At 58.5% G+C, this 57,671-nt stretch carries 54 protein-coding genes, 1 pseudogene and 1 riboswitch (1 of these 56 running past the window's edge); of the genes and pseudogenes, 37 read left to right on the top strand and 18 right to left on the bottom strand.

All coding sequences use genetic code 11. The annotated features are described in order from the left end of the window. Positions 1-955, bottom strand: the 5' portion of a protein-coding gene (gene mqnC / locus G394_RS0114305; RefSeq protein ID WP_028578239.1) for a cyclic dehypoxanthinyl futalosine synthase. Its footprint begins 83 nt before the window's first position; only the first 955 of its 1,038 coding nucleotides appear in the window; its start codon is at positions 953-955; its stop codon lies beyond the left edge, outside the window. 126 nt (positions 956-1,081) lie between these two features. On the opposite strand from mqnC, the gene G394_RS0114300 reads away from it, so the two are divergent. Together G394_RS0114300 and G394_RS0114295 are read left to right on the top strand one after the other, a co-directional pair. Beyond that, the gene (locus G394_RS0114300; RefSeq protein WP_028578238.1) at positions 1,082-1,549 is read left to right on the top strand and encodes a YkgJ family cysteine cluster protein; all 468 of its coding nucleotides are present in this window, start codon (positions 1,082-1,084) and stop codon (positions 1,547-1,549) included. Next, positions 1,549-2,292, top strand: a complete 744-nt coding sequence (locus G394_RS0114295) for a DnaJ domain-containing protein (protein WP_028578237.1) — start codon at positions 1,549-1,551, stop codon at positions 2,290-2,292. Before G394_RS0114300 ends, G394_RS0114295 begins: the two co-directional genes overlap by 1 nt. 49 nt (positions 2,293-2,341) lie before the next feature. Here G394_RS0114295 and lolA read toward each other — a convergent pair whose 3' ends face one another. Further along, a complete protein-coding gene (lolA, locus tag G394_RS0114290; protein ID WP_028578236.1) occupies positions 2,342-2,992 on the bottom strand; it encodes an outer membrane lipoprotein periplasmic chaperone LolA in 651 nt (216 codons plus the stop codon). Between the two features lie 103 nt (positions 2,993-3,095). Here lolA and G394_RS0114285 point away from each other — a divergent pair, with 103 nt between their 5' ends. Continuing rightward, a complete protein-coding gene (locus G394_RS0114285; protein WP_028578235.1) occupies positions 3,096-4,283 on the top strand; it encodes an MFS transporter in 1,188 nt (395 codons plus the stop codon). 327 nt (positions 4,284-4,610) lie between these two features. On the opposite strand, the gene G394_RS0114280 is transcribed toward G394_RS0114285, so the two are convergent. The 10 genes from G394_RS0114280 to G394_RS0114235 form a co-directional block, all read right to left on the bottom strand. Further along, positions 4,611-4,919, bottom strand: coding sequence for a PilZ domain-containing protein (locus G394_RS0114280; protein ID WP_028578234.1), 309 nt, complete (start codon positions 4,917-4,919; stop codon positions 4,611-4,613). A 70-nt stretch (positions 4,920-4,989) separates the two neighbouring features. After that, on the bottom strand, positions 4,990-5,823 hold the full coding sequence (panB, locus tag G394_RS0114275; protein ID WP_028578233.1) for a 3-methyl-2-oxobutanoate hydroxymethyltransferase: 834 nt from the start codon (positions 5,821-5,823) through the stop codon (positions 4,990-4,992). After that, positions 5,820-6,185, bottom strand: a complete 366-nt coding sequence (gene panD, locus G394_RS0114270; protein WP_028578232.1) for an aspartate 1-decarboxylase — start codon at positions 6,183-6,185, stop codon at positions 5,820-5,822. Before panD ends, panB begins: the two co-directional genes overlap by 4 nt. Further along, on the bottom strand, positions 6,186-7,040 hold the full coding sequence (panC, locus tag G394_RS0114265) for a pantoate--beta-alanine ligase (protein ID WP_028578231.1): 855 nt from the start codon (positions 7,038-7,040) through the stop codon (positions 6,186-6,188). 5 nt (positions 7,041-7,045) lie between these two features. Continuing rightward, positions 7,046-7,264, bottom strand: coding sequence for a hypothetical protein (locus G394_RS0114260; protein WP_028578230.1), 219 nt, complete (start codon positions 7,262-7,264; stop codon positions 7,046-7,048). Further along, on the bottom strand, positions 7,254-7,667 hold the full coding sequence (locus G394_RS0114255) for a DUF2721 domain-containing protein (protein ID WP_028578229.1): 414 nt from the start codon (positions 7,665-7,667) through the stop codon (positions 7,254-7,256). The genes G394_RS0114260 and G394_RS0114255 overlap by 11 nt, the downstream gene beginning before the upstream one ends. A 15-nt stretch (positions 7,668-7,682) precedes the next feature. Next, positions 7,683-9,554 carry an ATP-binding cassette domain-containing protein gene (locus tag G394_RS0114250; protein ID WP_028578228.1) on the bottom strand — a complete coding sequence of 624 codons (1,872 nt, stop codon included), beginning with the start codon at positions 9,552-9,554 and terminating at the stop codon, positions 7,683-7,685. 77 nt (positions 9,555-9,631) lie between these two features. Continuing rightward, the gene (locus G394_RS0114245) at positions 9,632-10,312 is read right to left on the bottom strand and encodes a zinc metallopeptidase (RefSeq protein WP_028578227.1); all 681 of its coding nucleotides are present in this window, start codon (positions 10,310-10,312) and stop codon (positions 9,632-9,634) included. Then, positions 10,312-11,076 (bottom strand): SagB/ThcOx family dehydrogenase, encoded by a 765-nt coding sequence (locus G394_RS0114240; RefSeq protein WP_043776086.1) that lies wholly within the window; start codon positions 11,074-11,076, stop codon positions 10,312-10,314. Before G394_RS0114240 ends, G394_RS0114245 begins: the two co-directional genes overlap by 1 nt. Continuing rightward, positions 11,073-12,206 carry an AI-2E family transporter gene (locus tag G394_RS0114235; RefSeq protein ID WP_028578225.1) on the bottom strand — a complete coding sequence of 378 codons (1,134 nt, stop codon included), beginning with the start codon at positions 12,204-12,206 and terminating at the stop codon, positions 11,073-11,075. Before G394_RS0114235 ends, G394_RS0114240 begins: the two co-directional genes overlap by 4 nt. A gap of 165 nt (positions 12,207-12,371) precedes the next feature. On the opposite strand from G394_RS0114235, the gene G394_RS0114230 reads away from it, so the two are divergent. The 3 genes from G394_RS0114230 (at position 12,372) to G394_RS0114220 (ending at position 16,624) form a co-directional block, all read left to right on the top strand. Then, a complete protein-coding gene (locus G394_RS0114230; RefSeq protein WP_028578224.1) occupies positions 12,372-13,085 on the top strand; it encodes a TerC family protein in 714 nt (237 codons plus the stop codon). 81 nt (positions 13,086-13,166) lie between these two features. Then, a complete protein-coding gene (locus G394_RS0114225; protein WP_028578223.1) occupies positions 13,167-15,056 on the top strand; it encodes an AMP-dependent synthetase/ligase in 1,890 nt (629 codons plus the stop codon). Positions 15,057-15,382: 326 nt separating this feature from the next. Next, positions 15,383-16,624, top strand: coding sequence for an O-antigen ligase family protein (locus tag G394_RS0114220; protein WP_028578222.1), 1,242 nt, complete (start codon positions 15,383-15,385; stop codon positions 16,622-16,624). A 241-nt stretch (positions 16,625-16,865) separates the two neighbouring features. Here the strand turns inward: G394_RS0114220 and G394_RS0114215 are convergent, their stop codons facing one another. From G394_RS0114215 to G394_RS0114205, 3 genes are all read right to left on the bottom strand, one after another. Beyond that, a complete protein-coding gene (locus G394_RS0114215; RefSeq protein ID WP_169725575.1) occupies positions 16,866-18,146 on the bottom strand; it encodes a DnaJ domain-containing protein in 1,281 nt (426 codons plus the stop codon). A gap of 82 nt (positions 18,147-18,228) precedes the next feature. Further along, positions 18,229-19,452: a hypothetical protein gene (locus G394_RS0114210; protein WP_028578220.1), complete on the bottom strand. Its 1,224-nt coding sequence runs from the start codon at positions 19,450-19,452 to the stop codon at positions 18,229-18,231. A 72-nt stretch (positions 19,453-19,524) separates the two neighbouring features. Then, the gene (locus G394_RS0114205) at positions 19,525-21,747 is read right to left on the bottom strand and encodes a GumC family protein (RefSeq protein ID WP_245578346.1); all 2,223 of its coding nucleotides are present in this window, start codon (positions 21,745-21,747) and stop codon (positions 19,525-19,527) included. Positions 21,748-22,502: 755 nt separating this feature from the next. On the opposite strand from G394_RS0114205, the gene G394_RS0114200 reads away from it, so the two are divergent. Together G394_RS0114200 and G394_RS0114195 are read left to right on the top strand one after the other, a co-directional pair. Beyond that, complete coding sequence (locus G394_RS0114200) at positions 22,503-23,504, top strand: polysaccharide biosynthesis/export family protein (RefSeq protein WP_169725574.1); 1,002 nt, start codon at positions 22,503-22,505, stop codon at positions 23,502-23,504. Between the two features lie 399 nt (positions 23,505-23,903). Beyond that, on the top strand, positions 23,904-24,581 hold the full coding sequence (locus tag G394_RS0114195; protein WP_028578217.1) for a hypothetical protein: 678 nt from the start codon (positions 23,904-23,906) through the stop codon (positions 24,579-24,581). Positions 24,582-25,140: 559 nt separating this feature from the next. Here the strand turns inward: G394_RS0114195 and G394_RS19385 are convergent. Further along, positions 25,141-25,926, bottom strand: a complete 786-nt coding sequence (locus tag G394_RS19385) for a tyrosine-protein phosphatase (RefSeq protein ID WP_043776094.1) — start codon at positions 25,924-25,926, stop codon at positions 25,141-25,143. On the opposite strand from G394_RS19385, the gene G394_RS21280 reads away from it, so the two are divergent. The 29 genes from G394_RS21280 (at position 25,822) to G394_RS0114070 (ending at position 56,482) form a co-directional block, all read left to right on the top strand. Then, positions 25,822-26,214, top strand: coding sequence for a hypothetical protein (locus tag G394_RS21280; RefSeq protein WP_156902628.1), 393 nt, complete (start codon positions 25,822-25,824; stop codon positions 26,212-26,214). The genes G394_RS19385 and G394_RS21280 overlap by 105 nt on opposite strands. After that, entirely contained in the window at positions 26,211-27,590 is a 1,380-nt protein-coding gene (locus G394_RS0114185) for an undecaprenyl-phosphate glucose phosphotransferase (protein WP_084435688.1), read from the top strand. The genes G394_RS21280 and G394_RS0114185 overlap by 4 nt, the downstream gene beginning before the upstream one ends. Positions 27,591-27,858: 268 nt before the next feature. Next, positions 27,859-29,106: a lipopolysaccharide biosynthesis protein gene (locus tag G394_RS21275; protein ID WP_156902627.1), complete on the top strand. Its 1,248-nt coding sequence runs from the start codon at positions 27,859-27,861 to the stop codon at positions 29,104-29,106. A 35-nt stretch (positions 29,107-29,141) separates the two neighbouring features. Beyond that, complete coding sequence (pseB, locus tag G394_RS0114180) at positions 29,142-30,140, top strand: UDP-N-acetylglucosamine 4,6-dehydratase (inverting) (RefSeq protein WP_028578215.1); 999 nt, start codon at positions 29,142-29,144, stop codon at positions 30,138-30,140. Between the two features lie 2 nt (positions 30,141-30,142). Next, positions 30,143-31,303, top strand: coding sequence for a UDP-4-amino-4,6-dideoxy-N-acetyl-beta-L-altrosamine transaminase (gene pseC / locus G394_RS0114175; RefSeq protein ID WP_028578214.1), 1,161 nt, complete (start codon positions 30,143-30,145; stop codon positions 31,301-31,303). Then, complete coding sequence (pseF, locus tag G394_RS0114170) at positions 31,300-32,001, top strand: pseudaminic acid cytidylyltransferase (RefSeq protein ID WP_028578213.1); 702 nt, start codon at positions 31,300-31,302, stop codon at positions 31,999-32,001. The genes pseC and pseF overlap by 4 nt, the downstream gene beginning before the upstream one ends. After that, positions 32,001-33,557 carry a UDP-2,4-diacetamido-2,4,6-trideoxy-beta-L-altropyranose hydrolase gene (gene pseG / locus G394_RS20895; protein ID WP_169725573.1) on the top strand — a complete coding sequence of 519 codons (1,557 nt, stop codon included), beginning with the start codon at positions 32,001-32,003 and terminating at the stop codon, positions 33,555-33,557. Before pseF ends, pseG begins: the two co-directional genes overlap by 1 nt. Before the next feature lie 77 nt (positions 33,558-33,634). Continuing rightward, positions 33,635-34,687 carry a pseudaminic acid synthase gene (gene pseI, locus G394_RS0114165; RefSeq protein ID WP_245578345.1) on the top strand — a complete coding sequence of 351 codons (1,053 nt, stop codon included), beginning with the start codon at positions 33,635-33,637 and terminating at the stop codon, positions 34,685-34,687. Positions 34,688-35,106: 419 nt separating this feature from the next. Beyond that, positions 35,107-35,916 (top strand): polysialyltransferase family glycosyltransferase, encoded by an 810-nt coding sequence (locus G394_RS21270; protein ID WP_156902625.1) that lies wholly within the window; start codon positions 35,107-35,109, stop codon positions 35,914-35,916. 1,528 nt (positions 35,917-37,444) lie between these two features. Next, positions 37,445-38,659 carry a glycosyltransferase family 4 protein gene (locus tag G394_RS20890; RefSeq protein WP_084435685.1) on the top strand — a complete coding sequence of 405 codons (1,215 nt, stop codon included), beginning with the start codon at positions 37,445-37,447 and terminating at the stop codon, positions 38,657-38,659. Positions 38,660-38,700: 41 nt separating this feature from the next. Then, a complete protein-coding gene (locus G394_RS0114160) occupies positions 38,701-39,789 on the top strand; it encodes a radical SAM protein (protein ID WP_028578211.1) in 1,089 nt (362 codons plus the stop codon). Continuing rightward, positions 39,776-40,927 carry a glycosyltransferase family 4 protein gene (locus G394_RS0114155; RefSeq protein ID WP_043776084.1) on the top strand — a complete coding sequence of 384 codons (1,152 nt, stop codon included), beginning with the start codon at positions 39,776-39,778 and terminating at the stop codon, positions 40,925-40,927. Before G394_RS0114160 ends, G394_RS0114155 begins: the two co-directional genes overlap by 14 nt. Positions 40,928-41,456: 529 nt before the next feature. Further along, on the top strand, positions 41,457-41,858 hold the full coding sequence (locus G394_RS21265; RefSeq protein WP_156902624.1) for a hypothetical protein: 402 nt from the start codon (positions 41,457-41,459) through the stop codon (positions 41,856-41,858). Positions 41,859-41,936: 78 nt separating this feature from the next. After that, positions 41,937-42,110 carry a hypothetical protein gene (locus G394_RS21260; protein WP_156902623.1) on the top strand — a complete coding sequence of 58 codons (174 nt, stop codon included), beginning with the start codon at positions 41,937-41,939 and terminating at the stop codon, positions 42,108-42,110. A 92-nt stretch (positions 42,111-42,202) separates the two neighbouring features. After that, complete coding sequence (locus G394_RS19380) at positions 42,203-42,808, top strand: hypothetical protein (protein WP_051307218.1); 606 nt, start codon at positions 42,203-42,205, stop codon at positions 42,806-42,808. 201 nt (positions 42,809-43,009) lie between these two features. Further along, a riboswitch (cyclic di-AMP (ydaO/yuaA leader) is annotated at positions 43,010-43,140 on the top strand. Positions 43,141-43,521: 381 nt separating this feature from the next. Further along, complete coding sequence (locus G394_RS0114135; protein WP_028578209.1) at positions 43,522-43,917, top strand: NADH-quinone oxidoreductase subunit A; 396 nt, start codon at positions 43,522-43,524, stop codon at positions 43,915-43,917. Beyond that, the gene (locus G394_RS0114130; protein ID WP_028578208.1) at positions 43,881-44,414 is read left to right on the top strand and encodes an NADH-quinone oxidoreductase subunit B; all 534 of its coding nucleotides are present in this window, start codon (positions 43,881-43,883) and stop codon (positions 44,412-44,414) included. Before G394_RS0114135 ends, G394_RS0114130 begins: the two co-directional genes overlap by 37 nt. Further along, entirely contained in the window at positions 44,411-44,887 is a 477-nt protein-coding gene (locus tag G394_RS19375) for an NADH-quinone oxidoreductase subunit C (protein ID WP_051307217.1), read from the top strand. The genes G394_RS0114130 and G394_RS19375 overlap by 4 nt, the downstream gene beginning before the upstream one ends. After that, on the top strand, positions 44,887-46,041 hold the full coding sequence (locus G394_RS0114120; RefSeq protein WP_028578207.1) for an NADH-quinone oxidoreductase subunit D: 1,155 nt from the start codon (positions 44,887-44,889) through the stop codon (positions 46,039-46,041). Before G394_RS19375 ends, G394_RS0114120 begins: the two co-directional genes overlap by 1 nt. Continuing rightward, the gene (nuoH, locus tag G394_RS0114115; RefSeq protein WP_028578206.1) at positions 46,038-47,000 is read left to right on the top strand and encodes an NADH-quinone oxidoreductase subunit NuoH; all 963 of its coding nucleotides are present in this window, start codon (positions 46,038-46,040) and stop codon (positions 46,998-47,000) included. The genes G394_RS0114120 and nuoH overlap by 4 nt, the downstream gene beginning before the upstream one ends. A gap of 10 nt (positions 47,001-47,010) precedes the next feature. Next, positions 47,011-47,520, top strand: a complete 510-nt coding sequence (locus tag G394_RS19370; protein WP_043776083.1) for a 4Fe-4S binding protein — start codon at positions 47,011-47,013, stop codon at positions 47,518-47,520. 2 nt (positions 47,521-47,522) lie between these two features. Further along, positions 47,523-48,026: an NADH-quinone oxidoreductase subunit J family protein gene (locus G394_RS0114105; protein WP_028578205.1), complete on the top strand. Its 504-nt coding sequence runs from the start codon at positions 47,523-47,525 to the stop codon at positions 48,024-48,026. After that, the gene (gene nuoK, locus G394_RS21255; protein ID WP_028578204.1) at positions 48,023-48,331 is read left to right on the top strand and encodes an NADH-quinone oxidoreductase subunit NuoK; all 309 of its coding nucleotides are present in this window, start codon (positions 48,023-48,025) and stop codon (positions 48,329-48,331) included. Before G394_RS0114105 ends, nuoK begins: the two co-directional genes overlap by 4 nt. Further along, positions 48,332-49,810 (top strand): monovalent cation/H+ antiporter subunit D family protein, encoded by a 1,479-nt coding sequence (locus G394_RS0114095; protein ID WP_028578203.1) that lies wholly within the window; start codon positions 48,332-48,334, stop codon positions 49,808-49,810. 2 nt (positions 49,811-49,812) lie between these two features. After that, a complete protein-coding gene (locus G394_RS0114090; protein ID WP_043776079.1) occupies positions 49,813-50,073 on the top strand; it encodes a hypothetical protein in 261 nt (86 codons plus the stop codon). Further along, positions 50,063-51,841 carry a Na(+)/H(+) antiporter subunit D gene (locus G394_RS0114085; protein WP_028578201.1) on the top strand — a complete coding sequence of 593 codons (1,779 nt, stop codon included), beginning with the start codon at positions 50,063-50,065 and terminating at the stop codon, positions 51,839-51,841. Before G394_RS0114090 ends, G394_RS0114085 begins: the two co-directional genes overlap by 11 nt. Before the next feature lie 23 nt (positions 51,842-51,864). Further along, entirely contained in the window at positions 51,865-53,400 is a 1,536-nt protein-coding gene (locus G394_RS0114080; protein ID WP_028578200.1) for a complex I subunit 4 family protein, read from the top strand. Continuing rightward, the gene (locus G394_RS0114075; protein ID WP_028578199.1) at positions 53,397-54,800 is read left to right on the top strand and encodes an NADH-quinone oxidoreductase subunit N; all 1,404 of its coding nucleotides are present in this window, start codon (positions 53,397-53,399) and stop codon (positions 54,798-54,800) included. Before G394_RS0114080 ends, G394_RS0114075 begins: the two co-directional genes overlap by 4 nt. A gap of 53 nt (positions 54,801-54,853) precedes the next feature. Further along, positions 54,854-56,482, top strand: a complete 1,629-nt coding sequence (locus G394_RS0114070) for an L-lactate permease (protein WP_028578198.1) — start codon at positions 54,854-54,856, stop codon at positions 56,480-56,482. A 151-nt stretch (positions 56,483-56,633) separates the two neighbouring features. Here G394_RS0114070 and G394_RS0114065 read toward each other — a convergent pair whose 3' ends face one another. Both G394_RS0114065 and G394_RS21445 read right to left on the bottom strand, forming a co-directional pair. Beyond that, positions 56,634-57,284 (bottom strand): SLC13 family permease, encoded by a 651-nt coding sequence (locus G394_RS0114065; protein ID WP_028578197.1) that lies wholly within the window; start codon positions 57,282-57,284, stop codon positions 56,634-56,636. Between the two features lie 12 nt (positions 57,285-57,296). After that, a pseudogene (locus tag G394_RS21445) lies at positions 57,297-57,671 on the bottom strand (IS1634 family transposase); the annotation flags it as partial.

The following is a 57,671-nucleotide window of genomic DNA, read 5'->3' as shown; positions in this document are numbered from 1 at the left end:
CGGCTTCGGGCAGGCGGAAGTGCACGCCCGTGGCCGCCACGACGTTCTCCTCCAGCATGGTCGAGCCCATATCGTTGGCGCCCCACATCAGGGCCAGCTGGCCGACCATGGGCCCCTGGGTGACCCAGGAGGCCTGGATGTTGTCGATGTTGTCGAGGTAGAGGCGACACAGGGCCAGGAACTTGAGGTATTCGTGGGACGAGGTCTCGGGCATCTCCATGCGCGTGTTGCGGGGCTGGAAGGTCCAGGGGATGAAGGCCGTGAAGCCGCCCGTGCGGTCCTGCAGGTCGCGCAGGCGGTCGAGGTGCTCGATGCGCTGGTCGAAGGTCTCGCCCTGGCCGAACATCATGGTCGCCGTGGTGCGCATGCCCAGGCCATGGGCTGTCTCCATGACAGAAAGCCACTGGTCGGCCGAGCACTTGCGCGGGGAGACGCGGTTTCTGACCTCGTCGACCAGGATCTCGGCGCCGCCGCCGGGCATGGAATCGAGGCCGGCCTCGCGCAGCTGCGTCAGAATATCGGCCACGGGGCGCGACTCCCTGCCGCTCAGGTAGAATATTTCCGAGGGCGAAAAGCCGTGCACCGCCACCTGCGGGAAACTCGTCTTCAGGGCCCGCAGGAGGTCCGCGTACCAGGCCAGGGGCAGGTCCGGGTTCATGCCGCCCTGCAGCAGGATCTGGTAGCCGCCCAAGTCCACGGTTTCCTGGACCTTGGCCAGGATCTCGTCCGTGGACAGGACGTACCCGCCCTCGTCGCCCGGGCCCTTGAAGAACGCGCAGAACTTGCAGCCCGACACGCAGACGTTGGTGTAGTTGATGTTGCGGTCGACGATGTAGGTCACGACCCCTTCGGGATGCATGTCCATGCGCCGGCGGTGGCCGAGTTCCCCCAGGGTGAAGACGTCGTGCATGTCCCAGACGTATTGTGCTTCGTTGCGTAGCATGCGGGTTTTCATGGGCGATCCTTGTGATGACGTTGTGCTGGCCGAAGTGCTAGCCCCGGGCGGGCCGAGAGGTCAAGGGCCGGGCCTTGCCAAAGGCGGCCCCTTGTGGTTGAAGTCGGGGCCACGCGAGGAACGATCATGACCATATCCGTATTCGACTGCCGCATGTGCGGCCATTGCTGCCAGGGCCGGGGAGGCATCGTGGCTTCGGCCCCGGAACAGGAACGCCTGGCCGCCTTCCTGGGCCTTGACGTCGCCCAGTTCCGCGAACGCTTCACCGAGCCCCAGGGCAAGAAGACGGTCCTGCGCTGCGGCGACGACGGCTACTGCATCTTCTTCGACCGCGACAAGGCCTGCACCGTGCACCCGGCCAAGCCCGACGTCTGCCGCGCCTGGCCGTTCTTCCGCGGCAACCTGGCCGACGCCGTGAGCTGGGAGCTGGCCCAGGACTACTGCCCGGGCATCGTGGCCGAAAGCGGCCACGCCGAGTTCGTGCGCGTCGGTCTGGCCTACGTTCTCGACAGCGGCCTGGCCAAGAGCGGCCGCGAGGACGAGGCCGGCGCCCTGCGCGTCGCCGATCTGTGCGGGAAGACGGAAGAGAGCTGATGCGCCTCTCCGAGTGCTACTCCCTGCTGGAGGTTTCGCCCGGCGCGACCCTCGACGAGATCAAGACCAGCTACCGCCGCCTGGCCTTCAGGTACCACCCGGACCTGAACCCCGGCGACGCGCGCGCGGCCCAGCGTTTCACCCGCCTGAACGAAGCCTACGTGCTGCTGAAGAAGAACCTGGAACGTCCGGTCGAACCCGAAGACAACTCCGAGGGCGGGCGGCGCTACAGCGCCGAAACCATCCGCCAGGAAGAGGAGGCCAAGATCAAGCGCGGCGGCCGGCCCTACGGGGGCTTCTCGGCCAGACAGGAGGAGGTGCTGCGGGACATCCTGAACGACCCCTTCGCCAAGCAGGTCTTCGAGGACATCTTCAGCAAGCTCAAGCGCGGCGTGGAGCCCGGCACGGAACCTGCCGAACCCATCCGGACCAAGAGCCTCAAGGTCAAATGGGGGGATCGCGACCTGAATTTCAATCTGGGCCGGGGCCTCGTGGCCTCGGTCAAGGATTGGGCGGCGCGCCAGCTCGACGACCGCCAGACCGTGCGCATGCCCGCCCGCTCCCTCATCCCCGGCACGACCCTGCGCGTGCAGATCAAGCACCGCTTCAGCCCGGAGCCGCGGACCATCGACGTGACCCTGCCCCCCGACTTCGTGGTCGGCCGGCCCATCCGCCTGCGCGGGCTGGGGCGCCGGCTGGGCCCCTGGCGGGGCGACCTCTACCTACGCTTCCTGGCCGTCTGAACAGAACCCAAGGGGCCCGGAGTTCGTTCGAACTCCGGGCCCAATTTTCTCATTCTTCCTTCATGCCTTCGATGACTTCGGTCCCCTTGGGGGGGACCAGGGTGAACTCCTTCTCGTCCACAGGCACGTCAAGCTCCAGGCCCGTCAGTTCGAGTTCGTTCACGTTGCCGAAGAAATCCACCAGCTTGATGCGCTCCATGATGTCCTGGCCCGGACGCACCCAGACCTCGCCCTCCACCAGATTCGGTTCGGGCTCCTTGGGGATGAGCTTCAGGTGGCGGAATTCGCCGTCCATGCCCAAATCCTGGACCGTGAAGTCGTCCTTGAGGTTGGCTTCGCCGGACAGGAAGCGGATCATGGTCTTGGAACTCAGGACCTGCTCCACCGTGTAGCGGTAGACCGTCTCCTCGTCGGGAAAGTATTCCCAGACTGTGTCCTTGCCGATGATCAGCAGCTCGTTCTCGGGGCTGGTCGTCTCCCAGCGGATGAAGCGGGGCCGCGCGAAGGCGATGTTGCCCAGGCGCTCCTGCACCTCCCGGCTGGAGGCGTTGGTCAGCTTCTGCAGGAAAAAGCCGCGGAAGGACTGCAGCGAATCGTAGCGCTGCTGGATCCTGTCCGTCAGGTCGTCGGCCTGCGCGCCCAAGGCGCCGCCCAGCACGATCGCCAGGGCGAAAAGAATGTTCATGATATGTCGAGGCACGTGAACCTCCCGGTTTGTGTTGATTTTGCGGTTCATTGCACGTATCGGATGTTCCCTTTACGCCAGTCGGGCGAATACAAACTTTCCTTGCAGTTGTTAAGCCATGAACCCATTCCCTGAAAAAATATCCCCCTTCGCCCCGTCCCTGCCGGCCCTGACCCTGCTGACCACGGTCTTCTTCGCCAACTTCCTGGCCCAGACACTTTTCGGCCCCCTGCTCCTGCCCATCTCCGACCATCTCGGCCGCAGCCTGGCCGCCAGCGCCAACCTCTTCATCTTCCTCTCGGGCGGCTACAGCCTCGCGGTGCTCTGTGCGGGCTTCGTCTCGGCGCGCCTCGGGCACAAGGGGACCATCGTCGCCTCGGTGGCCGGCATCGGCCTGGGCCTCCTGGGCCTCGCCGGTTGCGACTCGTTTTTCGGCTTCTCGGTCTGGATCCTGCTCATGGGCGCCGGGGCCGGGCTGTACATGCCCTCCAGCGTGGTGACCATCACCGAGGTCACGCCCACGGCCCACTGGGGCCAGGCCTTCGCCGTGCACGAACTGGCCCCGAATCTGGCCTTCATCGCCTCGCCTCTGGTGGCCGAGGCCTTCATGGGCTCGGCCGGGTACCCGATGTTGTTTCGCCTGCTGGGGGCATTGTGTCTGCTCCTGGCGGCCGTCTACGCCCTGCGCGGCCCGCGCACGGTGCGGCCGGGCATGCCCCCGGTCCTGCGAAACGTCAAGGTCATCGCCGTCCGCCCCGCCTTCTGGATCACGGTCCTGCTCTTCGTGCTGGCCGTGAGCGTGGAGGTCGGCGTCTACAACCTCGTGCCGGCCTTCCTGGTGCAGGAAAAGGGGCTCGACCGCGAGACGGCCAACATCATTCTGGGCTGCTCGCGCATCGCCTCCCTGGCCTTCCTGCCGGCCACGGGCTGGATCATCCGCCGCATCGGCTACCGCCGCACCCTGGCCCTGTGCCTCGTCGGCACGGGCGCGGCCACGGCCCTGTCCGGGTACGGCCCCCTGTGGTGGACCGTGGCCATGCTGACCCTGCAGCCCGTCTTCGTGGTCTGCTTCTTCCCCGTGGGCTTCGCCGTCCTGTCCCTGGTCTGCCCCAAGGCCACCAACGACCTGTCCGTGTCCCTGACGGTCATGTGCACCTCCGTCATAGGAGCAGGTTTCATGCCGGCCCTGCTGGCCTGGGGCGGCGAGACCTTCAGCTTCGCCCTGTGCTTCGTCCTCTTCGGCCTGAGCATGTGCGCGGCCAGCGCCCTGGCCGTGACCAGACTGCGCATCCCCGACCAGGCCTGAGACATTGGCCCCGCAACGCCGTGCAGGCATGATGTCATTCCCGCGAAGGCGGGCATCCATGTCTTCAAGGTTTCAGAATTCATGGATCCCCGTCTGCACGGGGATGACACGGTGACGAGGCGGGAGGATGCCGCCAATAATAACGCCGAAATGCCGCCCCAGGGATGCGTCATTCCCGCGAAGGCGGGAATCTATGCCTTTCCAGCCATTTTCACGTACTCCCCGCTTCACACTGCGAAATCCGTGCGCATGAAAAAATCCCCGCGGGAAATTCCTTTCCCGGGGGATTCCTTTCCGCCTGCAACGCGCCGAAGCCGGCGCAAAGCCTCATTCGTAGCGGGTCCAGCGCAGGGGTTCAACGTACTGCACCCCGACGGCGTAGCCGCCGCTGCGGGACGGCACGCACCATTTGACCTTGGCCCGCACGTCGCGCGCCAGGCCGATCAGGTCCTGCGGCAGGCGGATCATGACGCTCGCCCCCTTGTCCAGGGCCTCGGTGTGCAGGAAGCACAGCCCTCCCCGGCTGAAATTGGAAACCGTGGCCGGGACCGAGCCGGCCGCGAGGGACGTGGATATCTGCACCAGATACTGCTTCTCGTGTCTCGGCCATTGCCGGCGGTTGATCTTGGGCAGCATGGGTTCCTCCTGGCGGTGTATGCCGAAAATCTGCGCGCAGCCTAGCAGCGAACGCGACAAAAGGACAGCCTCAGCCGTCCCCGTAAATACGCTTCAACTCGGCCTCGTTCATGGTGAAGGTGTGCTCCGGGCCGGGGAACGTCCCTTCCCGCACCTCGCGGGCGTACGCCCCGACGGCATCCTTGGCCTTGACGCCCAGTGTCTCGAACTTCTTCACGAACTTGGGCGTGAAGCGGTCAAACATGCCCAGGGTGTCGTGCCAGACCAGCACCTGGCCGTCGCAGGCCGCGCCCGCCCCGATGCCGATGGTCGGGATGGACAGGCGGCCGGTCACGAGCTGCGCGACCTGCACGGGGATGCATTCGAGCACGATCATGAAGGCCCCGGCCTCTTCCAGGGCCAGGGCGTCGCGCAGGAGCTTGTTGGCCGCCTCGGCCGTGCGTCCCTGCACCTTGTACCCGCTCAGGGCCGTGGCCGACTGTGGCGTCAGGCCCACGTGGGCGCAGACCGGGATGCCGGCCCGCGTCAGGGCCCGGACTTGGGCGGCGATCTCCTCCCCGCCCTCGACCTTGACGGCCTCGCAGCCCCCCTCCTGCACCAGCCGCCCCGCGTTTTCCAGGGCCTGGGCCGGAGATATCTGGTAGCTCAGGAAGGGCATGTCGGTGACGACGAAGGTCTTCCCGGCGCCGCGCCGGACGGCACGGCTGTGGTGGATCATGTCGGCCATGGTCACGGGCACGGTGGAATCGTAGCCGAGCACGACCATGCCCAGGGAATCGCCCACCAGGACGACGTCAACCCCGGCCTCCTCCGCGAGTCTGGCCGACGGATAGTCGTAGGCCGTGAGCATGACGATCTTTTCGCCGTCCTTCTTCATCCGGAGGAAGTCATTCAGGGTTTTCATCTGCTGTCTCCGTTCGTTTTCGTGATTTCATTGTCCGGACCGACCAGGACCACGACCGGTTCATGGCCGGGAATCTCGTCCGGGGTCAGCTGCACGTAGGAGGCGATGATGACCTTCTGCCCGCGGCGGCCCTTGTGGGCCGCGGCGCCGTTGAGGCAGATCTCGCCTTTCTCGCCGAGGATGACGTAGGTGGACAGGCGCTCGCCGTTGTCCACGTTGTAGATGTCCACGCGCTCGTTGAGGTGGAACCCCGCGGCTCGGATGAGGTCCGGACAGATGGCCACGGACCCCTCGTAATCGACCTCTGCGCCGGTGATGGTCGCCCGGTGCAGCTTGGCCTGCAGAAACGTACGTAAAGGCATTTATCTCTCGAAGGCTACATGAATGTTGTCGATGAGCCGCGCCTTGCCCAGGCGCAGGGCCACGGCGGCAAGGACATCGTCCCGGACCCGCTCGACCGTCTCGATGGTCGCGGGGTCCACCAGTTCCAGGTAATCGAGGCGCCCCATGGGAATGTGCGCTTCGTAGTACTTCCCGACGGCTGCGCGCAGGGCGTCCGCATCGGTCTGGCCGGAGCGGACCAGATCCTCCAGCAGGAGGAGACCACGGCGGATGTGCGGGGCCACGGCGCGCTCTTCGGGAGTCAGATAGACATTGCGCGAGCTCATTGCCAGCCCGTCGGCCTCACGCATGATGGGACGGCCCTCGATGCGCACGGGGATGTCCAGTTCGCGCGTCATCTTGCGGATCACGGCCAACTGCTGCCAGTCCTTCTCTCCGAACACGGCGAAAGTCGGCTGGACCAGGTTGAAAAGCTTGCAGACCACCGTGGCCACGCCCCGGAAATGGATGGGCCGGGAACGGCCGCAGAGGTTCGTGGTCAGCTCCGGCACCGTGACCCAGGTGCCGTGGTCCGGAGCATACATATCGTCACGGACCGGAGTGAAGAGCGCGTCCACGCCGGCCTCCCGGGCCAGTTCCGAGTCGCGTTCCAGGTCCGACGGGTAATTTTCCAGGTCCTCGCCGGGGCCGAACTGGGTCGGGTTGACGAAGATGGAGGCCACCAGGACGTCGCAGTGCTCCCGGGCCCAGCGCATGAGGCTCAAGTGCCCCTCGTGCCAGTAGCCCATGGTCGGGACCAGCCCGACCGTCAGCCCCTCCCGACGCCAGACGAGCCCCAGCTCCTGCATGGCCGCGGGCGATGCGATGCGCAGCATGTCGTTCATCTGGACGCTCCCTGCACGTGCATGTCGAAACACTCGCAGCCGCAGTCGCAGACGACCTGATCGCCCCGACGGCGGCCGTCGGAGTCGTCGACGACGTCGAAGAGGACGCCCGAATCGCGGTCGTAGTCGAACTCCATGCCGATGACATCGACCATGCCGTAAAGGCCGCACTTGCGGCAGATGAAATCCCTCAGTTCTCCGAATTTAGCGTGCATTGTCGTCCCCCTGCGAGAGGCTCAGGCTCTCCAGTTGGATATTCAGGGCCTGCGTGGAAATGTGAATCTCGCGAGTGGACAGTCCCAAGGAGACCAGCATGGCCACAAGACTCAGCCCGAAGAGAATTTTGCCCAAAAGCACAAGGCTGGCGAAAAGACAAAACATGCACAGGACGCACAGAAAGAGACTGAGCACCCCATAAAGCTGCATGAGACGGATGAGGTTGACCCGCTGGCGCAGGCTCTCGATCTGGGCCAGGATGGAGGGGCCGTGGCTCGCCTCGTAGCGGTCGTGCAGGGTGCGGATGCGTGAACCCAGGGCCAGGAAACGGTTGGTATAGGCCAAGAGGACCAGGGAGATGGTCGGGAAGAGCAGGGCCGGTGTAGTCAGGGAAATTTCCATACTTCAACCAAAACCTTAGGATTCGCACAGCGCACGCAGTTCTTCGAGCTCGTCCCAGCGGGTCAGCAGGGCGTCCAGTTCGGACTCCAGAACCTCCAGCCGGGCGGCCTCGGCGGCCACGACGGTGTGATCGTTGGTGTAGAAATCGGGATTGTTCATCCGCTCCTGCAGGGCCGCGACTTCGGATTCCAGGGCCTCAATGCGGCCGGGCAGAGCATCGAGCTCCTGGTTTTCCTTCCAGGTCAGTTTTCGCGCCTTGGCGGCCTTGGGCTTCACGGCCTTGGCCTGGACGGCCTCGGGCTCCTCCGGCCGGGGACGCTGCGCCAGCCAGTCGTCGTAGCCGCCGGCGTACTCCACCACCCTGCCCTCGCCCTCGAAGACGAAGCAGGAGGTCACGGTGTTGTTCAGGAACTCGCGGTCGTGACTGACCACGAGCACGGTGCCGGCGAACTCGCCGATGAGCTCCTCCAGCAGTTCCAGTGTCTCCTGGTCCAGGTCGTTGGTCGGCTCGTCGAGAACGAGGACGTTGCACGGCCGGGTGAAGAGCCGAGCCAGGAGCAGGCGGTTGCGCTCGCCGCCCGAGAGCACGCTGACGGGCGTCTGGGCGCGCTCGGGGGTGAAGAGGAAGTCCTTGAGGTAGCCGATGACGTGGCGGCGGTTACCGTTCACGTCCACATAGTCCGAGCCGTCGCCGACGATGTCGCGGGCGGTCTTGGTCTCGTCCAGGATGGAGCGCATCTGGTCCGAGTAGGCCACTTCCAGGTTGGTGCCTTGGCGCACCTCGCCGGACTGCGGGGCCAGCTCACCCAGCAGCAGCCCCAGGAGCGTGGTCTTGCCCGCGCCGTTGGGGCCGACGATGCCGACCTTGTCGCCGCGCATGATGTTGGCCGAGAAATCGCGGATGACCGGCGTCTCTCCCCAGCCGTAGGAAATGTTTCGGACCTCCAGCACGAGGTTGCCGGACTTATTGGCCTCCTGGATCTGCATGGCCACGTTGCCCGTGCGCTCGCGGCGCTGCCTGCGCTCCAGGCGCATGGCCTTCAGGGCCCGCACGCGGCCCTCGTTGCGCGTGCGGCGGGCCTTGATGCCCTTGCGGATCCAGATTTCCTCCTCCTTGAGCTTCTGGTCAAACTTGCGCCACAGGGTCTCTTCCGTGGCCAGCACGTCGGCCTTGCGCTGCAGAAAGGTATCGTAGTCGCAGGCCCAGTCCACGAGCTGCCCGCGGTCCAGCTCAAGGATGCGGTTGGCCACGTGGCGCAGGAACATGCGGTCGTGGGTGACGAAGAAGAGCGTGCGCGGCTCCTTGACCAGGAACTCCTCCAGCCAGCCGATGGCCTCGATGTCGAGATGGTTGGTGGGTTCGTCCAGGAAAAGGATGTCGGGTTCCGCGGCCAGGGCGCGGCCCAGCAGGGTCTTGCGCTTGCCGCCGCCCGACAGGGACGCGAAGGGCGCGTCGGGCGCGAGGCCCAAGTGGGTCAGCACGGTGTCGATGCGCCGCGTCAGGCTCCAGCCGGCCTGTTCGTCGAGCAGGCGGTGGGCGCGTTCAAGCAGCGCATGGTCAGCGCCCGCCTCGCCCTCGTGACGCAGGGCGGCCAGGCACCGGCCCGCCTCCCCTGCCCCCGAGGCCACGACGTCGTAGATGCTGCCTGTGAGGTCGGCGGGCACTTCCTGGGGCAGGGAGGCCATGGTCAGCCCCTTGCCCCAGCCCACCTCGCCGGAGTCGGGGGACAGTTCGCCCGCCAGGACGCGCATGAGGGTGGACTTGCCCTCGCCGTTGCGGCCCAGAAGGCAGATGCGTTCGCCGGGGTGGATCTGCAGGCTGATGTCGTCCAGCAGAGGGGGGCCGGAAAAGGACAGGGTCAGGTTGCTTGCGCTTATGAGTGCCATGTATTGGGGGGGGAGATTGGTTGGGTGGTCAGACGCCCGACTCGTAGTGGGAAACAACCCGATTGTCCAGACGCGTCTCAGCGCCGGAAAATCCTGGCCCACCGCAGTACGTTGAACATGCCGGCCAGGGCCTGGGAGAGGTACGTCAGGGCACAGGCCGTCAGTATCCGCCGCGCCGCGGCCTCGTCCTCGGGCGGGATGTAGCGGCCCGCGCGGAGCACGGGCAGGGCCCTGGAAAAGCTCGCGTCGATCTCCACGGGCAGGGTCACGAGGTGCACCAGCACCGGGATGCCCAACACGCACACGGCGGATGCCAGCATGAGCCGCCCCACCACCGGCACCTGCAGGGCCGCGCCCAGCAGGGGGGCGACCATGACGGCGGCCGCGCCTATGCGTTCGGCCCAGATCCCGGCCCGCACCAGGGCCGTGCGGAATCGCAGCAGTCCGTCTCCGCTCTGGTCCTGCATGGCGTGTCCGACCTCGTGGGCGGCCACGACCACGGCCGTGAGGCTGCGCCGGCCGGCCAAGGCCGGGTTGAGACGCACGACCTTCTCAATCGGGTCGTAGTGGTCGCCCCGGTCCGTGGTCTCGACGCGCACGCCGTGAAGCCGCAGGTCCTCGACGAGGATGCGGGCCAAGTCGATGCCCGTGCCCGAAAAGTACTCCTCACGGCCGTAACGTTCGAGCATGTGCCGGGCCCACAGCCCCGGACCGATCACAAGGGCGGCCAGGACGACGAAAGCCAGGGCGTAGAGCATCAGACCTTGCCCACGGGGGCGAGGTAAAGGGCGAACTCGTTCTCCCCGTCGACGCCCAGGAACTCGTCCATGGCCCGCTGGTGGAAGGCGGCCACGGCGCAGGTCCCGCACCCGGCGGCCTGGGTGGCGAGGTAGAGGTTCTGGCAGGCGTGGCCCGCGTCCAGGGCGATGACCCTGTGGGCGGCTTCCATGTAGCGCCACTCCATGCGGTAGGGGATGGTCGTCCAGATGAACGTCAGGGGCGCGCGGACCACGAATGACTGCATGAGGACGGCTTCGTGCAAGCGGGCCGCGAAATCCGGCCCGGCCTCGCGCTCCAGGACCAGGGCGTGGTCCAGAGGCAGGTAGCGGTAGAGCCCGGGCGCAAGCCCCTCGCAGTCCCTGGCCGCGACGTACGTCTCCAGGGCGTGGCGACAGCCTGCCGAGGGCACGGTGCGGAACACGCTGGCGGCCCCGCCCTTGCGGCGCACGCCCTGCACGGCCCAGAGCAGAAAGCCCAGTTCGTCCAGGCTGACGGGCTCGTCGCGCCAGGCCCGGTGGCTCTTGCGTTCGGCCAGGGCTTGCGCCAGGTCCATGTGCCCGGCGAAGGTCCCGGCCGGGTCCGACGGCAGGAGGGAGACGAGCTGCCCGGGGCTCGCAGGCTTCTGCACGGGCGGCGGGGCCACGCCGCGGTTCTGGTCCGAGCGAGAGAAGTCGATCAACAGACGCAGGTCGTCCTTGAGGAAGTCGCGCATGGCGCGCATGTCCGGGATATGTCCGCTCATGGTCCCTCACCCCCTTCAGGCAGAATGATCGTCTCCTCCTGGGCCAGGACCAGCCGCCTGTAGTAGGCCAGGACCAGACAGGTCATGGGCAGGGCGATCAAAAGGCCGAGCATGCCGAGAAGCTTGCCCCAGATGGACAGGGACAGGAGCATCACGGCCGGCGAGAGGCCCATGGCCTTGCCCATGATGCGCGGCACGAGGATGACGTCCTGCACGACTTGCGCGGCCACGAAGACCAGACCCGTCAGGCCCAGGACGAGCCAGAAAGACTGCCCCGTCTCCAGGGCGTGGATGGCCGCGACCATGACGGCCGGGATGGCGCCCAAAACCTGCAGGTACGGCACCAGGCTCATGACGCCGAGCATGATGCCGAGCAGAATGCCCAGCGGCAGCCCGATGAGGAAGAAGCCCGTGGCGAAGACCACGCACAGGGCTCCCGAGATGAAGATCTGGCCGCGGAAATAGCGGCTCATGGCCAGGTCGAACTCCTCCACGAAGGACACCACGCCCGCCCGGTACGGGGCGGGAATCATCTCCTTCCAGACCACGCGGACCTTCTGGAAGTCCAGGAGCAGGAAGATGAGGTACATGAAGACCACGCCGGGGACGACCAGGGCCATGATCACGCTGTAGGTGCCGGAGATGAACCCCATGATGCCGGGCAGGAGCCTGCGCAGGGCGGCCTGGGCCATGGAGATGAAACTGTCCGTGCGGAAGAAGTTCTGGACTTCGGGCGTGTTGAAGTAGTCCCGCAGGGCCTGCCAGACGTCGGGCGGCAGGCGCCTGGCCGCGGCTTCGGCCAGCTTGGAATTGCTGACCAGGTCGGAGATGAGGCGGCCCATGTGCGCCATTTCCCGCCCCATGAGGGGCACCACGATGAGGAAGATCCCGACCGCGACCAGCACGAAGAGAAGCAGGGTCAGGCCGATGGCCACGCTCCTGCTCTTGACCACCCCCTGCACCCGGAGCACCAGAGGGTTCATGATGTAGGCCAGGATCAGGGCCACGGCGAAGGGTACGAGCACGTCGCTCAAGTAGCCCAGGGCCGCGATGATGGCCCAGACCAGGCCCACGGACAGGGCCATGCGCACGACGCGATCGAAGGAATAGGGTTTGTCGTCGAGAATCATCGGCCCTCCGGCGGATGGAAGATGTCGAAGCGGTCCGGGCTTTCCCCGCTTCCGGCAGATAGCAGAGTCGGCCATGCCTTGGAAGCCCGGACACCCCCGTCCCTTGATTTGAGATCTCCCTTCACCTACAAAAACCCATCCGCACCGCAAACCAAGGGCCATCCCATGTTCGAACCGCAAAGCATCATCGCCTTCCTGACCCTGGCCAGCCTCGAAATCGTCCTTGGCATCGACAACATCGTCTTCATCGTCATCATCACAAACAATCTGCCCGAAGCGCTGCAGTCCAAGGCGCGCAAGATAGGCCTGGCCATGGCCATGCTGACCCGCATCGGCCTGCTGTTCGCCATCACCTGGGTCATGGGGCTCACGGCCACCCTCTTCACCGTCATGGAGCACGCCGTGTCCGGCCGCGACCTGATCCTGCTGGGCGGCGGGCTCTTCCTCATCGCCAAGGCCACCTTCGAGATTCACGAGAAACTGGAACACAGGCCCGAGGAGGACGTGCGCATCCGCAAAAGCCTCGGATTCGTCTCGGCCGTGACCCAGATCATGTTCCTCGACGTCATCTTCTCGCTGGATTCCGTCATCACGGCCGTGGGCATGGCCAACAACATCGCCGTCATGATCGCGGCGGTAGTGGCCGCCGTGGCCGTCATGCTCATCTTCGCCGACACGGTCAGCGGGTTCGTCAAACGCCAGCCGACCATCCAGATCCTGGCCCTGTCCTTCCTCATCCTCATCGGCGTGTTCCTGGTGGCCGAGAGCATGGGCAAGCACATCGACCGCGGCTACATCTACTTCGCCATGAGCTTCTCCCTGCTGGTAGAGGTCCTCAACCTGCGCATGCGCAAGGTTTCCGCGGCGAAAAAGGCCTGAGCGGATACGCACAAACCCGACTTGCCTTGCAGTCCACCCTCGCCTAAAAGGACTGACCCCATTTTCTCTTGGAGAACAGCCATGGCCTTCGCTCCGACGTTATTCCACACCTTCCTGGAGAGCTGCTCCACGCACCGGGACAATCTCGCCTTCATCTACCGCGTGGGCGAGGACGAGTTCCGGGTCACATTCGAGAAGTTCTTCGAGGACGTGCTCATCCTGGCCCGCGCCTTCAAGGACCACAAGGTCCGCCGCGGCGACAAGGTCTTTCTGCTGTCCGACAACCGCTACTCCTGGATCGTCACGGACCTGGCCCTGCAGGCCCTGGGCGCCGTCAGCGTGCCGCGCGGGTCCGACACGCCGCCGAGCGAGATCGAGTTCATCGTCACCCATTCGGGGGCGGAGTTCCTCATCCTTGAAACGGAGAAGCTCTACAAGGACTGCCAGGCCCTGATCAAAACCCTGAAGCCCAAGGGGCTTTTCATCATCGCCGGCGAGGAGAAGCACTCTTGGTTCGACAAGGCCGTGACCTACACCGAACTCCTCAAGGACCGGACCATCGAGCCGCGCGACATCGAGTGGTTCAAGGGCCTTGCCGCCAAGATCACCCCCGACGACCTGCTGACCATCATCTACACCTCGGGGACCACGGGCACGCCCAAGGGCGTCATGCTGACCCATTCCAACATCATGCACAACGTACGCACCCTGCCGCCGCTCATCAGGCTGCAGTCCGACGACGTCTGGGTGTCCATCCTGCCGACCTGGCACATCTTCGAGCGCACGGCCGAGTACCTTTCCGTGGCCAAGGGCAGCTGCCTGGTCTACTCGTCCATCCGCACCTTCGCCTCCGACCTGGAGACGTACAAGCCCACCCAGGTGGCCACGGTGCCGCGCATCTGGGAGTCCCTCTACTCCAAGATCACGGCCGGACTGAAGAAGAAGGACCCGAAAAAGGCCAAGATATTCAACCTGCTGGTCCGGGTTTCGGCCGCCTACCGCCGCAACAGGCGCGTCCTGCGCGACCAACTGCCGGTCTTCGAGAAGAAGGCCTTCCCCGTCCGTCTGGCGGCCAAGGTCCGCGCCGCGGTGGAAAACGTCTTCCTCTTCCTGCCCTACCTCCTGGCCCAAAAGAAGTTTATCCTGGTGCAGGACAAGTTCGGCGGCCGGCTCAAGGCGGCCATCAGCGGCGGCGGCAGCCTGCCGGCCTATCTGGACGAGTGGATCGACGCCATCGGCATCCGCATCGTCAACGCCTACGGCATGACGGAGTGCTCGCCGGGCATCGCCGGCCGCGGCTTTAACTGCGAGGTCTTCGGGACCATCGGTCCGGCCGTTGCCGAAACCGACCTGCGCATCGTCGACGACCACGGCGAGGTCGTGCCCAACGGCACCGAAGGCGAGATCCAGGTCCGCGGGGCCCAGGTATCCAAGGGCTACTACAACAACCCCGAGGCCAACGCCTCGGCCTTCACGCCCGACGGTTTCCTGCGCACCGGAGACCTGGGCAAGCTGACCCTCACGGGCGAGCTGGTCATCACCGGCCGGGCCAAGGAGATCATCGTCCTGGCCAGCGGCGAGAACGTGGACCCGACCAATATCGAGGCCACCCTGTCCATGTTCCCCTTCGTCCAGGACGCCGTGCTGGTGGGCCAGGACAAGAAGGGCCTGGGCGCCCTCATCGTGCCGGACCTGGAGAAGCTGCGGGAATTCGTCTACGAGAAGTACAACCAGGTCCTGGACGAGACCGAGTCCGCCCTGAAGGACAAGCAGCTCCTGGACCGCCTGCGCGAGGAGATGAACAAGCTCCTGAACGCCAAGAAAGGCTTCAAGCCCTACGAGAAGCTCCAGAACATCCATTTCCTGGACAAGGAGTTCACCCTCGGCGAGGAGCTGACCAACTCCTTCAAGAAGAAGCGGCACGTCATCGAGAAGAAGTACAAGGACATCATCAACCGGCTTCTGAAATGACCCGGACGGGGCGGACACATGCCAGATTCGCCCGTCCTTTGGATTTGCCGGCTTCACCGGGCTCTCCTTTATCAGGTACGCCCATGAACGCCTTCCAAAAAGCAGAGCCGCAGCCATGCGTATCCTCCAAGCCCCATGCCCTCCCGCGAGTGACTCATGACCGGGCGGACTTTGTCCTGCGGGTTCTCGTCTTCCTGCCCCTGATCCTGCTGACGCTCCTTTTTGGAGGCGCCAGACCGTGGATATGGCAAGCCGTGAGCGGACTGGTTTTCCTGGGAATCGGAACATGGAGCCTCAGGCACAAGCTTATCGCGCCCCCAGGAGAGATGCGACGCCTGCAGGCCGCCGCCCTGACCCTGCTGAGCGTGCCCCTGCTCCAGGTCGCCCCCCTGCCCGCATGGCTGCATACATTCCTCTCGCCGGCGCGCGCAAAGTGGAGTGCCGGGCTGCGGGAATTTGGCGACATCGCCACCACCGCCCTCAGCTATGACCCGCTTTCGACATGGATGCATCTCACATGGTGGGCCTTCCTCATCGCGTTCGCCTCGATCCTCTGCCGGAGCCTGCAGTCCGGCAGCCGGAGCCACCCCACATGGCTCCTGCACGGCCTGTTCCTGCTGGCGGGTTTCGAAGCCCTGTACGGAGTGCTGCAGGCCCTCCTCCCCTCCCTGGGGGTGCTGTGGGACGTCGATGCCGCGACCGGCCTGGCGTACCAGGGCTATGCTCGCGGCACGTTCATCAACCGCAACCATTTCGCCGCATTTCTCGGCCTGCTCTGGCCCGTGCTGCTGGCTTACCTGCTCATCCTCAAATCGCCGCGCAACATGGAGCGGATTCTGGGCACTCGGGAACGGGCTCAAGTCCTCGTGCAGAAGAAGGCCTTCGGGGTGTTCTGTCTGGGTCTGGTCGTGCTGGCCCTCGTCTTCAGCCAGTCCAGGGGCGGGATCCTCGTCGCCCTGCTGTCCTCCTTCCTGCTCTTCGCCTTCGCCGGCTTTCGCCGGAAGCGTATGGCCATGGTCCTGGTCGGATGCTGGGTGACCATGCTCTGCTACGGGACCGTCATCGGCTTCGACGGCATCGCGGGACGCTTTTCGCAGATCGGGCAAGGCGCCGCGGGCCGTTTCGACCTGTGGAAGGACGGGTGGACCGCCCTGCTGGATCACCCCCTGGCGGGCACAGGCCTCGGGACATACCCGGCCGTGAGCCGTGCCTACCAGAACGCATTGGACCCCGGACAACGGGCCAAGCACGCCCACAACGACTACCTCGAAGCCGCCGTAGAGATGGGCTTGCCCGCAGCAGGCATCCTGACCCTCTGCATATGGGGGCTGTGGTGGCGGCAGGCCATCCTTCTATGGCGCGGGCGGGAGACCATGGACCAGGACCGTCTGGCTCTGGCCGCCGGCACTCTGGCGGCCCTGGGAGGTTATCTGCTCCATGCCTGGACCGAATTCAACAACGCCATCCCGGCCAACCAACTGACGGCCGTCATGGTCGCCGTCCTGCATTTCCATATTGCCGGGACGGATGCGGCGTTCAGGACAACGACGCGCAACACCGCGACCTGAACGCTTCGGCACGCCGGCCGAGCAGGGACGAGCCTTCCCGTGCAGGGCGGGCCAATAGCCTACGCCATTCCCTCTCCCCTTCCATATTCCGAGCTGGCCGGGTACTGCGGCACGTAAAAGCGCCGCCTGCCCGGAGATGACGAGTTCTTGCCGGGGGCAGACGCGCGAGCCCGTTCAGTGCGCTCGGGAGGTCGGGTTCAGGCAGGGTGCGGCGCCATGGCCGCAGGAATGTCGGACTGGGTCAGCGAATGGCGTACTGCAGGCTGCGCACGCGAAACGTCGACCCGAAGGGTTCCAGGTCCATGTGTAGCGTCCCGTTCATCGCGATGGGTTTACCGTCGGCGAGGAACCCCCGCAGCTCGCAGCGGCCCACGAAACGGACGTGGTCGGGCCCGACGCTCATGGAGTCCGCCATGATACTGTACCGCACAGCCGGCATGTTGCGGAAACTCTCCTCGTAGCGAAGGCGCAGGGACGTGATCGGCGTCCCGTTCTCGAGGGCGGATGGGGTGAAGTGCCGCATAAAGCCCTCCAGGTCCCGTCGGGAGTAATCCCGAACATAGGCGGCGATGAACATTGCCAGGCGTTCCTCGGCATCGCGCAGGCCTTCCATGTTCTCATGGGCCTTCTTCGGGGAGGACTCGGCAACCTTCCCGTGCGCGACGGCGACCCGGCCGGCAGCCCCGCATCCCCGCTCCTCGTCCAGTTTCGGGGCATCCTGCAGGACTACGGCACCGTTGGGACCCGACGGAGTGCCTTGAGCGGCACTGCCGTGAGCGGCGCCGGAATCTCCACGGCCGCCGGTTGCAGGGGATGCGGGCCGGTCGGCTGTCCCGACGGCGGACTGCCAGGATGTCGCCCCCGGAAGAACCAAAGGCTCCCTCGCGCCCGGGAGTGCTTCGTCCTCGCCTGTTGCGGGCTTCATGTCAGGCGGGACATTGACGGTTCGGAATGTTTCGCGGGGCGTAAACCCAGGCCGAAGATATTGAAACACGAGGTCCGCACCGCTCACGGTCAGAACCAGAAGCGCCACGACGGCCGCCAACGGCGTCAGACGACGCAGGCGGGGCCACGTTTTCCTCTCTCCGCACGGCCCCGACTCCCCCCATGTGTTCACTCCGGGGGGCGGCGCCCATCCTCGGGCTCCCGCGGATTCGTTGACCATGTCGAAGGCGATCTTGATCTGCCTGAAACGGGTCGCTGCCTCAGGGTCGCCCTGATTGTGATCCGGATGCCATTGGCGGCAAAGGGCCCTGAAGGCCTGCTTGACGGCGTCCTGCCCTGACGAGGGTTCAACGCCCAGGATTTGATACGGCCCCGCGATGGTTGATCCCCGATCCGGGAAAAGAGAGGCCACGGCCCACAGCCGGGCCCGCAGGAGGGATTCGTCCACGAGGATACGTCGGCAGAGTTGTCGGCATGCTTCGGGAATATCCTGTCCCCCCAGCAGCATCCGGGTCAAGGCCCTCGCTTCCTCGACCACGCCCTGATCCGCCGTGGCCCGGTGGAGGAACGAATGCACGCCCCCCTCATCGGCGACAAGCCGGACCAGACGCTGTAACGCCGGTTCCGGCCCGTTACGGAAGGTGGAAGCACCCCCGGATTCAGGGCTGGCTGGGCCTTTGGACGATTTCCACATCATCGATCCAGAAATCCCCCGCAATCTTGTTGTCGAATTTCAGGCTCTCGTCGCGGCGTACCGCGACCCGCAATACCCGGCATCCATCGGGGACCTCGAAGGTTACGACGTTTCCGCTCCAGCCTCGGCTGCCTGTGATTTCCGGGCTGGCCGCCCGGAAGCCCGGACATTCCATGCCCCCGATCTCCACGAACGGCCCGCGGTCGGTGGTCAGGCGCTCGGACTTGGCGGCAAAGCGCAATTCATAGACCTGTCCCGGCTCTACGGCCACATATTGGGAGAAATGATTGTAACGCAGATTGGTGGTGCCCAGAAAACGAAAGCGTACGGCATATCCTCCCGTCTCGCTCCTGGGTTCCCGGCGCACTTCCGCACCGTCGGCGGACGCCTGCCGCCATCCGAAAGCCGTGCCGGTTAAGGGCGCCTCGAATCCGCCGTTGTCCACAAGACCGTCCCGGAAAAGTCCGGAACTCCTCCACGTGTCGGCCGCATCATTCCAGCGTTTGGAGTCCAAAAGAAAATCGATGAAACGGGCCTGCCTGGCCGCGTCCGGCCGCGCTTCCGGGTCCGCCGCAAGGGTGGAGTAAAGGCCGATGGCTTCGTCGACCGCCTTGCGAGCCATGCACTCCTCGAGCACGCTCCACCTGTTCGCCGCTACGGCGCCTTTAAGGACCGCCGACCATCCGCCCCAGAACCCGAGGGCCAGTTCGACGGCCTCCTGGCGGTGCCGGGGCATGTGTCCGAGAACGAAATTGAATCCCTGCCGGAAACGCGAGTCATCCCGCCTGTCCGCGGCGAGCAGTAAATGCTGCCATCCCCAGGACGTCGAGGGGGGGACGGCTGCCAGGAGAAAATCGTGCAAGGTGTCCGCCTGTCGGGCGGCGCCCCGCTGCCGCTCCAGCCGGGCCAGGGCGAACCACCCGCCGAAAAGGAGGGGGTTTCGACCCACGGCCTGCCAGTAGGCGTCTGCGGCACGGGCGGTGTCCATGCGCCGGAAACGGGCGTCGTCCCCGCGCACGATCCAGGCCTGGGCCCATGGGTCCATGAGCGGGCTTTGCAGCACGAAATCGATATCACGCACGGCCAGCCGTGAAGAGCCGAAGGCCCAGAAGAGCAGCATCCCGCCCATGGAGAAGCATATGGCGACCCCAAGAAACCGGCCCAATACCCGCAACCGGGCCTGACTCATGCCCTCTCCCTGCCCATGTCTCAAAGGTTACGGAAAAGCGTCTTCGCAAAAGTCTCCCCGTCGAAAGCCGTTTCAGGATGCGCGCTTTTCCTCCGTCTGTCCCGCTGCGCTCTCCGACGGCAGTTCCGCCTGCCCGACACCGTAGGAATAGGAGTGATAGTAGTATTTGTAGTATTTCGTGTAGTATCCCCCGATGCGGTTCTGCACGTCGAGACGGTTGACGATGGTCCCGAGCAAGCGCGCGTTGATGTTCGCCAGGGATCGCCGGAAGAGCCGCAGGGCCTGACGGTGGGTCCTGCCCAGGGTGGTGACCAGGATAACCCCGTTGACCAGACTGCCAAGCACAAGCACGTCGGCAAATCCGACCGAAGGTGGTCCGTCGATGATGATGCGGTCGTAGGTCGTGCCGAGTTCGTCCAGATACTGGCGCATGCGCTTGGAGGCCAGCAGTTCGGCCGGGTTGGGCGGCAGCAGGCCGGCCGGCATAAAATACAGATTCTCCTGGCCTGTTTTGCGGACCACCTCCTCCAGGGTCGTGGTTCCGATCAGCAGTTCGCTCAGACCTCCCGTACGCGGACCGCTGGAAGGAAAGACCTTGTGCAGCCAGGGCCGCCGCAGGTCCGCATCGATGATGAGGACCTTGTCACCGGCGGCGGCAAAGGCCTGGCCCATGTTCGCGGCGATGGTCGACTTGCCCTCGCCCTCGGTGGTGCTGGTCACGAGCAGTTTCTTCGTGCCGCCTTCGGCCGCCGTGGACAGCTGGATGGACACGCGGGCGGTGCGGATAGCTTCGGAAAAGCCGGCTCTCGGCTCTGTGGTCACGAGATGGTCCAGTCTGTCCCTGAACTGCTCCTCGGCCTCCGGGATGACTCCCAGGATGGGGATGCCGAAGCGATCGGAGATCTCATCCATGCTTTTGACCGTATTATCAAGGAATTCCAGGAGGAAGGCCGCGGAGATGCCGAGCATGAGCCCGATGCCGATGGCCAGTAGCAGGTTCCGCCTGATCTTCGGCGTATCCGGTTTCACGGGCAGCAGCGAATGGTCCACGACCTGGATATTGCTGATGTCGGCGCCGACCGTGGCGTCGATCTCCTTGACACGCTGCAGCAGGGACTGGTGGATTTCCTTGTTGGTCTCCACCTCGCGTTCCAGGATCTTGAACTGGGTGGCCCTGTCGTTAAGCTCCAGCGCCTGGCTCGTGGCCACCTCGGCCTGCTTGCGCAGGCCCTCCTCGTTCTTCATTGCCGCGAGGTAGTCGTTGCGGATACCCTGCAGGATGCGGTTCTCCTCGCCGGCGATCCTGGCGCTTACGTCGTCGATCTTGGCCTTGAGGCGTTTAGCCTCGGGGTAGTCCGGCTTGAAGACGACGAGCAGATCCTCGTACTGGGAGACGAGCAGGACATGCTGCTCGCGCAGCTGCTGGATGAGCTCGTTGTTGATGACCACTGGCATTGCAGAAACGCCGGCCTCGCGGGCCTGGTTGTGCAGGGCTTCCTTGGACAGGCGCTGGGCGTGAACCACGGCCAGAGCGGTGTTGATCTCCTCGAGCTGCTTGTAGACGAGGTTCATGCGGCTATCGAGGGATACGATGCCGGCTTTCTGGGCGAAGCTGTTCAGTTCAGCTTCGGACTTCTCCAGGCGCATGCGGGCCAGTTCGACCTGCTTCTGAAGCTGTTCGTTGGCCAGCCCGGCGGCACCGACCTTCATGTCCATCTGCCAGGAAATGAAGGAACGGATAAGCGTGTTGACCACGTCCCGCGCCAGGGCCGGGTTTGGCGAGGAAAAGGCCAGGTTCAGGATTGTCGTGTCACGCTCCGCCTTGACTTCCAAATTTTCCCTGAAGACCTTCAACAGCCGCTGCTGGACCTCCGCAGCTACGCCTCCCGCTTCCGATGCTGCGCCAGGTTGTCCCGACATCGCGCCCAAGGCCCCGCTGATGGCGGCCAGGAATCCCATACCTTCGAGATTCGTGTTGAAATCCGGGTTGTTGACCAGATCCAGCGTTTCGATGACACGCCAGGCAAGGGAATCCGAGGTCAGGAGCTTACTCTGGGTGTTCATGAACTCCCGGGTCTGGGTCTGGGGGACGACCATGTCCTCGAACTTGGTGACCTTGGGCGGCTGCATGTTGAATTCAAGTCGCCCCGTGGCCTTGTAGATGGGAGTCATGGCGAGGGTTACAATGAATACAGTCACGAAAAACCCGAACATGACGGAGCAGATGAGCCACTTGCGCCTGATAAGCACGTCCAGGTAGTCCCTCAGGTCCAACTCGTCATCAGCCTGGGGCAAAATTTCACGGAACTCGACAGCAGGGAGGTTTGGCTGAACGGACTGGACAGGAGGAAGGTAGGAATCCATCCCTGCAGGAAGGGCTCCAGACGTATATTTATCGCCCATGAATGACAGTCCTTCTGAATATACATGCAGAGAAAAAATCAAGACAGACTGACATCTATCTATCGCATGTGAATCTTGTCAACAAGCGAATCAGACATTGGAAAACGAATATGATATTTTTTTCAAATTATAATTATTATCACGAAATAATTATGCACGCGAATTAATATAGTATTTATACAAATAAGCATCCATCAATCACTGAAATAAATATTATTATGCGTAAATTAATAAATATTATACATATTAAACAGTAGTTACACTTCTCCTGGGTTCCGGCTGCACCCCCTGCAGGCACGTATCCGGGAGCATCATGAACTCTTGTCCGTGGACATCGTCGCGAGCGAGGCCAACAAGGTAATGACGAAGCAAGCCTTACGAGCCCCCCCTTGTCGCGCTCGACCAGCGAAGGGGGGGGGCGAGAAGACTCACTGACTTTCTACGTATTGTCTTCGGACGTCGTCCTGTGTCAGCATATGAGCATGAAATTGATCCGCTTGATAATTCATACATCGAACTCGTTGAAATCATTTCCTCACCCATGGCTTCAATCCGCAGCGAATGGCCTCACCATGCGCGCCGTCTCATTCCGTCCGGACCCCGTCCTTCCCGGGAAGAGAAAAGCTTCCGGCCTTGACCGGCCGCTCTTGACGTTCCTGCTCCCCCTGCTCGTCTTCTTTGCGGGCTGCGGCGCGAGCGGCCCGAAGGAAACGACGGAAATCGGTCAGCTGGCAGGCTCAGCGACCGATGGCGAGAACGCCGGAGAGGTGGCGGAACTCAACAGAAAACTTTACGCGTCCTTCACCGCCACGCCAAGCTACGAAGACTATGTCATCGGCGGCGGCGATCTCATCCAGGTCTCCATTTTCGAAGCCCCGGACCTGAACACGGAGACCAGGGTCAGCGCCCGCGGAGGCGTGACCCTGCCCCTGCTGAGCACCGTTCAGGTCGCCGGCCTGTCCATCCGCGAGGCCGAGCAGCACGTCGAGAGGCTCTACCTCGAGAAATACCTGCAGGACCCGCACATCACCATTTTCGTCAAGGAACAGTTCGGCTCCAAGGTAACCCTCATGGGCGCCCTCAAGAAGCCCGGCACCTATGACTTCTACGCACGCATGAACCTCATGGATGTCCTGGCCTTGGCCGAGGGACTGAGCCAGACGGCAGGACGCATCGTCCAGATCCGCCGCAAGGGTGAAGCCGAAAAGCCCGCGCAGTGCCTGATCATCGACCTCGACCAGATGATCAAAGAAGGCAGCGAGGAACTTAACGTTGCCGTCAAGGGCGGGGACGTGGTTTACGTTCCCGAGGCCGGCTCGATCTATGTGGACGGCGCCGTGCGCAAGGCCGGCTCCTACCCCATCCGCCAAGAGATGTCCGTGCAGGAGGCCGTCGTCGCCGCCGGGGGACTGCAGTCCTTCGCCGACTCCAGGAACATCAAGCTGATCCGCTACGTCGGGAAAGGGCGCCGGGAAGTGGCCAAACTTTCGCTCGACGACATGCAGGCCGGCGAAGCCGCGGAACTCAAAGTTCAGGACCGAGACGTCATCTTCGTCGAATCCAACGCCGCCAGCGCCTTTTTCCAAGGCCTGCGCCTGACCCTCGGCACCGGCCTCGTCGGTGTCGGCTACCAGCCACCGCCCCAGTAAGTACCCGCCACGCAGCTCTCCGGTCTTTGTCCGGAACCCGCACAGCCAAGCGACCAGGACGACGCAGGGCGTATGGACCCGGCCGAAAAGAGGCCATGCATACAGCCGTTACGCCCATGGGAACTTCTATTCCAAAATCCATGGTTGCAACAGGCCGGCAAGCATCCGGCTTTCCGTCGGCTCCGCCGAGACACAAGCCATCTCCCCACCTGGAGTGGGCTCATCCTACCGCCACATGCGCATGACTCCTTCTTATAAATAAGTATGCGCAGGTATTGTTTTTTATTACACAAACTGATCTTTAATGAAGCGAATCCAAGGGGCCGATCCGCGTCATGACAAATCATGACATGCCAGTCCCTACCCCGCGCAATATTTCACGTAAACACGGAGAACATCATGATCGGGTTCCAGAAAATAGCCTCGCTCCTGACCGCGATCCTGCTCCTCGCTCAGCCCCTGATGGCTCTTCCCCTTTCTGCGCCACGACTTGTCCCCGAAGGCTCCGTCAAGTTGGTGAAAACCGGCGCCGTGGTGGAAAGCGAGATGCCTGCGCCCACAGGCACGCTCATGGCCTGCAACGGCCAGTGCTTCATCGAGGCCGACGGCGTGCAACTCCTGGGTGCCGACAAGACGGTCTTTGCCGTCCACGAGGACCATGACGCCTTCACCGTCCTGGTCGATACGGGCAGCGTCTCCTTCGCCATGCGCGCGGATGCCAAGCCGGTGGAGTTCAAAACCCCGTTCGACACCTTTCTGGCAAAACCGGCCCTGGTCCCGGTCAGCTCCGAGGCCGTGATCCGAGGCACGCTGGAAGTATCGGAAAGCCGGGCCGTGCTGACCATGGCGGAAGGCTCCCTTGAGCTGACCAACGACCAAGGGCAGAAACTGCTTAAAGCCGGAAACAGCATCGTTCTGGCCAAGGGGATCGGGCTGTCTGAAGCGGACACCGAAGCCCTTGCGGCCGCCGGCGTGGCCACGGCGACGCTGGCCATCATCGGTGCCTCCATCGTCGCCGTGGCGGGAAGCGGGGACGGAGGCGGAGGAGACAGCGACGAAGCCAGCCCCCACCAGTGACGGGTATGAATCCGTGGAGCAAAGCATGATCGTGAAGAATCGGCCGTGGAGATCAGCACCCTTGTGCCTGATCGCGCCGGTCCTGGCCGTCCTGCTCGCCTCCCCCCGGATGGCCGGCACATCCTCATCCCCCAGACTGATCCCGGAAGGCACTGTGACGCTAGGACTGGAAATTTCGAAGGCCGGCGAGCGGAAGCTCATCCCGTCCGGGGACAGCATCTCTCTCAACCGTTTTACCTTTGACGAGAGTTCCGTCCATCCGCAGGACGGATCTACCAAAATCGGGCCAGGGCCCATCGGGATGAAATTTGCCGCGGGCTTCATTGCAGTGTCCGGCCTGCCCCCCGGAGCCCTGGCCCTTTCCGCCGGATCGGGTGAGGTCCACGTGCCGCAAAGATCAGCAAGAGATGGATCAAGAATTGAATACTCGGATGACAGGCCGTTGGACCTAGTGGAGAGGGGGCAATACGTCGAAACGATGTTCCTATTGCGGCCCGGATTTCCGGACTGGGTCCATTGTCAGGTCATAATCTGCTCATCGGCCTTTCCCCGATCGAGTTCACTTTCCGAAAAACCTGTACCACGGGCGCTTCCTGAGCGGCAAAGACTGCGGGGCGTAATCACGCAGATCGAGGGGTTCGCCGCGGACCACGGACTCGGGATAGTCGGCGACAAGCCGGCGGGCGGACTGACTTCCCACCGCATCGGCAGCCGCCCGCAAGGCATCGCCCAGCATCGGACGTCGTGAGCGGGTCCCGTGGGCGTCACTGGCCAGGAAATGGACGAGTTTATGCTCCAGCAGGACGCGACAGAGAGTGGAGACTTCCGGACCGAATCGGCCGAGCAGACTCGAAGCAGTGATCTGCACGGCCACGCCCATTTCCACCCAGGCGTGCAGCCGCATAGGATCCTTCTGGATGTAGGCATAGCGCTCGGGGTGGGCCAGGACAACTTCGTACCCTCCCCGGCGCAGCATCCACAGGTAGTCCTCGATGCCCGGGGGCGGAAAGGCGCCCGGCAGCTCCAGGAGCACCCATCGGCCGTCATTGAGGGTTCCGAGCCGCCCTTCGGCCAGCCTCTCCGCCAAATCCGCGTCGAGGGCCAACTCGCTCCCGGCCCAAACCCGAAGCGGGATGCCTTCGGTATCGAGCCGATGCCGCAAATCCGCCAAGGCCTGAAGAATGGCGCCCCGCTCATTGGGCCAGAGCATCGGGTGCCAATGCGGCGTGCAGATCACACCATGGATTCCGTCATCCACGGCCAAGCGCGCCATGGACAAGGCTTTGTCAATGTTTCCGGGCCCGTCGTCCAGTCCGGGCAGCAAGTGGCAATGAATGTCGATCATGATCCACGAATATTGAAGCGTTATCGGCGAATGGTCAAGACTGTTTGCGAAACGCATTTTGCAAACCATGATTTGGCCGCAGACAATACAGAGCATGAGATAAACGATAAACGTGCGTCATTCGACATCGACAGGAAATGCCCTACGGCTCTCATGCACGCAAGCGTCTCGAAAAAAAAACGGAATAACGAACCGAAACCCACGTCTAAAACACGAATATGCGCCCGCAGTCGTCATTACGATGGTGAGAAAAGCCACATTCACTCGAAGTTGAAACCGAAAATATGACGAACTTCAGCTCAAAAATTTCCACCACGACACGTATCGCGGAAATTCTGGTCATTACCGGGTCCATGCTGTTCGTCTACGTGATCTACCCGATGGGTGACGCCGCGCATCTCACCATCGCCACCCTCCTCGGCACCATTATCTATTCCTTTGCCGCCGAACTGACCGGAGCCAATGCGGATCTGCGCCTGCGGCCGTTCTTCATCGAGGCGCGACGTGTCCTCGGCGCATGGATTCTCACGTTTCTTTGCCTGATCGTCATATCCTGGGCAACCAAACACACATCGACCTTTTCACGACTGCAGATAGGCATGTGGGCAGCCTTGGGAGCGGGCATGCTCGTCGCAGCGCGCGGGTCCATCCGTAATCTGCTCGCCCTCTACCGCCGCCAGGGCAGAAACCAGCGCCAGGCCGTTCTCATAGGTGCAGGAAGCCTGGCTCAACAATGGATTCAGACCGTTCGGAACTATCCGGAGTTGGGCATCGTACCCGTCGCTGCCTATGACGACGACCCCGTCAAGATCGGGGGTGAATGCAAGGGCGTTCCGGTGCTGGGCGACTGCGGCCATGCCGTGACATTCGTGAACGAAAAGCATGTGCCCATGGTCTTTTTGACCCTCCCCCACAACGCCGAAAAACGCGCGCGCCAAATCCTGGATCAGTTTCTGAGCAGTCCTGCCAATCTGTACATCATTCCGGACATCTTCACCTTTCAGCTCATGAACCTGAACGCCTTCCAGGTCGGCGACATTCCCGTGATCGCCCTGTCCGCGTCGCCCATGTCGGCCCGCAAGGAGATCCTCAAGCGAGCCGAGGACCTGATCCTCGGCATCCTGGCCCTGATCGTCGCCAGCCCCGTCATGCTGGGCATCACCCTGGCCATCAAGCTCACGTCACCGGGGCCCGTATTTTTCCGGCAGTGGCGCTACGGCCTCGACGGGCGAGAGATCCGAATCTGGAAATTCCGGACCATGTGCGTGACCGAGGACGGCTATCGGTTTCAACAGGCGACCCGCGACGACTGGCGGATCACCCCTCTGGGCCGTTTGCTGCGCAGGTTCTCCCTGGACGAACTGCCGCAGCTCTTCAACGTACTGGATGGCTCCATGAGCCTGGTGGGCCCCCGCCCTCACGCAGTGGCCCACGACGAGAGCTTCCGCTCGCGCCTGCCGGGCTACATGTGGCGCCTCAAGATCAAGCCCGGCATCACCGGCTGGGCCCAGGTCAACGGCTGGAGGGGCGAGACGGACACGATGGAGAAGATGGAGAAGCGCGTCGAGCACGACCACTACTACATCGAGAACTGGACACTGTCCCTCGACATACGGATTTTGTGGCTGACCCTCCTCCATGGATTCGTCAATGACAACGCCTAATGAGCCGATTTCCGGCCCTTCGGAAGCTGAACCGGGCCGCTTCCGCCCCAAAGTGGGGTCACTAACCGAGCAAACAAAATTGACATGGCGGAAACGTGCCTAATCGTGATGAATTTGCCGGAGGATATATTCCGCAGGGAGTTGCTTTATGGAGGGCAGACATTCTGCTCCAAGAGGCATTTTCGGAATATTCGAGTTCTTTGAGAAACATGCACGATAAGTTATCGCTGAATGAGCGTAATGCGCGACAGGCTGAAAGCACTCTGTGATGAATACCAAACGCGAAGTCCTGCAAAGGCTTCTTAATCTGGCTCTCCGCGGAACCACACTTTCTAGCAAGTTTGCTCTTATATTTGTCCTGGCAAAATTTCTTGAGCCTGCAGAAGTAGGACTTTACGGACTTTTCAACGCAACAATTTTATATTGTTTGATGGCTTTAGGGTTCGATTTTTATACATACTCTACTCGAGAAATTATTGTAACAGATAAAAAAAAATGGGCGGCACAGCTGCGTGACCAATGCGTTTTCTATACAATTACACATACAATATTGATCCCAGCGAGTTTATTAATATTTTGGTTCGGATTTTTGCCATGGGAACTTGTTTTTTGGTTTTTTCCTTTGTTGGCGCTTGAACATCTAGCCCAAGAGCTCAACAGACTCCTCGTAGCAATCTCGGAACCTCTCTGGGCAAGCGCTATTCTGTTTATTAGGCAGGGATGCTGGGCAATCATGACAGCAGTCATATTATGGATTTTTCCAGAGCAGAGGCATCTCAAATTTGTTCTCGCTGCTTGGGCTCTCGGCGTATCTGGCGCATGCATCTTGGGATTTATCAGATTGCGCAAACTGGACTCCAGCTCCCTCAAGTTGCCTATCGACTGGAACTGGATCAAAAAAGGGATAAAAGCAGCTTTTCCCTTTGTCTTGGCCACGCTTTCACTGCGAGCTCTTTACACCTTTGACCGCTATTGGATTGAAACATTATGTAGTCTTGAAGTGCTTGCAGCGTACGTTTTTTTTGTCGGAATCGCCAATGCCATCATGAATTTTCTTGATGCTGCGGTATTTTCATTCACCTATCCAGAGTTGATTGCTGCTGTCGGAAGAAAGGATACAAAAAGATTCAAATCGCAATTGCGACGCATGGGTATTCAAACTACCTTATTGACATTCACACTTTCTGCAGCAGCAGTAATACTAATAGGGCCAATAATTCATTGGATCAACAGAGATGTGTATTCACAACACTTCGCGCTGCTTTATTGGACCATATTCGCCACTGCAATATCAGCAATAAGCATGATTCCACACTACGGACTTTATGCGCTGCGTCAAGATAGGAGCATTATATCCAGCCATATTCTTTCACTGCCTATTTTTTTCTTTGCAACACTTATATTGTCTCAATCTTACAACACGTTATCCATTCCGATATCACTCCTTCTTACATTTTCATTCCTTTTAATATTCAAATATATCATGCTAATACGCAGCAACGCACTCAATGCATAACAAACAGCTCAATTTACTAACAATAAGACTAACACATGCTCAAAGAATCAACTATTCTGGTGACTGGCGGGACTGGATCTTTCGGAAATGCCTTTGTACCTATGACGTTAAGCAAATACAATCCTAAAAAAATCATAATATTGTCTCGCGATGAAATGAAACAGTGGGACATGGCCAAGAAATTTCAATTCGATTCTCGAGTTCGTTTCTTCATAGGCGACGTCAGAGATCGGGAAAGAATGTATCGAGCACTTGACGGCGTAGACTACGTTGTCCACGCTGCAGCAACTAAGATAGTCCCGACGGCCGAGTACAACCCCTTCGAATGCATCAAGACAAACATCGACGGTGCCATGAACCTCATTGATGCCTGCATTGACAAAGAGGTCAAACGAGTGGTCGCCCTTTCGACGGACAAGGCCAGTAGCCCTGTGAATCTTTACGGTGCAACCAAATTGGCTTCGGACAAACTCTTTGTCGCCGGCAACTCCTATTCCGGAAGCAAAACGACGAGGTTCGCAGTGGTCCGCTATGGCAATGTCATGGGCTCAAGAGGTTCGGTCATTCCCTTCTTTCTTTCCATCAAGGACAAAGGCGTGCTGCCTATTACGGACGAGCGCATGACACGGTTCATGATCTCGCTTGAGCAGGGTGTTAAGCTTGTTTGGGATGCTTTCGAGGACATGGAGGGGGGAGAAATCTATGTCAAAAAAATCCCTTCCATGAAGGTCACAGATCTCGCCCTGACCGTCGCACCCAACGCCAAACTCGAATTCATCGGCATCCGCCCTGGGGAAAAGCTGCATGAACAGATGATCGGGGAAGATGACTCCTACTACACTTACGAGTATCCGGAGCATTTCAAGATCCTTCCCGCCATCAATGACTGGGCGAACTGCAGCAAGCGGATCAAGGACGGAAAGAAAGTACCTGAAGGCTTCAACTACACCAGCAACACCAATTCGGAATGGATGACATCCTCCGAACTGAATGCATGGATCGAGGCAAACCGCGACAAGATAGGAAACATCTAATCATGATCCCCTACGGTCGCCAAGAAATAACCCAAGCGGACATTGACGCGGTCGTTGATGTCCTGCGGTCGGATTTTCTCACACAAGGCCCTAAGGTTCCACGTTTCGAGCAGGCTGTCGCCAACCATGTGAGAGCCGAGCACGCGATTGCAGTGAATAGCGCCACATCAGCTCTGCACATAGCCTGTCTGGCGCTTGGGCTTGGACCGGGTGACTGGCTTTGGACCAGCCCGATAACGTTTGTGGCGTCGGCGAATTGCGGATTGTACTGCGGTGCCAAGGTAGACTTCGTCGACATTGACCCTCGCACGTACAACCTCTGCCCCAACGCGCTGGTGAAAAAGCTCGAACTGGCCGAGCGCGCAGGCCGCTTGCCCAAAATCGTAGTCCCTGCCCATCTCTGCGGGCAGCCCTGCGACATGGCTGCCATCCACGCCCTGGGCGAACGCTACGAATTCAGGATCATCGAGGACGCGTCCCATGCGATCGGCGGAAAATATCGAGGCGAATTCATCGGCAATTGTCGCTATAGCGATATAACCATTTTCAGCTTCCACCCCGTCAAGATCATCACCACCGCAGAAGGCGGTATGGCGACGACCAACGACTCTCGGCTGGCGGAACGGATGTCCCTGCTTCGCAGTCACGGCATCACTCGAGATCCGGGCCTGATGACGCACGAACCGGACGGCCCCTGGTATTATCAACAGATTGATCTTGGCTTCAATTACCGCATGACCGAGCTGCAGGCGGCCCTCGGCGTCAGCCAGATGAAAAGGCTGGACGGGTTCGTTGCGCGTCGCCATGCCCTGGCCCGACGTTACGACGAAATGCTGACCGGACTTCCCATGGTCACACCATGGCAGCATCCGGACTCATATTCAGGTCTCCATCTGTATGTGATCCGGTTGGACCCAACTCAGACAAACAGGCGCCAACTCCACGTCTTCGAAAGCCTGCGCAACCAGGGCATCGGCGTGAACGTGCATTACATTCCTGTTCATACCCAGCCCTACTACCGCAACCTGGGTTTTGAGCTTGGAGATTTCCCCCAAGCCGAAAGCTATTATGCCGAAGCCATCAGCCTGCCCATGTTCCATGGCATGACCGAAGCCCAGCAGGACGCCGTCGTGGAGGCGCTTCGAAAGGCAGTGCAGCAATGAAGCTGGCGGTGATCCCTGCGCGAGGAGGCAGCAAGCGCATTCCCCGAAAGAATATCAAGAACTTCTGTGGCAGGCCCATGATCGCCTGGGCCATCGAGGCGGCAAGGGAGAGCGAATGCTTCGATCGGATCATCGTTTCAACTGACGATGCCGAAATCGCCGAAATTTCCTGTCAATGGGGAGCCGAATCGCCCTTTGTCCGTCCGGAAGCGCTGTCCGATGATCACACGGGAACAATTCCTGTCGTTGCGCACGCGATAGACTGGTATCTAAAGCATACGGCTGCAAAACCGGAAGAAGTGTGCTGTGTATATGCAACCGCACCCTTCGTTCGTCCGGCGGACCTTCACCAGGGGCTTGAAGTTCTACTTCGCCATGATTGCGATTACGCATTCTCCGTCACCAGCTTCCCGTTCCCAATCCAGCGCGCTGTCCGCATCAATAAAGACGGGAGAGTCGAAATGTTCCACCCCGAGCATTTCAACACTCGTTCGCAGGATCTGGAAGAAGCGTACCACGATGCCGGCCAGTTTTATTGGGGCCGGACGGAAGCCTGGCTCGAAAGACTGCCGATATTCAACTCCCACGCCTTCCCTGTACTGCTGCCACGCCACCGAGTTCAGGATATTGATACCATAGAGGACTGGCGGCGGGCGGAATTGATGTTTACGACTCTGCGCCAGCTCGAGGAATGGTGATGAACCCGAAAAAAATCGTCTTTCGCGTCGACGCTTCCCTGGAAATCGGCACAGGGCATGTCATTCGTTGCCTGACACTCGCGGAGGCCCTGCGTAAGCGCGGATGCGAATGTCAATTCATCTGCCGCGAACACCCCGGTAACCTGATCGACTTGATCTCCGAACGCGGCTTCACGGCCCACTGCCTACCCTCAGCGGAAGCCTCGCGGGGCTTGAGACAAGATCCTCGTTCGCTGGCCCATGCGGCATGGCTTGGAGCGGATTGGCGCACAGATGCTGGGCAGACTCGCAAGGCAATGGGAGATGTGACCGTCGACTGGCTTGTAATCGACCACTATGCGATCGATGAGGGCTGGGAGCGAAAATTGCGGCCGGCCTGCCGCAGGTTGATGGTCATAGACGACCTAGCCGATCGCACCCATGATTGCGACCTTTTGCTGGATCAGAATCTGGTTGCAAGCTGGCAGGACCGCTATCGCTACAAAGTTCCCGACAATTGCGCATTTCTGCTCGGTCCCGAGTACGCCCTGTTGCAATCAATCTACGCCGAACTTCATGACCGGATTCCGCCTCGGGAAGGCAGAATCCGCCGCATCCTAGTCTATTTCGGAGGCGCCGACACCGACAATCTGACAGGCATGGTCATTTCCGCTTTCGGGGTGATCAACACTGAAGGTGTTTTTATGGACGTTGTCATGAACCCCGTGAGTCCGCACATCGCATCCGTACGAAGACTTGCGGGAAAAGACAACCGCATCAGCCTTCATGAACGCCTGCCAAACCTGGCGCCACTCATTGCAGAGGCCGATCTCGCGATTGGTGCTGGAGGGGCTACTTCATGGGAACGTTGTTGCCTGGGCTTACCAACACTAATCATTACGCTCGCAGAAAATCAAAGGCCCATCGCCGAAGAATTGGACCGGACTGGAATTGCCCAATGGCTTGGCCACAAAGACAATATTAATGCCGTCCAGTTATCCCGAACACTTCAGACAATTTTGGATAACGACGTCCCGCCTGAATGGTCGCAACGTTGCTACGCTTTGGTTGATGGCCGAGGCGTGGAACGAGTTGCAAGCTTCATTTTGCTCGATGCACAAACCACGTTCAAGACAAGACTGGCGCGACTGGACGATGAGCAAATACTTTTGCAATGGGCCAATGACCCCTTAGTCAGAAAGAACGCTTTTCACCCAGACGCCATCGATCCTATAACACACCGCAAATGGCTCTGTAAGCGACTAGATGACCAAGAAAATTGCCGTCTATACATTGTTGAAATAGAAAATGTATTTCCGATTGGACAAGTACGATTTGATAAAATTGAAGATGGTTGGGATATTAGCTATTCACTAGACCATCGTGTTCGAGATCGTGGATTCGGGAAATCACTGCTTCAAGATGCGATTTCAACTTTCAAAAAAACAAAATCACAAACTCTAATTTTTGCACGTGTGAAAGATACAAATGTTCGTTCTTGTAGATTATTAGAAAACATTAATTTTAAACTCAACATTCATAAAAAAAATATATGCATTTATATTCTTGAAATATAAACATAAACAAATATTACTGCGTACATAAATCTATTTAAAAAAATTCATGAAATTCATATTATGACAGGAGTATTATCGTGATAAATATTAATGGTCGAGCAATCAGTCCCGACCACTCACCATACATTATCGCCGAATTATCAGCAAACCACAATGGTTCGCTGGAACGAGCTCTCAAAACAATAGAGGCCGCCCACAAATGCGGCGTCGATGCGATCAAAATTCAAACTTACACAGCAGAAACCCTCACCATTGACTGCGACGCTCCAGATTTCCTCATCAAGGGCGGACTCTGGGATGGTATCAAGCTGCACGATCTCTATAAATGGGCGGAAACACCTTATGAATGGCACCAGGCGATGTTTGATTATGCCAAAAAGCTCGGCATCACCATTTTCTCAACACCTTTTGACGAAACCGCTGTGGACCTTCTGGAAGACTTGGGCACCCCTACGTACAAGATCGCATCCTTCGAAATCGTTGATCTTCCACTCATTCGCTATGCCGCCAGCACGGGAAAACCCATGATCATGTCAACCGGAATGGCCAGCGAGGAAGAAATTGAGGATGCAGTCACTACTGCGCGAGAAGCCGGATGCAAGGACCTGATCCTGCTCCACTGCATCAGCAGTTACCCGGCCCCGATCGAGCAGGCGAACCTGCGACAGATCCCCGAACTTGCGCGAAGATTTGGCGTAATAACCGGACTATCCGATCATACGATGGGGACAACTGCTGGGATAACGGCCGTAGCCCTGGGAGCATGCATCATTGAAAAGCATTTCACCCTGAGCAGACAGGACAAAGGCCCTGACAGCGAGTTCTCTCTTGAACCGCATGAGATGGAACGGCTTTGCGTTGAAGCGAAAGACGCATGGAGCGCCTTGGGCACGGCGGGATACACACGAAAGGAGTCGGAAGAAAAAACGAAAATATTTCGCCGTTCCGTGTACTTTGTACGCGATCTTGCGGAAGGAGCGGAAATTGCTCGTGATGACATTCGAGCAATTCGCCCTGGGAAAGGGCTTGCCCCAAAATTTATCGATCAACTTATTGGACTTAAAACGAATACACAGATCCAAAAAGGAACTGCAACATCATGGGATTTGATTAGTCAGTCTCAAAAATAAAACTATATGCCAAAATGAATAGAAATATACTCAATATTACCTCAAAGGGCAGCTCGACGGCACCATGAACCTGTTTATGGTCTGTACGGCGCTAAATTTCCGCACGTTCATCCGGGTTCTGTATTTTTTGTTCCTCAAATTTCTTGGGCACGTACTTCTACCCAATGCTCAGCCTGTTCAGGTCCGTACCTGACGTGGAGATTTAACATTTTTTCATGATCGACTAACTAAATAATCTTTAATTTTTAAAAAAATTCATGAATATATATATATGTAGAACGCCGTATCATATCATAATATCTTGTCTCCACATTACCAACACTAAATCTAAAAACAACTTTCTTATCTTGATAAAAGATTTTGATTTTAATATAATGAAAAGTTTAATAAATATAAACAATTGTTTTGAAAGAGTCATGATGCTAGATGGATCAAATACAAAAAACAAAATTATTAGAAAAATAAAAATTTTAGAAAATATTTTTAAGTTGAAAAAAAACATTAAAAGCTCTCAAAAAAACAATTATTATATATTTAATGATATAAAATTAGAAGAAAAATTAATTATAAGTATTACTAAAGAAAATAATAATCTTTATTACATTGAAGACGGCTCAGCTCCGTACAACAATCATTATTTACAACTATCGATGTATGACCGATCATTGTTATCACTTCTTTGCATAAAGCACGAGAACACGCATATACTTGGAAAAAACTCAGCATTCTCAAAATTATATGTTTTTTATCCAAATTATATTAGAAAAGAATTAAAAAATAAAACAATTCATACCATTAAAACATGTTCGAATAATATTTTAATAAATAAAATATTAAGAAAAAAGGAATGCTATTATAATATAAAAAGTGAAGATGCATTGTTAATATTAGATAAAGAACAAAACGAGAAAGATTTTATTGAAAAATACAGTAATTTTTATAATAAATATCAAACTGTATGGATAAAATACCACCCATTGAACGAAAAAATTATTCCAACGGAAGGAAAAAATATAATAGATAAAAATATGAGCCTTGAAATTATTTTTTTGCAATTAAATGCGTGCAATATAAAAATAGACATTTTTGGATATACATCTACTGCTTTAATGACAGCCATAACTTTTAATTGCGCAAAAAATGTTTACAGTCTGAATAAAATGAACATAAAAAACAATTATTTTTCGCTCTTACATAACATCGGTGTAATATTCATAAAAAAACAATAAAATAAAGTATAATAATATTATAATACAATAAAAATTAATAGTGAACAAAATAAAATCAAAGTTTTCAATTAATCCAATAAAGATATTTATATTTTTTATCACAATTGAAGTTTATATTTTAATTTTGTTTAGGTTTACAGAGGACGTAACAGTCAAAAAAATTTCCTATGCCATATCAGCAATATTTTTCTTTTTCCTTTTAATTATCAATTCACAAATCAAAAATCATAAAAATAATATTCACTTTCATTTATACACACTAATAATTATATATTACTTCGGATTAATTGGATCACTATATATAAATTATTTAAATACAGACTATGTTGATTTTATAAAATTTATTATTTCTCCTGTATATATAATATTCGGATTTAAATTTTCACGAATAAATAATTTTAAGGTACTTGATAGCTTCCCTACGCGATTTAATTTTTATACACTTATCACATTACCTTACATTATATGGATTTATGAATTATTTATAAATCATTTTACATTTGGAAAAAATGGTCCAATTTCCATATTTGCAAATCGTAACAACGCTGGATTATATTTAATATGCCTACTGTCTCTTTATAATACATTAAAAATTAAACCTATAAAAAATATTTTTGTATTCATGATATCTGGTATTTCATTTGCAACTATTGGGGTTTTTTCTTCAATTGCCTTCTCTATATGTCTCATGATAGGAAATAGAAAACAAATAGTAATCAGTTTAATGACAATAGCATTGATTTTATTTTTTATATACAATATTGAAGTTAACATTTTTCTTATTGAAAGAATACAAGCAGCAATCAGAAGTATTATTTTTATCATTAATGGGAAAATTAACCTCGAATCTTCTTACAGTGAAATTGTTTACAGAGTTAACACTACAGATCTTTCCGTTGTATTCAGGTTAAAACATTGGAAAGAATTATTAAATATATATATTAATGCTGATTTTTGGAATACAATTTTTGGATTCGGAATAGGATCATCAATTTTACTAACAACTGCACAACTCGCTCCGCACAACGATTACATCAGATTAATATTTGAATGTGGAATTTTATCTTTTTTTAGTTTTATTAGTATGATTTTTTATGTGATATTTAAATGTGGACGTAGATGGGAATCCATTCCATTATTGACAGTCATACTATATTTTTTTTCTGAAAACTTGATCGATAACTATATCGCTATGTCTTTATTCTTTTACTCAAGTGGATCATTACTATTTCGCTTCACACAAAAACATGAATATTCTAAAAATTTCAATTTAACTTATTATGATAATGCACAACGTATTGGAAAAAAATTTTAATTTCAAATTAGCATCTATCTTACAGCTATCTAGAGTTACAGCCTTCGATAAAATATTAATGCTTCCCGCCTAAGAATGTATTTATAACTGCACGGGTCGGGCTTCAATTTAATCAAAAAAATGCAACAACCCTGATAAATTAGGTTAGTTCAGATAATACAGAACGACGATTATCCAGTATAGACTGACTATACAGAAAAATATTAACTTAAAATGAAAATAAATAAAAATAAAATATTACTTGTAAATAAATTTTTTTATCTAAACGGCGGTTCGGAAAGAGTTTTTTTCCTAGAACGTGAATTTCTTATCAGCCATGGATTCGATATTATTGACTTTTCGATGAAAGATTCGAAAAATTTAAATTCAAATTTTGCTAATTTTTTCATCGATAAAGTAGATTATACTAACACTAAAGGCATTATACGCAAGCTCAAGACAGGCTTTGCATTTATTCATTCAAGCGAATCGGTTAATAAAATTACAAAAATTATAAAGCATGAAAAGCCCAATATCGCTCATCTACACAATATTTACCATCAACTAACACCATCAATAATCCCCATTCTCAAAGAAAACAAAATAAAGGTCATCTTGACCCTACACGACGGTAAACTTTGCTGCCCAAGCTATCTCATGTTAAATCGCGGCAAGCCATGCCTTAAATGCGCGGGAACACATTTCCATTATCCTATCACAACAAATTGCCAGCAAACGCTGGCAAGGGGCATTCTTTTATCTCTTGAGGCATACTTTCATGCTTGGAAAAAGAGCTACGACGGAGTGGACGCCTTTATCGTTCCAAGCATTTTTTTGGGAAATATCGTAGCGCCTCGCATAGGTCACAGCAAGACTCACCTAATACGAAATGGAATTGACCAAACAAAATTCATACCGTCTACAAAAGATGATGGATATTTACTTTATGTCGGCCGATTATCTTCTGAAAAAGGAATAGATACTCTTTTAAAAGCTCATTCATGTATGAATAATATTTCAAAACTTGTTATAGTTGGCACAGGTCCGCTTGAATATAAATTACGCTCACATGCTTCATCATCTGTAATTTTTAAAGGATACTGCACTGGTGAAAATCTATGGGAATTAGTTAAGAAATCATCTTGCTTGATAGTACCTTCCGAATGGTATGAAAACGCTCCAATGACTATCCTTGAAGGGATGGCTTTCGCAAAACCAATAATTGCTTCCAGAATCGGAGGTATTCCAGAACAAGTTGTTCACGGTGAAACTGGTATCCTTTTTACCCCAGGTAATACTCATGAGTTGTCTCAGGCTCTTGATGCCATGATGACTGACACGGATATGCGCAGACGCATGGGAATTAATGGCAGACTAAGGCTTGAAAAAGAGTTTTCTATTCAGAGTCATAACCAACAACTACTAAACTTATACCAATCTTTTCTTTAATAAAATTTAATTTTTTTAAATAAATTAAATTTTATACAAATATGAAAAATAATTATATAATGCCAACTGATGTTTCTATAATTACTACATATCGATGCCAGATGAAATGCCAAATGTGCAACATCTGGCATCATCCGACCGACCCAACCCAGGAAATCAAAGCCAAAGATCTTGAACTGCTCCCGCAGTTCAAATTCGCCAACATTACAGGTGGCGAGCCTTTTCTTCGGGATGATCTGGAGGACATCGTGGAGGTTATGTTCACGAAGACCAAGCGCATTGTAATTTCCACTTCGGGCTATCACTACAAGAAAATTTTCAAGCTGTCCGAACGGTTTCCGAACATTGGGGTGCGGGTCAGCATTGAGGGATTGTCACAGACTAACAATACTTTGCGTGGGCGTGATGAAGGATTTGACCGGGGCCTAAAGACCTTGCTTGGCCTCAAAAGCATGGGCGTGAAGGACATTGGCTTTGGGATTACCGTTTCCAATCGCAATTCCGAAGACATGCTCTGGCTTTTCGAGTTGGGCAAATCCATGAATCTGGAATTCGCCACTGCTGCATTCCACAATTCCTATTACTTTCACAAAGACGACAACTTCATCACTAACAAGGATGAAGTGATTGCCAATTTTCATGAACTTATCCGTCGCCTGCTCAAGGAAAATCACCCCAAGAGTTGGTTCCGCGCTCTCTTCAATCTGGGTCTGATCGGTTACATCGGCGGGCAGAGACGCATGCTTCCCTGTGAAGCAGGAAGCGTGAACTTCTTCATCGACCCTTACGGAGAGGTCTATCCTTGCAATGGCCTAGAAGAGAAATATTGGAAAAAAAGCATGGGCAATGTCAGGTCGGGCAAGACATTTGAAGAAATCTGGACCGACCCAGAGGCTGAAAAAATCCGAAACTGTGTGCGTTCCTGCCCGAAGAACTGCTGGATGGTCGGAACTGCCGCACCTGTCATGAAAAAATACATTAAACAAGTTCTTCCTTGGGTGGTCAAAAACAAACTTAAATCCCTTCTTGGACTGCCAATAGAATTTTACCCTCAATACTTCGATGTCGGCCAGGACAAAAGGCAGGGTGACCTCCGCGAAACCGGAATTGAGTGCCATGACACTGACTGATTCCGCATTTCGCATAGCCGTCATAGGCTTACGCGGCATTCCCGAAGTACAAGGCGGCGTTGAACGGCATTGCCAGCACCTCTATCCGCGTCTTGTCCAAACAGGATATCGTGTCACGATCATTGGCAGAAAGTCCTATATCTCAAAAAATCCCTACCGCTTTGAAGACATAGAGGTTGTTCCACTTTGGTCTCCCCGGAAAAAATCACTGGAGGCCATAGTCCACACCTTTCTGGCCGTGTTATGGATCTGGCTTCATAGGAAGAATTTTGATCTCATACACATCCACGCCATCGGCCCCGCGCTCCTTACCCCTTTGGCTCGTATGACCAGCCTCAAAGTTGTGGTGACAAACCATGGTCCCGACTATGACCGACAGAAATGGGGAAGATTTGCCAAGTGGGTGCTCCGCGCCGGCGAAATGCTTGGAGCTCGCTCTGCCCACAGCATGATTGCCGTGTCCCGCACTATCCGCGCCCTGATGCAAGAAAAACATGGAACCAATGCCACGTATATCCCGAACGGGGTTATCCTGCCTGACAAGGCCCTTCCCGGTCCGTTATTGAAAAGCTTTGGACTGACTAAAGGCCATTATGTCCTGACTGTTGGACGTTTGGTGCCCGAAAAGGGTTTTCACTATCTCGTCGAAGCCTTCTCCTTACTGGATTGCGAGTGGAAATTGGCGATCGTCGGCGATGCGGACCATGAGGACGCATACAGCCTGGCTTTGAAGGCGAAAGCGAAGAATATCCCCAACGTGGTCATGACAGGCTTTCAGAAAGGCTTTGCCCTAAGCGAACTATACTCCAACGCTGGCTTGTTTGTCCTCCCTTCCTACCATGAGGGTCTTCCGATTGTTGGCTTAGAAGCAATGAGTTATGAACTGCCCATTATCTTGAGCGATATACCAGCCAACCGTGAAATTGCGGAACCCGAGGAACTTTTTCCAGTGGGCGACGTTGCGGCCTTGGCTACTAAAATCAAATCGTTTCTGGATAGCCCGGAACTTTTCTCTTCCAAAGAACTCCTGACTCGTAAGCGCCTGCGATTGAATCAGGAATTCAACTGGGACCTGATCACGGAGCAAACTGCTATTACCTACAGAAAAGTATTATCATTAAACAGTCAGCCCAAATAATAGGAACAGAAGGCGCATAAAGTGACAAGTATATCATTCAAATGCGCCCCCATCAAATCAAAGAACATGCGCCGGTTTACGCGCGTGGGCGGGATCGACGACGTTTGCCTCATACAAAATCTGGGGGATGGTCGCTCCTTTTTCGGCTTCCCTTGTGGGGCACAATAAGCGCTCCGCGATGAGCTAAAAAGGGTAAGACGGCTGCATGGCGGCATGCTCCTGGCCGTCCCGATGTGGTTTCAGCTTCTGGCTGTCATGTGCGTCTTCGCCATGTACTCTCTTCATGAACCGCTCGTGCCGGAAGTGCTTCCTCAGCAGGCATCGCTCCGCGGTGACATGCTCTTCTGATGTCCAGTCCCGCGCGCAGCCTCACCGGCCGGGGTTTCCGCGCCGCCCACGCCTTGCCGGCCGGGCGGACAATCCGTTCTTGTCAGACAACCTTCCGCGCTGTAACGTACCCCTCGAAGTCGACCGCGGGCATTCCGCCCGGCGGCACGCCCGGCCCCATCCGGAACGGCAAGGGAGATCGATGCCCATCCGCCCCGCCAATCAGCCCAGGGCGGCCCATGACGTGACCCACGACATGCGCCGCGTTCTCCGGCTGGTCATATCCTTGCTACTGGTGTTCTGCACACCGTCGGTAGTCCACGATTATGGCATTGCTTCCGTACCTTCTTTTGAGCAAAGATCCAAGACGGATCATTTTGCCCCCAGCATCGCTGAGTCGACAATCGGATCTGTCGACCTTGTGCAGAGGACAAACCCCAAATCTTCAGACAGAACATTTTGCGACGCCGTAATTCCCGATCAAGTCCCGATCGTTTCGATCCTATTCCTTACATTTTCAGTTTTTGAAGCCATTGATCGCTTTGTCCGAAAAATTGGCTTCAAAGCTATTTCCAGCCGCGCGCCTCCTCGTTCCATATTCTAAAATAAGCGTTCCGTTTTTTACCACCGATGCTGATTGATGTCGGTGGTGAACCTTATTTCATTGAATGAAGGAGGCTTTATGCCAAAAGACAGCACTCCGCGCCACGATTGTGCCTCCTCGCCTGTATCAGGCCAGGAAGTCGACTACACCCCCAAGAATTACAGTTTTCGCGAAAGCATCCCGACATTGCTGAAATTCATGGCTATTGCCGGGTTTATCTTCTTCGTATTCTGGTTTTACGAATCACGTTAGTCTGAAAAAATCGATTTGAGATCTCTTATTCCTTGCGGGGGACATTATCTCCCGCAAGGATATCGCAAAAATTCAAAAGAGAGAGACTGACAATGATTTCGCAAAAACAGACGGCCATACACTGGAACTACTTTATTGCTCTTGAGAATGATATTTTACAACTCTCCAGATTTTTGGAAATTTCCGAGCCAAACTTTTCGAGTTATTCCATAGAGCTTGGCCGCATACTTTTTGCATCCGCCTCAGAAATTGATGTTGTCGCAAAAAAATACTGCAATACCATAGAAAACAAATTATCTGCAGACAATATCGGAAATTACAAAGCAATTATCACGAAGCATCATCCCGAATTCAGCGCGGTCAAGGTGCATATGCCAAGACTCGGCTTGACCTTGACACCGTGGAACAAATGGAGGGTTGACACGCAACCGCTTTGGTGGAGGGCATATACAAAAGTGAAGTATGAACGCCAAGAACACTTCGCTGAAGCCAACCTCAAAAATGCGCTCAATGCGGTGGCAGCTCTCTACGTTCTTCAAATTTTCTTGTACAGAAAAGAAGCGGAAGCAGGGGAACTCAGCCCGAACCCGCAGCTTTTTCTCATTGGCGAACCGTTCACTCTTGAAACTTTCAGGTGCAGCCTTGAAAGACCATTCGTCTACAAATTTGTCTCTGAAAGCCCAAAGTCGACAGGGTGAACCCACCATTATTGTTCGCATAGCGGCACAGATATCGACAAAAGGCAAGCAAGACACCCCAAGAACTGGCCACAAATTGATCACTTGTTCAACAGCGCAGTGGGATATAACATTATATTCAATTATTTCAATCGGAAATTTATATTCGTACTACGTATGCATCAATATTATTTGACTTTCAAAAACACCAAATCTATGTGACTCACAACACTGCTGAGTTCCGCCGATGGCGGAAGCGGGGGACCCAATTCTTTGGGGCGAATCGCACATGCGTAGGGTACCTTTCGACCCGAGCCCGTCAGCTAACCTCGTAAGCATCGAAAGGAGACCTCCCTTTGGCGTGAGGCCTCCTCATGATTCATGCCTCTTTTTTTTGGGGGGGGTTATTTATGTGTCGTCCCATCCGCAAAGCCTCGCGGCTTTCTCGCGGCGTGAACAGCATCCAGTTCCGCTCGCGTCTACATTTCACAACATCGTTTACTGCCGTTTTGACCGCTCATTACGGCATCATCGACACTCCTTCACCGCCTTTACTCTGAAAAAGGACTGTCACGGCTTTCCGTCATGACAGTCTTTCCTGCGTTCTAGCGAACACATCCTTCGGCATATCAGGCAGTTCAGGACCCGGGACATCCCGCGTGGGGAATAGCTGTAGCCGTATTTGTCTGTAATAACCTGTTTTTATTGATTCATTCAAACAGAGGTGGTCTCCTATGGTCTTCAGCTGGATGAACGTCTCGATCCTGGCATTCTTGGCGGCCGGGCTGGCATTTGCCCTCGGGCCCATTGTCGTGTCCCTCCTGCTGGCCCCGAAGGCCAGAGGGGGCGCCTTCGCCGAGTCCTACGAATGCGGCATTCCGGTGCACGGACGGCAGGCATGGGTGCAATTTGGCCTGACCTTCTACTTCTATGCCCTCATCTTCCTCGCCTTCGACGTCGACGTCCTCTACCTCTTCCCGGTGGCCGCCATGTACCCAGACACCGCCGGGTGGCTCCCCTTCTGGCAGGTCCTCGTCTTCATTGCCGTGCTCTTCGCCGCGATCTTCTATTTTTCCAGCAAAGGAGTGTTCTCATGGCCCAGACGAATCCGCGTATCGCCCCGGCGGTAACAGACCTCGAACCGCCGCTGCTCAACCTGAAGCCCGCGCAGCAAGTGCTCGACATCTGCCGGGCCATGTCGCTGTGGCCCATGACCTTCGGCCTGGCCTGCTGCGCCATCGAGATGATGGCCGTCGGCATGGCCCGTTTCGACATTTCGCGCTTCGGAGCCGAAGTTTTCCGGCCCTCACCGCGCCAGTCGGACCTCATGATCGTGGCCGGCACCGTGACGCGCAAGATGGCCCCGGCCCTGGTCCGCCTGTACGAGCAGATGCCGGCGCCCAAGTACGTCATCGCCATGGGCAACTGCGCCATCTCGGGTGGCCCCTTTGCCGGAGAGCACAACTACAACGTGGTCGAAGGCGTGGACACGCTCGTGCCCGTGGACGTCTATGTCCCCGGCTGCCCGCCGCGCCCCGAGGGACTGCTGGAAGGGCTCTTCCTCCTGCAGGAGAAAATCACCGGAAAACGCTGGTGGCCCGAGGCCATGGGAGGGATCGAGCCATGAGCGCACATTTTCTCCAGAATCTCCCCTGCCTCTTCGCCGCCGCCCAGGATCCGCTCAAGACGGGCCTGACCTTTTCCGTCCTGATCCCGCCGGACAAGGTTCGGGAGGCCGCCAGGCTCTGCCGCGAAAAGGGCTATCACATCGAGGACGTGACCGTGTCCGAAGTGCGGGAAGGCACCTTGGTGCTCTATCACTACGACCACTTCGACCGCCCGGGGCGCATCTGCTGCATGGCCGTCAGCCCCGACAACTCCATCAATTCCATCGCCGACATCTTCGCCGGCGCGGACTGGCACGAGCGGGAATGCTTCGACTTCTACGGCACGGTTTTCAACGGGCACGACAACCTGCTCCCCCTGCTCCTGCCGCCCGACGCCCCGACGCCCCCGCTCAGGAAACCGGATCAGGGCAAAATCCCCCTGGCCACGCTCTTTCCCTGGGCCCAGGCCCCGACAACCCCTGAGGAGGCATGATGTTCACCAAGGAACAGATCGCCGAGCGCGGATTCTACACGCAGCACTTCGAGCAGGGGAAACAGGACAACACCCTCATCCTGAACATGGGACCCCAGCACCCTTCGACCCACGGCGTCCTGCGCGTCATGCTGGAGATCGACGGCGAGTACATCCTGCGCGCCGACCCCGTGCTCGGATACATCCACCGCATGCACGAGAAGATGGCGGAAGGGAAAACCTACGCCCAGTTCATCACCAACATGGGCCGCGTGGACTACCTGCACGCCCTGGCCTGGAACTGGGCATTCGTGGGCGCGGTGGAAAAACTCGGCGACACCCCGCCCACGCCGCGGGCCGAGTACCTGCGCGTCATCACCTGCGAACTGAACCGCATCTCCTCGCACCTGCTCTGGTGGGGCGCCTACCTCCTGGACCTGGGCGCCTTCACCCCCATCCTCTACGCATTCGACGACCGCGAGGAGCTCCTGGACATCCTCCAGGACATGACCGGCTCCCGCCTGACCTACGCCTCCTTCACCTTCGGGGGCGTGGTCGCGGACATGAGCGACGAGCTGAAGGAGCGCATCATCCGCTTCATCGCGCGGCTGCGCGACCGTCTGCCCATGTACAAGTCCCTGGTCACGGACAACTTCATCCTCCTCGGCCGGGTCGAGGACATCGGGCACATCCCCGTGGACATGGCCGTGCGCTACGGCGCCACGGGCCCGGTCCTGCGCGGCAGCGGCGTGGCCTACGACGTGCGTCGGGCCGAGCCCTATTCCGTCTATCCGGACCTGGATTTCACCATCCCCACCAGCCCTCGCACCGACGCCCTGGGGCGCTACCTGGTGCGCATGCAGGAGCTCGAACAGAGCCTGAACATCGTCGAACAGGCCGTGGCCCGGATCCCCGAAGGCGACATCCAGGCCAAGATGCCCAAGAAGCCGAAAGTCCCGGCCGGCGAGGTCTACTTCGCCGTGGAAGGGGCGCGGGGCAAAATCGGCTGTTACCTGCAGAGCGACGGCGGAGGGAGCCCCTACCGCGTCAAGCTGCGCGCCCCGAGCTTCTCGAACCTGAGCCTTTTCGCGGAACTGAGCCAGGGCACGCTCCTGGCGGACGCCGTATCCATCCTGGGCAGCCTTGACCTCGTCATCCCGGAGATTGACCGATGATCGACCCGCAACTCCTGCGCATCCTCGTGGCACTGGTGGGCATCCTGGTCTTCGTGGCCCTGAACGCCCTGGCCCTGGTCTATGCCGAGCGGAAAATCGCCGGCCATGTCCAGCGCCGCCCCGGCCCCTACGAAGTGGGCCCCCACGGCATACTCCAACCCCTGGTGGACGGCCTGAAGCTCATGGGCAAGCAGCTGACCACGCCCAAGGACGCCGATCCGGTCATCTTCTGGCTGGCGCCCATCATGTGCTTCATGCCCGTGGCCCTGTGCATGCTTCCCATCCCCTTCGGCCCGAACCTGGTGGCCCTGAAGCTCGACCTGGGCATCGTGCTCATCCTGGCCTTCGCCGGTTTCGGCGTGCTCTCGCTGTGCCTGGCCGGCTGGGGCTCCAACAACAAGTGGAGTCTCCTTGGCGCGGCCCGCTCCGTGGCCCAGAACGTGGCCTACGAGATTCCCCTGCTGCTGTCCGTGCTCTCGGTCGCCTTCATGACCGGCAGCCTGGACCTGGCCACGATCTCCGCCGGGCAGGGCGCCCTGCCCTGGCAGTGGAACGCCCTCATTAACCCGCTGGGGTTCATCATCTACTTCATCTGCGCCCTGGCCGAGACCAACCGCGCTCCCTTCGACCTCCCGGAGGCGGAAAGCGAACTGACCGCGGGCTTCCACACGGAATACTCGGGCATGGGCTTCGGCCTCTTCTTCATGGCCGAGTACGCCAACATGGTCGTGGTCTGCTCCGTGGCCACCGTGCTCTTCCTGGGCGGCTGGAACGGCCCCTTCGCCCCCGGCTGGTGGTGGTTCCTGCTCAAGATGTACGCCCTCATCTTCCTGATCATCCAGATCCGCTGGACCTATCCCCGGGTGCGCTTCGACCAGCTCCTGAACCTGTGCTGGCGGTGGCTCGTGCCCCTGGCCCTCGTGAACCTGGTTTACGTCACCATCATCGTCAAACTCTAGGAGGCGTCGCGTGTACAGACTCGAAGAAATCAAGCGCGCGGCCCAGGGCATGTGGTCCCTCGTCGTCGGCCTGAACATCACCGGGAAATACTTCCTGCAGCCCAACGTGACCATCCACTACCCCCGTCAGGAAGTGGACAATCTGGCGACGTTCCGGGGCCACATCGAGCTAGTCCCCGAGGACGGCGACCCCCTGACCCCGCGCTGCATCTCCTGCGGCACGTGCGCCAAGGCCTGCCCCTCGGGCTGCATCACCGTGACCAAAAAGAAAGCCCCCGCGCCCACGCCCGAGGAAGTCGAGCAGGGCGTCAAGCCCAAGGCGCCCAAGGACCCCGAAACCTTCCGGCTGGACTTCACCCTCTGCTCCCTGTGCGGGCAATGCGTGATGTCATGCCCCGCAAGCGCCATCCGCTTCTCGCAGAACATCAACATTGCGGGGTATTCACGGCAGGATTTCCAGTTCGACCTCGTCGCCCGGCTGCGCTCACGGCTGCCCAAACACGTCAACAAGGCGGAATGATTATGGAAACACTCGCATTTCTCGCCTACGGCCTGTACCTGGCCATCATCGTCGGCGGCGGGTTCGTGGCCGTGACCAACCCGAACCTGGTCCGGGCCCTGGTCGGTCTGGTGGCGGCCATGTTCGGCGTCGCCGGCATGTATTTCCTCATGAATGCCCCCTTCGTGGGCCTCATGCAGCTGCTCATCTACGTCGGGGCCATCAGCGTCCTGATCTTCTTCGCCATCATGCTGACCCGCCCGCCGGCGGGCGGCGAGGAGCAGACCCCGTCCCGGCGCAGGCCCATGGCCTTCCTGGCCGCGGCCGCACCCGTGGCCCTGCTGGGGGCGGTCTGCTTCAAGGCTTTCAAGCAGACCGTGGACGTGCCCGCCGAAACGGGCGTCAAGGAACTGGGGCAGGGACTCCTGGGCACCTACGGGCTGGCCTTCGAGCTCATTTCCGTGGTGCTCCTGGTGGCCATGGCCGGGGCCGTCCTGCTTGGCTTCAAACGGAGGGAGGAGGCATGAACTCGCTCTTTCTCTTTCATCTGGCGGGGCTTGCGCTCCTGGGTCTGGGCCTTTTCGGCCTCGTCCAGCGCAAAACCCTCGTGGGCATGCTCATCAGCGTCGAGCTGCTCCTGAACGGCGCGGGCCTGTCCATCGTCGCCTCGGCCAAGCTGACCCCGGCCGATGACGTCCTCGGCCAGCTGTCGTCGCTTTTGATCATGGGGCTGGCCGCCGCCGAGGCGACCCTGGTCCTGGCCATCATCCTGGTTGTGCTGCGGCGCTTCGGCTCCGTGGAAACCGACACCATCGCCACACTGAGGGACTAAATGGACACACCGGCACTCCTCATCCCCCTCATCGTCACGGGCCTGGCCCCCCTGGGCATCTGGATATTCCGCAAAACCCCGAACACCCGCGAAGCGGTCTCCTTCGTCGCCGCGGCCCTGACCTTCGGCTTCATGCTCTCCCTCGTCCCGGGCGTGCTCGGCGGCGAGATCAAAACCCTGACCGTCTTCACCCTGCTGCCGGGCATCACCGTCAAGCTCTGCGCCGACGGGCTGACCATGATCTTCGGCATCGTGGCCAGCTTCCTGTGGTTCCTGGCCACGAGCTACAACATCGGCTACATGCGCGGCCTGAACGAGCACGCCCAGACGCGCTACTACTTCTGCTTCGCCATCGCCATCTTCGGCGCGGTGGGCGTGGCCATGAGCGCGAACATCTTCACGCTCTACCTGTTCTACGAGATCATCTCCATCTTCACGTACCCGCTGGTCGCGCACCATCAGGACGAAGAAGGATTCAGCGGCGCACGCAAGTACATGGTCTACCTCATGGGCACGTCGAAGCTCTTCCTGCTCCCGGCCATGGTCCTGACCTACGTCATCTGCGGCACCCTCGATTTCCAGCTCGGGGACGTGGTCAAGGGCATCTTCCCGGCCGACGCCGACCCCTTCCTGGTGCAGCTGACCTACGTGCTCTACATCGCAGGTCTCGCCAAGGCGGCGCTGATGCCCTTCCACAACTGGCTGCCCTCGGCCATGGTCGCGCCCACGCCGGTCTCGGCCCTGCTGCACGCCGTGGCGGTGGTCAAGGCGGGCGTCTTCTCCGTCAGCCGGATCATCCTGTCGGGCTTCGGCCTTGAGACCATGAACGCCTTGAACCTGGGCATCCCCACGGCCTACCTGGCCGCCTTCACCATCGTGGTGGCGTCCATCATCGCCCTGACCAAGGACGACCTCAAGGCCCGGCTGGCCTACTCCACCGTCAGCCAGCTGTCCTACGTCATCATCGGCGTGACCATGCTCACGCCCGACGCGGTCACGGGCGGCCTGGCCCACATCGCGCACCACGCCTTCTCCAAGATCACCCTCTTCTTCGCGGCCGGCGCCATCTACGTGGCCACGCACAACAAGAAGATCAGCCTCATGGGCGGGTTCGGGCGCAAGATGCCCATCACCTTCGCCATGTTCTCCCTGGCCTCCCTGTCCATGATCGGCATGCCGCCGGTCTGCGGGTTCGTGTCCAAATGGTACCTGATCAACGGGGCCATGCAGGCCCACCAGATCATCATTCTCTGCGCGCTCCTCGGCAGCACGATCCTCAATGCCGGGTACTTCACCCCGATCATCTACCGGGCTTTCTTCATGGCCCCCGACCCGACGGTCGACTACGACCACTACTCCGAAGCCCCCATGACCATGGTCATTCCCCTGACCATCACGGCCTGCATCAGCGTGCTGCTGGGTTTCTATCCGCAGCTCTTCTTCGGTTTCATCAACATTTTCACGGGATTTCGAGGGTAGCCATGGAAACAAGCACGCTTGGCGAACTTCTGGGCAAGGCCCGTCAAAACCTCGGCTTCTGGAAAAAGGTCATGTACGGGATCATGGTCCTTCTGGTCGGACTGAACGTCCTCATCTATTCCCACCACCCGCACTTCGCCGGTGAGGATAAGCCCGGATACTGGGCCGTGTTCGCGCTCGTCGCCACGGTCGCCATGGTCCGGATCTGCAAGGGGGCCGCCCACGCCTTCCTGGGCAAGAAGGAGGGCTACTATGACCGCTAGCTTCCAGCACCCCTCCGTCCCGTTCCTGATCGCGGCGCTGCTCATCCCGCTCATCAGGACCGACAAATACCGCTGGCTCCTGCCCATCCCGGCCCTCATGGCCGTGGCATCGGTGCTGACCATGCCGACGGGCACGCACGGGGTCATCCACTACCTCGGGCAGATTCTGACCATGGGCAGGGTGGACACGCTGTCCATCGTCTTCGCCCACGTCTTCGCCATCCAGTCGGTCATCGGGTTCATCTACGCCCTGCACCTCAAGGACAGGGCCCAGCACGTGGCCGCCAACCTGTACGTGGCGGGCGGCTTCGGCTGCGTCTTCGCCGGCGACTACCTGACCCTGTTCCTCTTCTGGGAGTTGATGAGCATCGCCTCGACCATGCTCATCTGGCTGAACCGCGCCCCGCGCTCGACGGCGGCGGGTTTCCGCTACTTCCTGTTCCACACCCTGGGCGGGCTCATGCTCCTGGCGGGCATGCTGATCCGGCACCAGGCCACGGGCAGCTTCGCCTTCGAGGCCATCATCCCGGCCTCGGCCCAATGGTACGACTACCTCATCCTGGCCGGGTTCTGCGTCAACGCCGCCGTCGTGCCCCTGCACGCCTGGCTGCCCGACGCCTACCCCAAGGCGACCATCACCGGCGCGGTGTTCATGTCGGCCTACACGACCAAGACGGCCGTGTACGTCCTGCTGCGCGGGTTCTCCGGCTTCGAGGTCCTGGCCATCGGCGGGACCATCATGGCCATCTACGGCGTCTGCTACGCCACCATCGAGAACAACGCCCGGCGCATCCTGTCCTACCACATCGTCTCGCAGGTCGGGTACATGGTCGCCGGCATCGGCATCGCCTCCCAGCTGACCCTGAACGGCGCCTGCGCCCACGCCTACGCCCACATCATCTACAAGGGCCTGCTGTTCATGACCACGGGCGCGCTGCTCTACGCCACGGGCACGGCCAAACTGTCCGAGCTCGGCGGCCTGGTCCGCCGTCTGCCCTGGGTCTTCGTGCTGTACATGGTCGCGGCCGTGTCCATCTCGGGCATGCCGCTCTTCTCGGGCTTCGTGTCCAAGACCATGGTCATCGCCGGAGCCGCCGAGGCGCACCGCACCTGGCTGGCGCTGGGGCTTGAACTGGCCTCCATCGGCACATTCCTGTCCGTCGGCCTGAAGCTCCCGTACTTCGCCTTCTACGCCAAGCCCGACGACATGACCCGGCCCATCACCCCCATCCCGGCCAACATGTACGTGGCCATGGGCCTGGGCGCGGCATTGTGCTTCATCATCGGCATCCAGCCACACCTGCTGTACTCGCTGCTGCCCTTCGAAGCCGACTACGTGCCCTACACGCCGTGGCACGTGCTCCAGATCTCCATCCTGCTCGGCTTCACGGGCCTGGGCTTCTCACTCATGGTGGGGCGCCTGACCCCGGCGGCCAAGCAGAACCTGGACTTCGAGTTCTTCTACATCTGGATCGGCAGGATCTTCCTGTTCTTCTGCCAGTACCCCTTCGCCGTGGTCGACGCCTGGTGGAGCGAAATCTACCGGAAGGTCGGCCTGGGCGGCCTGTTGGAACGCGCCAAGGAAGCCAACTACTGCGATCAGCTCGTCATCGACGGCATCCTGGACGGCAGCGCCCTCGGCGTGCGCGGCATCGGCCGCCATACGGCATCGACGGTCAACGGCAAGCTGCAGGACTACATCGGCGGCGCGGTGATCCTGGCCTTCGGCATCGGCGCCGCGGCGATGCTCTTCACCCTGCTCCGCTAACCCCGAAACAAGGACTGACCAACATGACAGCATCATCCTTTCCGGTCCTGAGCGCGCTCATCTTCTTCCCCCTGGCGGCGTCCCTGGCGCTGCTCGCGGTGAAGGGCGAAGAGGCCATCCGCAGGCTGACCCTGGTCGCGGGGCTGGCGGAGATCGCGCTGGCGCTCCCGCTGGCCGGTTTCGATCTCGCCTCGGGCGGGTTCCAGTTCGTGGAGAAGGCATCCTGGGTGCCGCAGTGGGGTTTGACCTACCATCTCGGCATCGACGGCATCAGCCTGCTCATGATCATGCTGACCGTGGCCCTCCTGCCGCTGTGCGTGCTCTGCTCCTGGCACTACATCTCCAAGCGCATCAAGGAGTTCCACATCGTCCTGCTGCTCATGACCTCGGCCTGCGTCGGCGTCTTCGCGGCCCTGGACTTCGTGCTCTTCTACCTCTTCTGGGAAGCCATGCTCGTGCCCATGTACCTGCTCATCGCGGTCTGGGGCGGCCCCAACAAGCGCTACGCGTCCATCAAGTTCTTCCTCTACACCCTGGCGGGGTCGACGCTCCTGCTGGTGGCCATCATCGCGTTCTATGCCGCGGGCGGAACCTTCTCCATCCCGGAACTGATGACCAAGACCTTCAGCCCCAGGCTGCAGTTCTGGGCCTTCCTGGCCATGGCCCTGGCCTTCGCCATCAAATGCCCCATGTTCCCCTTCCACACCTGGCTCCCGGCCGCCCACGTCGAGGCGCCCACGGCGGGGTCGGTCCTGCTGGCCTCGGTGCTCCTGAAGATGGGCACGTACGGCTTCCTGCGCTTCTGCATGCCCCTGACCCCGGACGCCTGCGTGACCTTCGCCCCGCTCATGATCGCCCTGTCCCTGGCCTCCATCCTGTACGGAGGCGTCATCGCCCTCGGGCAGAAGGACATGAAGAAGCTCATCGCCTACTCGTCCGTGGGCCACATGGGCTTCGTGACCCTGGGCATCTTCCTCTTCAGCCAGCGCGGCGTGGAAGGGGCGGTCATGCAGATGCTCAACCACGGCATCACCACCGGCGGCCTGTTCATGCTCGTCGGCGCGGCCTACGAGCGCAGCCACAGCCGCGAGATCAGCGAAAACATGGGCCTGGGCAAATACCTGCCGGCCTACATGTTCTTCTTCGGGCTCTTCTCCCTGTCCTCCCTGGGCTTCCCGGGCACCAACTCCTTCGTCGGCGAGGCACTGGTCCTGGTGGGCGCGTTCCAGGAGAGCCTGCTGGTCGGCGGCCTGGCCATCCCCGGCGCCATGCTCGCCGCGGCCTACATGCTGCGCCTGCTGCAGAAGCTGGCCTGGGGCGTACCGAGCAAAGGCGCAAAATTCACCGACCTGTGCCCGCGTGAATGGATCTACCTCGCGCCGCTGGCGGTCTTCGTGCTCTACATCGGCCTGGCCCCGACCATGACGCTCAAGGTCATGGACCCGTCCATCGACAAACTGCTCACGGATTTCTCGGCCAGGACCGAGGACGCGGCTACCGCCAGGCCCATCAACCTGGCCCATACCCCGTTGATGAACGGCAAGGAGGCAAACCAATGACCCTCGCGCTTCTCCCTGAAATCCTGCTTCTGGGGCTGATCGTCCTGATTTTCTGCCTAGTGGTCGCGAAACCGGGCAAGGATGTGGCCGGAACCTGGCTCCCCGTCGGCTGCCTGGCCGTCCTGGCCGCTGCGGGGGCGAGCCTCGGCCAGTCGGCCCTGCTTTTCGGCGGCACCTACCAGGTGGACCCCCTGTCCCAATTCATGAAAATGGCCGTGGCCCTGGGTCTGTTCATCGCCGTGACGAACTCCAGGGGCCAGGCGACGCTCAAAGACGAGATGCGCGCGGATTATTCCATGCTGCTGTGTCTGTCGGCATGGGGCCTGATGCTGCTAGCCAGTTCCGTGGAACTCATGACCATCTACATCTCCCTTGAAATCTCCTCCTACGCCCTCTACGCCCTGATCCCCCTGCGGGCTGGCGACAAGCGCGCAGCCGAGGCCGGGATCAAGTACGTGCTCTTCGGCGCTGCGGCCACGGCGGTCTCCCTGTACGGGTTCGCCTACATCACCGCGGCCCAGCACACGACATTCCTCGCGGAGCTCACGACCAGACAGTGGGACTTCGCCACCAACCCCGGCGCCCTGGTCGGCCTGATCATGTTCATGGCCGGGTTCATGTACAAGCTGGCCCTGTTCCCCTTCCACTTCTGGTGCCCGGACGTCTACCAGGGCACGAGCAACGAGACGGCGGCCTACGCCGCGACCCTGCCCAAGCTCGGGGCCGTGGTCGTCCTGGTCCGCCTGGCCTCCCTTCTGGTGCCGGGTCAGCCGGGCATGACCATCCTGGCCATCCTGGGCGCGGTGTCCATGACCTTCGGCAACCTCTCGGCCCTGGTCCAGGACGACGTGAAGCGCATGCTCGGCTACTCCTCCATCGCCCACGCCGGATACGTCATCATCGGCCTCGTGGCCGGGACCGCCGAAGGACTGGCCTCGGCCTCGTTCTACGCGCTGGTCTACATCCTCATGAACCTGACCTGCTTCTGGGTCGTCTGCCATCTCTCCAAGGACGGCCGGAACATGAGCTACGCGGACCTGGACGGACTGCATCAGCGCAGCCCGGTCTTTGCCTTCGTCCTGGCCGTGGCCGCGTTCTCCCTGGTCGGACTGCCGCCCACAGCGGGCTTCATGGGCAAGCTCTTTCTGCTCACCGCGGCCTGGGGCCGGGGCTACGACTGGCTGGTCATCATCGCGGCCCTGAACACGGCCATCTCCATCTATTTCTACCTGAGCCTGGTCCGCCATGCCTACACGCATGACCCATCGTCCGCGTCCGAGAGCAAAAACAGCGGCCTGGCCCTCGGCACACTTTTCGCGGCCGTTCTCCTGGCCCTCGGCATCCTGCCGGGCCCCGTCTACGAGTTGGCCGCGCAGGCCGGAAAATCGCTTTTGCCGTAACAGCTCTTTTTTGGGGATAATTCGGCACAACCTTTAACGCATTTGGAGCTTCTATGAATTGGATTCAGGTTTATGACCCCTTTAACAGTATTGTGGGATCTGCCCTTGTTGCGGCAATTCCGCTTTACATCCTCTTTTTCATGCTTGCGGTGAAAAGAGCAAAAGGGCATTTCGCCGCTGGCCTGGCCGTGCTCGGCGCCCTGATCGTGGGCGTGGCGGTCTGGGGCATGCCCGTCCAGCTGGCCGCCTCATCCTTTCTCTACGGCGCCGGGGTCGGCATCTTCCCCATCGTCTGGATCGTCGTCACCGCCATCTGGGTCTACAACATGACCGTCGAGAGCGGACAGTTCGAGATCATCAAGAGCTCCCTGGCCACCATCACCGAGGACCGGCGCCTGCAGGCCATCTTCATCGCCTTCGCCTTCGGCTCCTTCATCGAGGGCACGGCAGGCTTCGGCACGCCCGTGGCCATCACCGCCGCCATGCTCGTCGGCCTGGGCTTCAACCCCCTCTACGCCGCCGGCCTCTGCCTCATCGCCAACACCGCTCCCGTGGCCTTCGGCGCCTTAGGGATCCCGATCATCGCCGTGGCCGAACTGACCAAGCTCGATGTCATGCACATCAGCGCCATCACCGGCCGCCAGCTGCCCTTCCTGTCCATCATCGTGCCCCTGTGGCTGTCCGTGACCATGTGCGGCTTCAAGCGCTCCATGGAAGTGCTCCCGGCCTGCATCGTGGCCGGCCTGTGCTTCGCCACGACCCAGTTCGTGACCTCCAACTTCGTCGGCCCCATGCTCCCTGACGTCCTCTCGGCCATCGCCACCATCGTCGGTCTGGGCATGTTCCTCAAAGTCTGGCAGCCCAAGAGCATCTGGCGCTTCCCCAACGAGCCCGCCTCCACCGGCAAGGCCGTCTGCAACTACTCCCAGAGTGATGTCATCCGCGCCTGGATGCCCTGGGTCATCCTCGCCGCCATGGTCTTCATCTGGGGCCTCAAGCCCGTGCAGGACATGATGAAGTCCACGGTCATCACCTTCGCCTGGCCGGGCCTGGATTCCCTGATCAGCAAGACCGTGCCCGTCGTGGCCCAGGACACCGTCTACAAGGCCATGTACAAGTTCAACTACCTGACCTCCCCCGGCACCGCCGTCCTCATCGCCGGCATCCTGTCCCTGGCCGTGCTGCCCAAATACGGCGTCGGACGCGCCGTGTCCTGCTTCGGCAAGACCGTGGTGCAGCTGCGCTTCCCCATCGTGACCATCGCCATGATCGTGGGCCTGGCCTACCTCATGAACTACTCCGGCATGAGCTCCACCCTGGGCCTGGCCTTTGCCCAGACCGGCCACTTCTTCCCGCTCTTCTCGCCGGTCATCGGCTGGCTGGGCGTGTTCCTGACCGGCTCCGACACCTCGTCGAACCTGCTCTTCGGCAACCTGCAGATGACCACCGCCCAGCAGATCGGCGTGTCCCCGGAACTGTGCGTGGCCGCCAACTCCTCCGGCGGTGTCACCGGCAAGATGATCTCCCCGCAGTCCATCTCCGTGGCCACGGCCGCGGCCAACATGGTCGGCGAGGAAGGCAACCTCTTCCTCTTCACCCTGAAGCACTCCATCGCGATGATCATCTTCGTCAGTGTGCTGACATATCTCCAGGCCTACCCCCTGAGCTGGATGCTGCCCTAGCCCCCCGGCATCGGACGATGCCTGGAGGCTTCGGAACGCCTGCTCCCTCCCCCTCCCTGGGCCGCCTGCTTTCCCACAAGGCAGGCGGCCTTTCTCGTCGCGCCGGCGTCCGGCAAGCAGTGACGGCTCGCGGCCCTGTTGCGCGCACCCCTCACAACGGCCAGAATATGAGCAGCAGCGGAAGGCTTACGGACAGGACGAGAACGTCCATCGGCAGCCCCATGCGCCAGTAGTCGCCGAAACGAAAACCCCCGGGGCCGAGGATCAGGGTGTTGTTCTGGTGTCCGATAGGGGTCAGGAAGGCGCAGGAAGCCCCGATGGCGACCGCCATGAGAAACGTGTCCGGGTTCACGCCCAGCCTGAGCGCTGCGCCCAGCCCGACGGGAGCCATCACGGCCGCGGTGGCGGTGTTGTTCATGAAATCGGTCAGCACCATGGTCGTGGCCATGATCACCGCCAGGCCGACAAAGGCATTTCCCTGCGCCATGGTGTCCAGCAGCAGGCGCGCGATCAGGTCCGCCAAGCCGGTGCTCTGCATGGCGCCCGCTACAGGCAGAAGCGCCCCCAACAAGATGACCACAGGCCAGTCGACCGCCTCGTAGACAGTGCGCAGCGGGACGGTCCGCAGCGCCATGGACGCCAGCACTCCGCCAGCGAAGGACACCGCGGCGGGAAGCAGGTCCAAGGCGGCCACGCCAACCGACACCCCGAGAATGCCCGCAGCCAGCAGGGCCTTCCGCTTGTCCGGGATGTTCAGCAGGAGTTTCGAAAGTTTTTGATCAAATGAGTCGATTATTCCCAACAATACAGCATATTAGCTCTTGATTTTCTGTAAGACCCCACGCTCGACTTCATAGCCGAACGCAGTCAGGACCCTGGCCTGATCCTGTGTTGGCTCCTCAATCATCCGCCATGCCTTTTCCTTCTCTCCGTTCCAGCACAGACACGAGTGCAGATTGCGCATGAGGTCCATGGTCCGTTGGGCGGTCATGTGGATGCCGGCGTCTTCCAGCTTCAATTCGATCAGACGCAGATACGCCAAGGCTATGATGCAGCTCAGGAAATGGCACTTGATTTTCGAATCGGTCCAGTGCCGTATCGGGAACATGCTGATCAGGTCATCGTCCTTGGTCTGACGGAACGCCTGCTCCACGATGTATCTGTCCAGGCTGGCCTGGACGATCTCGTC

The sequence above is a fragment of the Desulfomicrobium escambiense DSM 10707 genome (assembly GCF_000428825.1).
GTDB classification, from domain to species: Bacteria; Desulfobacterota; Desulfovibrionia; order Desulfovibrionales; family Desulfomicrobiaceae; genus Desulfomicrobium; species Desulfomicrobium escambiense.
The sequence above is the reverse complement of the archived record's forward strand: the minus strand, read 5'-3'. Positions and strand labels throughout refer to the sequence as shown.

Coding starts and splice junctions, on each gene's coding strand:
- G394_RS0114260 (WP_028578230.1), bottom strand. CDS start 7,264: ATGCACGCTAAATTCGGAGAACTGAGGGATTTCATCTGCCGCAAGTGC.
- G394_RS21275 (WP_156902627.1), top strand. CDS start 27,859: ATGAATACCAAACGCGAAGTCCTGCAAAGGCTTCTTAATCTGGCTCTC.
- G394_RS0114080 (WP_028578200.1), top strand. CDS start 51,865: ATGACAGCATCATCCTTTCCGGTCCTGAGCGCGCTCATCTTCTTCCCC.
- pseG (WP_169725573.1), top strand. CDS start 32,001: ATGAACCCGAAAAAAATCGTCTTTCGCGTCGACGCTTCCCTGGAAATC.
- G394_RS20890 (WP_084435685.1), top strand. CDS start 37,445: ATGAAAATAAATAAAAATAAAATATTACTTGTAAATAAATTTTTTTAT.
- G394_RS0114285 (WP_028578235.1), top strand. CDS start 3,096: ATGAACCCATTCCCTGAAAAAATATCCCCCTTCGCCCCGTCCCTGCCG.
- pseC (WP_028578214.1), top strand. CDS start 30,143: ATGATCCCCTACGGTCGCCAAGAAATAACCCAAGCGGACATTGACGCG.
- G394_RS0114255 (WP_028578229.1), bottom strand. CDS start 7,667: ATGGAAATTTCCCTGACTACACCGGCCCTGCTCTTCCCGACCATCTCC.
- G394_RS21260 (WP_156902623.1), top strand. CDS start 41,937: ATGCCAAAAGACAGCACTCCGCGCCACGATTGTGCCTCCTCGCCTGTA.
- G394_RS0114225 (WP_028578223.1), top strand. CDS start 13,167: ATGGCCTTCGCTCCGACGTTATTCCACACCTTCCTGGAGAGCTGCTCC.
- G394_RS19380 (WP_051307218.1), top strand. CDS start 42,203: ATGATTTCGCAAAAACAGACGGCCATACACTGGAACTACTTTATTGCT.
- G394_RS19385 (WP_043776094.1), bottom strand. CDS start 25,926: ATGATCGACATTCATTGCCACTTGCTGCCCGGACTGGACGACGGGCCC.
- G394_RS0114105 (WP_028578205.1), top strand. CDS start 47,523: ATGGAAACACTCGCATTTCTCGCCTACGGCCTGTACCTGGCCATCATC.
- G394_RS0114195 (WP_028578217.1), top strand. CDS start 23,904: ATGATCGGGTTCCAGAAAATAGCCTCGCTCCTGACCGCGATCCTGCTC.
- G394_RS19375 (WP_051307217.1), top strand. CDS start 44,411: ATGAGCGCACATTTTCTCCAGAATCTCCCCTGCCTCTTCGCCGCCGCC.
- nuoH (WP_028578206.1), top strand. CDS start 46,038: ATGATCGACCCGCAACTCCTGCGCATCCTCGTGGCACTGGTGGGCATC.
- G394_RS0114075 (WP_028578199.1), top strand. CDS start 53,397: ATGACCCTCGCGCTTCTCCCTGAAATCCTGCTTCTGGGGCTGATCGTC.
- G394_RS0114095 (WP_028578203.1), top strand. CDS start 48,332: ATGGACACACCGGCACTCCTCATCCCCCTCATCGTCACGGGCCTGGCC.
- G394_RS0114210 (WP_028578220.1), bottom strand. CDS start 19,452: ATGAGTCAGGCCCGGTTGCGGGTATTGGGCCGGTTTCTTGGGGTCGCC.
- G394_RS0114120 (WP_028578207.1), top strand. CDS start 44,887: ATGTTCACCAAGGAACAGATCGCCGAGCGCGGATTCTACACGCAGCAC.
- panC (WP_028578231.1), bottom strand. CDS start 7,040: ATGCTGCGCATCGCATCGCCCGCGGCCATGCAGGAGCTGGGGCTCGTC.
- G394_RS0114135 (WP_028578209.1), top strand. CDS start 43,522: ATGGTCTTCAGCTGGATGAACGTCTCGATCCTGGCATTCTTGGCGGCC.
- G394_RS0114240 (WP_043776086.1), bottom strand. CDS start 11,076: ATGAGCGGACATATCCCGGACATGCGCGCCATGCGCGACTTCCTCAAG.
- G394_RS21270 (WP_156902625.1), top strand. CDS start 35,107: ATGCTAGATGGATCAAATACAAAAAACAAAATTATTAGAAAAATAAAA.
- G394_RS0114160 (WP_028578211.1), top strand. CDS start 38,701: ATGAAAAATAATTATATAATGCCAACTGATGTTTCTATAATTACTACA.
- nuoK (WP_028578204.1), top strand. CDS start 48,023: ATGAACTCGCTCTTTCTCTTTCATCTGGCGGGGCTTGCGCTCCTGGGT.
- G394_RS0114250 (WP_028578228.1), bottom strand. CDS start 9,554: ATGGCACTCATAAGCGCAAGCAACCTGACCCTGTCCTTTTCCGGCCCC.
- G394_RS0114090 (WP_043776079.1), top strand. CDS start 49,813: ATGGAAACAAGCACGCTTGGCGAACTTCTGGGCAAGGCCCGTCAAAAC.
- G394_RS0114245 (WP_028578227.1), bottom strand. CDS start 10,312: ATGCTCTACGCCCTGGCTTTCGTCGTCCTGGCCGCCCTTGTGATCGGT.
- pseF (WP_028578213.1), top strand. CDS start 31,300: ATGAAGCTGGCGGTGATCCCTGCGCGAGGAGGCAGCAAGCGCATTCCC.
- G394_RS0114220 (WP_028578222.1), top strand. CDS start 15,383: ATGCGACGCCTGCAGGCCGCCGCCCTGACCCTGCTGAGCGTGCCCCTG.
- panD (WP_028578232.1), bottom strand. CDS start 6,185: ATGCCTTTACGTACGTTTCTGCAGGCCAAGCTGCACCGGGCGACCATC.
- G394_RS0114300 (WP_028578238.1), top strand. CDS start 1,082: ATGACCATATCCGTATTCGACTGCCGCATGTGCGGCCATTGCTGCCAG.
- G394_RS0114295 (WP_028578237.1), top strand. CDS start 1,549: ATGCGCCTCTCCGAGTGCTACTCCCTGCTGGAGGTTTCGCCCGGCGCG.
- panB (WP_028578233.1), bottom strand. CDS start 5,823: ATGAAAACCCTGAATGACTTCCTCCGGATGAAGAAGGACGGCGAAAAG.
- G394_RS0114070 (WP_028578198.1), top strand. CDS start 54,854: ATGAATTGGATTCAGGTTTATGACCCCTTTAACAGTATTGTGGGATCT.
- G394_RS0114130 (WP_028578208.1), top strand. CDS start 43,881: ATGGCCCAGACGAATCCGCGTATCGCCCCGGCGGTAACAGACCTCGAA.
- pseB (WP_028578215.1), top strand. CDS start 29,142: ATGCTCAAAGAATCAACTATTCTGGTGACTGGCGGGACTGGATCTTTC.
- G394_RS21280 (WP_156902628.1), top strand. CDS start 25,822: ATGGATTCCGTCATCCACGGCCAAGCGCGCCATGGACAAGGCTTTGTC.
- G394_RS0114085 (WP_028578201.1), top strand. CDS start 50,063: ATGACCGCTAGCTTCCAGCACCCCTCCGTCCCGTTCCTGATCGCGGCG.
- G394_RS0114230 (WP_028578224.1), top strand. CDS start 12,372: ATGTTCGAACCGCAAAGCATCATCGCCTTCCTGACCCTGGCCAGCCTC.
- G394_RS0114235 (WP_028578225.1), bottom strand. CDS start 12,206: ATGATTCTCGACGACAAACCCTATTCCTTCGATCGCGTCGTGCGCATG.
- G394_RS21265 (WP_156902624.1), top strand. CDS start 41,457: ATGCCCATCCGCCCCGCCAATCAGCCCAGGGCGGCCCATGACGTGACC.
- G394_RS0114185 (WP_084435688.1), top strand. CDS start 26,211: ATGACGAACTTCAGCTCAAAAATTTCCACCACGACACGTATCGCGGAA.
- G394_RS0114155 (WP_043776084.1), top strand. CDS start 39,776: ATGACACTGACTGATTCCGCATTTCGCATAGCCGTCATAGGCTTACGC.
- G394_RS0114280 (WP_028578234.1), bottom strand. CDS start 4,919: ATGCTGCCCAAGATCAACCGCCGGCAATGGCCGAGACACGAGAAGCAG.